Source organism: Halomicrobium zhouii (assembly GCF_900114435.1).
Lineage (GTDB): Archaea > Halobacteriota > Halobacteria > Halobacteriales > Haloarculaceae > Halomicrobium > Halomicrobium zhouii.
This window is the reverse complement of record NZ_FOZK01000004.1, coordinates 1-55,433: the sequence shown is the minus strand read 5'-3', so window position 1 is coordinate 55,433 and position 55,433 is coordinate 1. Positions and strand designations below refer to the sequence as shown.

The 55,433-nt window shown below is 61.9% G+C and carries 60 protein-coding genes and 1 pseudogene; 36 read left to right on the top strand and 25 right to left on the bottom strand.

Annotation, left to right across the window (positions count from 1 at the left end):
- Positions 1–70: 70 nt before the first annotated feature.
- The 11 genes and pseudogenes from BM337_RS17360 to BM337_RS17320 all read left to right on the top strand — a co-directional run.
- Positions 71–445 (top strand): SHOCT domain-containing protein, encoded by a 375-nt coding sequence (locus BM337_RS17360; protein ID WP_089818306.1) that lies wholly within the window; start codon positions 71–73, stop codon positions 443–445.
- Between the two features lie 9 nt (positions 446–454).
- Complete coding sequence (locus BM337_RS17355; protein WP_089818304.1) at positions 455–1,852, top strand: permease; 1,398 nt, start codon at positions 455–457, stop codon at positions 1,850–1,852.
- A gap of 2 nt (positions 1,853–1,854) precedes the next feature.
- Positions 1,855–2,505, top strand: a complete 651-nt coding sequence (locus tag BM337_RS17350) for a hypothetical protein (RefSeq protein ID WP_245778689.1) — start codon at positions 1,855–1,857, stop codon at positions 2,503–2,505.
- A gap of 19 nt (positions 2,506–2,524) precedes the next feature.
- Positions 2,525–2,647 carry a DUF8069 family protein gene (locus BM337_RS21785; RefSeq protein WP_281244917.1) on the top strand — a complete coding sequence of 41 codons (123 nt, stop codon included), beginning with the start codon at positions 2,525–2,527 and terminating at the stop codon, positions 2,645–2,647.
- Between the two features lie 63 nt (positions 2,648–2,710).
- Complete coding sequence (locus BM337_RS17345; RefSeq protein ID WP_089818303.1) at positions 2,711–3,664, top strand: ArdC-like ssDNA-binding domain-containing protein; 954 nt, start codon at positions 2,711–2,713, stop codon at positions 3,662–3,664.
- A 764-nt stretch (positions 3,665–4,428) separates the two neighbouring features.
- Positions 4,429–4,653 carry a DUF8129 domain-containing protein gene (locus BM337_RS17340; protein ID WP_143117746.1) on the top strand — a complete coding sequence of 75 codons (225 nt, stop codon included), beginning with the start codon at positions 4,429–4,431 and terminating at the stop codon, positions 4,651–4,653.
- Positions 4,646–4,843: a hypothetical protein gene (locus BM337_RS17335; RefSeq protein ID WP_089818299.1), complete on the top strand. Its 198-nt coding sequence runs from the start codon at positions 4,646–4,648 to the stop codon at positions 4,841–4,843. The genes BM337_RS17340 and BM337_RS17335 overlap by 8 nt, the downstream gene beginning before the upstream one ends.
- A 174-nt stretch (positions 4,844–5,017) precedes the next feature.
- Positions 5,018–5,815 (top strand): hypothetical protein, encoded by a 798-nt coding sequence (locus BM337_RS17330; protein ID WP_177227653.1) that lies wholly within the window; start codon positions 5,018–5,020, stop codon positions 5,813–5,815.
- A gap of 1,889 nt (positions 5,816–7,704) precedes the next feature.
- Complete coding sequence (locus tag BM337_RS17325) at positions 7,705–9,126, top strand: ATP-binding protein (protein ID WP_089818295.1); 1,422 nt, start codon at positions 7,705–7,707, stop codon at positions 9,124–9,126.
- A gap of 181 nt (positions 9,127–9,307) precedes the next feature.
- A complete protein-coding gene (locus tag BM337_RS20760) occupies positions 9,308–9,781 on the top strand; it encodes a TFIIB-type zinc ribbon-containing protein (protein ID WP_143117745.1) in 474 nt (157 codons plus the stop codon).
- Positions 9,741–10,043 (top strand): annotated as a pseudogene (locus tag BM337_RS17320) (IS5/IS1182 family transposase); the annotation flags it as partial. The gene BM337_RS20760 and the pseudogene BM337_RS17320, both read left to right, overlap by 41 nt.
- 114 nt (positions 10,044–10,157) lie before the next feature.
- On the opposite strand, the gene BM337_RS17315 reads toward BM337_RS17320, so the two are convergent.
- Positions 10,158–11,141, bottom strand: coding sequence for a formate/nitrite transporter family protein (locus tag BM337_RS17315; protein ID WP_089818293.1), 984 nt, complete (start codon positions 11,139–11,141; stop codon positions 10,158–10,160).
- 431 nt (positions 11,142–11,572) lie between these two features.
- On the opposite strand from BM337_RS17315, the gene BM337_RS17310 reads away from it, so the two are divergent.
- The 3 genes from BM337_RS17310 (at position 11,573) to BM337_RS17300 (ending at position 13,681) form a co-directional block, all read left to right on the top strand.
- Entirely contained in the window at positions 11,573–12,244 is a 672-nt protein-coding gene (locus BM337_RS17310; RefSeq protein WP_089818290.1) for a helix-turn-helix domain-containing protein, read from the top strand.
- On the top strand, positions 12,241–12,612 hold the full coding sequence (locus BM337_RS17305; RefSeq protein ID WP_218155588.1) for a HalOD1 output domain-containing protein: 372 nt from the start codon (positions 12,241–12,243) through the stop codon (positions 12,610–12,612). The genes BM337_RS17310 and BM337_RS17305 overlap by 4 nt, the downstream gene beginning before the upstream one ends.
- Before the next feature lie 310 nt (positions 12,613–12,922).
- On the top strand, positions 12,923–13,681 hold the full coding sequence (locus BM337_RS17300) for a potassium channel family protein (RefSeq protein WP_089818288.1): 759 nt from the start codon (positions 12,923–12,925) through the stop codon (positions 13,679–13,681).
- Positions 13,682–13,833: 152 nt separating this feature from the next.
- Here BM337_RS17300 and BM337_RS17295 read toward each other — a convergent pair whose 3' ends face one another.
- Positions 13,834–14,664 (bottom strand): IS5 family transposase, encoded by an 831-nt coding sequence (locus BM337_RS17295; protein WP_089818700.1) that lies wholly within the window; start codon positions 14,662–14,664, stop codon positions 13,834–13,836.
- Between the two features lie 54 nt (positions 14,665–14,718).
- Between BM337_RS17295 and BM337_RS21930 the strand changes: the two genes are divergently transcribed.
- The 3 genes from BM337_RS21930 (at position 14,719) to BM337_RS17280 (ending at position 15,865) form a co-directional block, all read left to right on the top strand.
- On the top strand, positions 14,719–15,264 hold the full coding sequence (locus BM337_RS21930) for a transcription initiation factor IIB family protein (protein ID WP_089818286.1): 546 nt from the start codon (positions 14,719–14,721) through the stop codon (positions 15,262–15,264).
- 86 nt (positions 15,265–15,350) lie between these two features.
- The gene (locus BM337_RS17285) at positions 15,351–15,596 is read left to right on the top strand and encodes a type II toxin-antitoxin system HicB family antitoxin (RefSeq protein ID WP_089818284.1); all 246 of its coding nucleotides are present in this window, start codon (positions 15,351–15,353) and stop codon (positions 15,594–15,596) included.
- 14 nt (positions 15,597–15,610) lie between these two features.
- The gene (locus tag BM337_RS17280; RefSeq protein ID WP_089818281.1) at positions 15,611–15,865 is read left to right on the top strand and encodes a type II toxin-antitoxin system HicA family toxin; all 255 of its coding nucleotides are present in this window, start codon (positions 15,611–15,613) and stop codon (positions 15,863–15,865) included.
- Between the two features lie 1,102 nt (positions 15,866–16,967).
- Here BM337_RS17280 and BM337_RS20755 read toward each other — a convergent pair.
- From BM337_RS20755 to BM337_RS17270, 3 genes are all read right to left on the bottom strand, one after another.
- Positions 16,968–18,200: a trypsin-like serine protease gene (locus tag BM337_RS20755; RefSeq protein ID WP_143117743.1), complete on the bottom strand. Its 1,233-nt coding sequence runs from the start codon at positions 18,198–18,200 to the stop codon at positions 16,968–16,970.
- 174 nt (positions 18,201–18,374) lie between these two features.
- Positions 18,375–19,673: an arylsulfotransferase family protein gene (locus BM337_RS17275; protein ID WP_089818279.1), complete on the bottom strand. Its 1,299-nt coding sequence runs from the start codon at positions 19,671–19,673 to the stop codon at positions 18,375–18,377.
- Between the two features lie 246 nt (positions 19,674–19,919).
- The gene (locus tag BM337_RS17270) at positions 19,920–21,332 is read right to left on the bottom strand and encodes a S8 family peptidase (protein WP_089818277.1); all 1,413 of its coding nucleotides are present in this window, start codon (positions 21,330–21,332) and stop codon (positions 19,920–19,922) included.
- A 629-nt stretch (positions 21,333–21,961) separates the two neighbouring features.
- Between BM337_RS17270 and BM337_RS17265 the strand changes: the two genes are divergently transcribed.
- Positions 21,962–22,669: a DUF7437 domain-containing protein gene (locus BM337_RS17265; RefSeq protein WP_089818275.1), complete on the top strand. Its 708-nt coding sequence runs from the start codon at positions 21,962–21,964 to the stop codon at positions 22,667–22,669.
- Between the two features lie 9 nt (positions 22,670–22,678).
- The gene (locus tag BM337_RS17260; RefSeq protein WP_089818273.1) at positions 22,679–23,209 is read left to right on the top strand and encodes a PIN domain-containing protein; all 531 of its coding nucleotides are present in this window, start codon (positions 22,679–22,681) and stop codon (positions 23,207–23,209) included.
- 119 nt (positions 23,210–23,328) lie between these two features.
- Here the strand turns inward: BM337_RS17260 and BM337_RS17255 are convergent, their stop codons facing one another.
- Together BM337_RS17255 and BM337_RS20750 are read right to left on the bottom strand one after the other, a co-directional pair.
- Positions 23,329–23,907, bottom strand: coding sequence for a DUF8100 family protein (locus BM337_RS17255; RefSeq protein ID WP_089818271.1), 579 nt, complete (start codon positions 23,905–23,907; stop codon positions 23,329–23,331).
- Positions 23,908–25,966: 2,059 nt separating this feature from the next.
- Positions 25,967–26,317 (bottom strand): hypothetical protein, encoded by a 351-nt coding sequence (locus tag BM337_RS20750; RefSeq protein ID WP_143117742.1) that lies wholly within the window; start codon positions 26,315–26,317, stop codon positions 25,967–25,969.
- A 33-nt stretch (positions 26,318–26,350) separates the two neighbouring features.
- On the opposite strand from BM337_RS20750, the gene BM337_RS20745 reads away from it, so the two are divergent.
- Both BM337_RS20745 and BM337_RS17245 read left to right on the top strand, forming a co-directional pair.
- Complete coding sequence (locus tag BM337_RS20745) at positions 26,351–26,845, top strand: single stranded DNA-binding domain-containing protein (protein WP_143117741.1); 495 nt, start codon at positions 26,351–26,353, stop codon at positions 26,843–26,845.
- Between the two features lie 639 nt (positions 26,846–27,484).
- Entirely contained in the window at positions 27,485–28,360 is an 876-nt protein-coding gene (locus BM337_RS17245; protein ID WP_089818267.1) for a winged helix-turn-helix domain-containing protein, read from the top strand.
- A 23-nt stretch (positions 28,361–28,383) separates the two neighbouring features.
- On the opposite strand, the gene BM337_RS17240 is transcribed toward BM337_RS17245, so the two are convergent.
- From BM337_RS17240 to rdfA, 5 genes are all read right to left on the bottom strand, one after another.
- Complete coding sequence (locus BM337_RS17240; RefSeq protein WP_089818265.1) at positions 28,384–29,616, bottom strand: AI-2E family transporter; 1,233 nt, start codon at positions 29,614–29,616, stop codon at positions 28,384–28,386.
- Between the two features lie 76 nt (positions 29,617–29,692).
- The gene (locus tag BM337_RS17235; protein WP_089818263.1) at positions 29,693–30,079 is read right to left on the bottom strand and encodes a DUF4112 domain-containing protein; all 387 of its coding nucleotides are present in this window, start codon (positions 30,077–30,079) and stop codon (positions 29,693–29,695) included.
- A 45-nt stretch (positions 30,080–30,124) separates the two neighbouring features.
- Positions 30,125–30,826: a helix-turn-helix domain-containing protein gene (locus tag BM337_RS17230; protein WP_089818261.1), complete on the bottom strand. Its 702-nt coding sequence runs from the start codon at positions 30,824–30,826 to the stop codon at positions 30,125–30,127.
- Between the two features lie 188 nt (positions 30,827–31,014).
- On the bottom strand, positions 31,015–32,982 hold the full coding sequence (locus BM337_RS17225; RefSeq protein WP_089818259.1) for an archaea-specific SMC-related protein: 1,968 nt from the start codon (positions 32,980–32,982) through the stop codon (positions 31,015–31,017).
- A 135-nt stretch (positions 32,983–33,117) separates the two neighbouring features.
- On the bottom strand, positions 33,118–33,732 hold the full coding sequence (gene rdfA, locus BM337_RS17220; protein WP_089818257.1) for a rod-determining factor RdfA: 615 nt from the start codon (positions 33,730–33,732) through the stop codon (positions 33,118–33,120).
- A 371-nt stretch (positions 33,733–34,103) separates the two neighbouring features.
- On the opposite strand from rdfA, the gene BM337_RS20740 reads away from it, so the two are divergent.
- The 3 genes from BM337_RS20740 to BM337_RS17205 all read left to right on the top strand — a co-directional run bounded on the left by BM337_RS20740 (position 34,104) and on the right by BM337_RS17205 (position 35,237).
- Positions 34,104–34,331, top strand: coding sequence for a hypothetical protein (locus BM337_RS20740; RefSeq protein WP_143117740.1), 228 nt, complete (start codon positions 34,104–34,106; stop codon positions 34,329–34,331).
- A gap of 240 nt (positions 34,332–34,571) precedes the next feature.
- Positions 34,572–34,841 carry a hypothetical protein gene (locus BM337_RS17210; RefSeq protein ID WP_143117739.1) on the top strand — a complete coding sequence of 90 codons (270 nt, stop codon included), beginning with the start codon at positions 34,572–34,574 and terminating at the stop codon, positions 34,839–34,841.
- 39 nt (positions 34,842–34,880) lie between these two features.
- Positions 34,881–35,237, top strand: coding sequence for a hypothetical protein (locus BM337_RS17205; protein WP_143117738.1), 357 nt, complete (start codon positions 34,881–34,883; stop codon positions 35,235–35,237).
- A gap of 144 nt (positions 35,238–35,381) precedes the next feature.
- Here the strand turns inward: BM337_RS17205 and BM337_RS17200 are convergent, their stop codons facing one another.
- Complete coding sequence (locus tag BM337_RS17200; protein ID WP_089818249.1) at positions 35,382–35,783, bottom strand: DUF2267 domain-containing protein; 402 nt, start codon at positions 35,781–35,783, stop codon at positions 35,382–35,384.
- A 143-nt stretch (positions 35,784–35,926) separates the two neighbouring features.
- Here BM337_RS17200 and BM337_RS17195 point away from each other — a divergent pair, with 143 nt between their 5' ends.
- Positions 35,927–37,300, top strand: coding sequence for a CBS domain-containing protein (locus tag BM337_RS17195; protein ID WP_177227651.1), 1,374 nt, complete (start codon positions 35,927–35,929; stop codon positions 37,298–37,300).
- 10 nt (positions 37,301–37,310) lie between these two features.
- Here the strand turns inward: BM337_RS17195 and BM337_RS21265 are convergent, their stop codons facing one another.
- The 3 genes from BM337_RS21265 to BM337_RS17180 form a co-directional block, all read right to left on the bottom strand.
- Complete coding sequence (locus BM337_RS21265) at positions 37,311–37,763, bottom strand: hypothetical protein (RefSeq protein ID WP_177227642.1); 453 nt, start codon at positions 37,761–37,763, stop codon at positions 37,311–37,313.
- A gap of 30 nt (positions 37,764–37,793) precedes the next feature.
- Positions 37,794–38,468 carry a hypothetical protein gene (locus BM337_RS21260; protein ID WP_089818242.1) on the bottom strand — a complete coding sequence of 225 codons (675 nt, stop codon included), beginning with the start codon at positions 38,466–38,468 and terminating at the stop codon, positions 37,794–37,796.
- Positions 38,469–38,564: 96 nt separating this feature from the next.
- Positions 38,565–39,113 (bottom strand): uracil-DNA glycosylase, encoded by a 549-nt coding sequence (locus BM337_RS17180; RefSeq protein ID WP_089818240.1) that lies wholly within the window; start codon positions 39,111–39,113, stop codon positions 38,565–38,567.
- A gap of 130 nt (positions 39,114–39,243) precedes the next feature.
- Here BM337_RS17180 and BM337_RS17175 point away from each other — a divergent pair, with 130 nt between their 5' ends.
- Positions 39,244–39,651, top strand: coding sequence for a DUF5789 family protein (locus tag BM337_RS17175; protein ID WP_089818238.1), 408 nt, complete (start codon positions 39,244–39,246; stop codon positions 39,649–39,651).
- Positions 39,652–39,669: 18 nt separating this feature from the next.
- On the opposite strand, the gene BM337_RS17170 is transcribed toward BM337_RS17175, so the two are convergent.
- Entirely contained in the window at positions 39,670–39,927 is a 258-nt protein-coding gene (locus BM337_RS17170) for a hypothetical protein (protein ID WP_089818236.1), read from the bottom strand.
- Positions 39,928–40,010: 83 nt separating this feature from the next.
- On the opposite strand from BM337_RS17170, the gene BM337_RS17165 reads away from it, so the two are divergent.
- The 3 genes from BM337_RS17165 (at position 40,011) to BM337_RS17155 (ending at position 42,146) form a co-directional block, all read left to right on the top strand.
- The gene (locus tag BM337_RS17165; protein WP_089818234.1) at positions 40,011–40,766 is read left to right on the top strand and encodes a GNAT family N-acetyltransferase; all 756 of its coding nucleotides are present in this window, start codon (positions 40,011–40,013) and stop codon (positions 40,764–40,766) included.
- A 133-nt stretch (positions 40,767–40,899) separates the two neighbouring features.
- Positions 40,900–41,481 (top strand): hypothetical protein, encoded by a 582-nt coding sequence (locus BM337_RS17160; protein WP_089818231.1) that lies wholly within the window; start codon positions 40,900–40,902, stop codon positions 41,479–41,481.
- Positions 41,478–42,146: a DUF2238 domain-containing protein gene (locus tag BM337_RS17155; RefSeq protein ID WP_089818229.1), complete on the top strand. Its 669-nt coding sequence runs from the start codon at positions 41,478–41,480 to the stop codon at positions 42,144–42,146. Before BM337_RS17160 ends, BM337_RS17155 begins: the two co-directional genes overlap by 4 nt.
- On the opposite strand, the gene otsB is transcribed toward BM337_RS17155, so the two are convergent.
- Both otsB and BM337_RS17145 read right to left on the bottom strand, forming a co-directional pair.
- Positions 42,143–42,964 (bottom strand): trehalose-phosphatase, encoded by an 822-nt coding sequence (gene otsB, locus BM337_RS17150; protein ID WP_089818228.1) that lies wholly within the window; start codon positions 42,962–42,964, stop codon positions 42,143–42,145. The genes BM337_RS17155 and otsB overlap by 4 nt on opposite strands.
- Positions 42,951–44,492, bottom strand: a complete 1,542-nt coding sequence (locus BM337_RS17145; RefSeq protein WP_089818226.1) for an alpha,alpha-trehalose-phosphate synthase (UDP-forming) — start codon at positions 44,490–44,492, stop codon at positions 42,951–42,953. The genes otsB and BM337_RS17145 overlap by 14 nt, the downstream gene beginning before the upstream one ends.
- 310 nt (positions 44,493–44,802) lie before the next feature.
- Between BM337_RS17145 and BM337_RS17140 the strand changes: the two genes are divergently transcribed.
- Positions 44,803–44,997: a DUF1328 domain-containing protein gene (locus tag BM337_RS17140; RefSeq protein WP_089818224.1), complete on the top strand. Its 195-nt coding sequence runs from the start codon at positions 44,803–44,805 to the stop codon at positions 44,995–44,997.
- Positions 44,998–45,079: 82 nt separating this feature from the next.
- Positions 45,080–45,748, top strand: coding sequence for a helix-turn-helix domain-containing protein (locus tag BM337_RS17135; RefSeq protein WP_089818222.1), 669 nt, complete (start codon positions 45,080–45,082; stop codon positions 45,746–45,748).
- Between the two features lie 178 nt (positions 45,749–45,926).
- On the opposite strand, the gene BM337_RS17130 is transcribed toward BM337_RS17135, so the two are convergent.
- Positions 45,927–46,349: a hypothetical protein gene (locus BM337_RS17130; protein WP_177227640.1), complete on the bottom strand. Its 423-nt coding sequence runs from the start codon at positions 46,347–46,349 to the stop codon at positions 45,927–45,929.
- Positions 46,350–46,798: 449 nt separating this feature from the next.
- Here BM337_RS17130 and BM337_RS17125 point away from each other — a divergent pair, with 449 nt between their 5' ends.
- Complete coding sequence (locus tag BM337_RS17125; RefSeq protein ID WP_218155587.1) at positions 46,799–47,158, top strand: HalOD1 output domain-containing protein; 360 nt, start codon at positions 46,799–46,801, stop codon at positions 47,156–47,158.
- A 362-nt stretch (positions 47,159–47,520) separates the two neighbouring features.
- Positions 47,521–48,357, top strand: a complete 837-nt coding sequence (locus BM337_RS17120) for a hypothetical protein (protein WP_089818215.1) — start codon at positions 47,521–47,523, stop codon at positions 48,355–48,357.
- 202 nt (positions 48,358–48,559) lie between these two features.
- Here BM337_RS17120 and BM337_RS17115 read toward each other — a convergent pair whose 3' ends face one another.
- From BM337_RS17115 to BM337_RS17095, 5 genes are all read right to left on the bottom strand, one after another.
- On the bottom strand, positions 48,560–48,886 hold the full coding sequence (locus BM337_RS17115) for a DUF7130 family rubredoxin-like protein (protein WP_089818213.1): 327 nt from the start codon (positions 48,884–48,886) through the stop codon (positions 48,560–48,562).
- Between the two features lie 135 nt (positions 48,887–49,021).
- Positions 49,022–49,972, bottom strand: coding sequence for a TIGR03557 family F420-dependent LLM class oxidoreductase (locus tag BM337_RS17110; protein ID WP_089818211.1), 951 nt, complete (start codon positions 49,970–49,972; stop codon positions 49,022–49,024).
- Between the two features lie 142 nt (positions 49,973–50,114).
- Positions 50,115–51,686, bottom strand: coding sequence for an alpha-amylase family glycosyl hydrolase (locus tag BM337_RS17105; protein WP_218155586.1), 1,572 nt, complete (start codon positions 51,684–51,686; stop codon positions 50,115–50,117).
- A 144-nt stretch (positions 51,687–51,830) separates the two neighbouring features.
- Positions 51,831–52,505: a DNA starvation/stationary phase protection protein Dps gene (gene dps / locus BM337_RS17100; RefSeq protein WP_089818209.1), complete on the bottom strand. Its 675-nt coding sequence runs from the start codon at positions 52,503–52,505 to the stop codon at positions 51,831–51,833.
- 68 nt (positions 52,506–52,573) lie between these two features.
- Positions 52,574–52,918 (bottom strand): DUF5789 family protein, encoded by a 345-nt coding sequence (locus tag BM337_RS17095; protein ID WP_089818207.1) that lies wholly within the window; start codon positions 52,916–52,918, stop codon positions 52,574–52,576.
- Between the two features lie 327 nt (positions 52,919–53,245).
- On the opposite strand from BM337_RS17095, the gene BM337_RS17090 reads away from it, so the two are divergent.
- The 3 genes from BM337_RS17090 (at position 53,246) to BM337_RS17080 (ending at position 55,234) form a co-directional block, all read left to right on the top strand.
- Entirely contained in the window at positions 53,246–53,476 is a 231-nt protein-coding gene (locus BM337_RS17090; protein ID WP_089818204.1) for a hypothetical protein, read from the top strand.
- A gap of 66 nt (positions 53,477–53,542) precedes the next feature.
- Positions 53,543–53,860: a hypothetical protein gene (locus BM337_RS17085; protein ID WP_089818202.1), complete on the top strand. Its 318-nt coding sequence runs from the start codon at positions 53,543–53,545 to the stop codon at positions 53,858–53,860.
- Between the two features lie 30 nt (positions 53,861–53,890).
- Positions 53,891–55,234 (top strand): erythromycin esterase family protein, encoded by a 1,344-nt coding sequence (locus BM337_RS17080; protein ID WP_089818199.1) that lies wholly within the window; start codon positions 53,891–53,893, stop codon positions 55,232–55,234.
- The last annotated feature ends 199 nt before the right edge of the window (positions 55,235–55,433 follow it).

Here is a 55,433-nt window from a genome sequence, read left to right as displayed (position 1 = left end):
AATCGCATTGAACGATGCCCCCGTCTAGTCAGGTAGAGATCGCACTTCGGCGCGACTCGGGGAAATCACCATGGCTACCAACACAACCGATCGGCAACTCGTCTGGGTCGTTCTCGCAATCGTCGGAGCACTCGTCGTCCTCCCAGTGTTCGCGATGGGATTTGGCGTGATGGGTATGGGGCCCATGATGGGCGGCACGTGGGATCACGGCATGTGGGGAGCGAGCGACGGGGGCTCGGGCTGGATGTTCGTCGTCGGCGTAGGGATGCCGCTCCTGTTCCTGGCCCTCTTCGCCGGTGCTGGCTATCTCGGCTACAGAGCACTGACGTCCGCTAGTGGTTCGGCCGATCACGCTATGGAGGAGCTCCGGTCCGCGTACGCCCGGGGCGATATCGACGACGAAGAGTTCGAACGGCGTCGCGAACGACTCGAAACCGAACACTAGAGACGAACCATGCAGGCCGAACTCCTCCCACAGGTGTTCGAGGCGCTTCGCATCGGTGTGGGCTTCCTCTGGACGGCCGCGTGGGCGATCATCATGGGACTGGTGATCACCAGCCTCGTCCAGGTCTACGTCTCCAAAGAACGGATGGCGGCCGTCCTCGGCGACGGTGACGTCGCCGGCCTCACGAAAGCGACGCTGTTCGGGGCGGCCAGCAGCGGCTGTAGTTTCGGCGCCGTCGCCATCGGAAAGGGCCTGTTCAAGAAGGGCGCCCACGTCGTCAACTTTCTCGCCTTCATGTTCGCGTCGACGAACCTTATCGTCGAGCTCGGGTTAATGATCCTTATCCTGCTGGGCTGGGAGTTTCTCGTCGCCGAGCTGCTGGGCGGCGTGATCCTCATCGCGGTGATGGCCGTCATCGTCCACCTGACGCTTCCCGAGAATCTCTTCGACCGCGTTCGCGAGGAACTCAACGAGCGGGACCACGAACACGGCGTCTCCGAGGACCCGACCTGCGGGATGGAGGGCAAGGACGAGTACTCCATCGTCACCGACGGCGGTGAGACGCTCAAATTCTGCTCGGAAGGGTGCATGGAAACCTACCGGCAGGAGGTGGCGAGCACCGGCGGCTGGCGCGACGAACTCCTGTCGTGGGGCGGCTGGTACAAGGTCGGGAACCAGTACCGCAAGGAGTGGTCGATGCTCTACAAAGACGTCATCGCCGGATTCCTGATTTCGGGGTTCGTGATCGTCTTCGTTCCGCAGTGGGTCTGGAACACGCTATTCCTCCAAGGCGATAGCCTCCTCGTTAGCGCAGAAAACGCGGTGATGGGTGTCGCGATTGCCGTTCTGAGTTTCGTCGGGAGCATGGGCAACGTTCCCTTCGCCGTCGCGCTTTGGGGCGGCGGCGTTAGCTTCGCCGGCGTCATCGCGTTCGTCTACGCCGACCTCATCACGATTCCCGTCCTCAACGTCTACCGCAAGTACTACGGCTGGAAAGTGATGGCGTACATCCTCGGCGTCTTCTTCGTCACGATGGCGTTCACAGGATTCCTCATGGAGCAACTGTTCGACGCGCTCGGTATCGTTCCGAACCTCGCCGGCGGCCAGACCGCAACCGAACAGTCGTACTTCGAGCTGAACTATACGTTCTACCTCAACCTGATCGCGTTCGCCGTCTCAGGATTCCTCCTGTACGTCTACCGGCGTGGATTGGGGGCCCCCGGTCAGTACCGTGACCCGGTCTGTGGGATGCGGACGGACGAGGATGGACCGACCGTCGCCCACGACGGTGAGTCGTACCACTTCTGCTCGAACACGTGCAAGCGGCGATTTGAAGAGACGCCCGCGGAGTTTGCAACCACCGGGCCCGTCGCCAACGCGGCGTCTGGTGGACACGATCATCACTGAACATGAAGAGAAGTGCTCTCAAACCGACGACCGACGAACGCATGGGACGTTCGCTCCCACAGTGGCTGGAGACGTACACGAAATTCGGTCTCTTCGGCCTTGTCGTCGGGACTGCCCTCTGCCTCCTCGCCCTGTTCACGAACCCAGTCCCCGACCCGTCGTTTCCCTGGTTCTCACTGCCCGAAGTATATCGCTTTCCGATCACCCAACCACGGATCGAACATTGGCCGGTGAGTTACACCGTTGGAATCTGGCTATGGATCACGTGTGCACCGGCGCTGTTTCTCCGAGGATACGAACGGTTCGTGTGGCGGCCGCGGTATGGTCCCACAACGTGGCTCGTCGGTCTCCCGACACTCGCGATGATTGGGCTCACGACGTACTGCCGGTTCTTTTGGCCGAAACCGCAACCGGCAACGTGGAACGCTCCCGCCTACACGTTCGTCTGCTGGGCATACTGCTCCACCTACGATCCGCTCTGGAGCAATCTCGCATACGCTATCGCGTCCATCGGCGTCATCACATTCGTCATGCTCGTTCGGAGGTCGTCGCTCGCCGTCGCCACGGAGGCAACGTTCGGCGTACTGGCGTTACCGCTTGGTCTGCCGACGCTGTTCGATGCATATCGACGAGCGACGATGGGTCAGCGGTGACCTAATCGTGAAGAATATCGTGTCGATCGACGTCGACGAGATGGTGTTCGTCCACGAGCCAACCGGGGAAGCGTTCGCAGACAAAACCTCGCTCGTGTTCTACCACCGTGGCTGGGCTACGGACCAGGACGAGGAGACGTAGTCGACTGCAACCGCGTATTTATCGCCCCGAGGGGGGTGGCGGGGTTGTTCCCGCGAGTGTTCAATGTCTCAAACAGATTCACTCAGCGACGACGTTCCAGCGACGGCCGACAACCAGTTTTCGTTCGACGAGCGTGAGACCCGGTCGACGGAGATGCAGGAGTCCCTCGAGCAGTGGGTCGAGGACCTGGCATCGATGACCGATGATGCACGAGCAAGCGAGGAGTTCCAAGAGTGGTTGGACGTCCAGAGCAGGTTTCACGACTACTCGCATCGCAACACCCTCTTGATCAAGCACCAGTGTCCCGAAGCGACGCGGGTAGCCGGCTACAATACCTGGCAATCCGAATTCGACCGCCACGTCCAGGAGGGGGAGTCGGCCATCTGGATCTGGGCACCGATCATCACGAACCGATGTCCGGAATGTGAGAACAGCCCGAGTTACCACGAGCAAAGCGACTGTGACTACGACGAGACGCCGCCCGAGGAGTGGTCTGAAGGCCTCGTCGGGTTCAGACCCACGAGCGTCTTCGACATTTCGCAGACGGAGGGTGAACCACTCCCTGAGCTCGACACTGCGGCTTACGGCGATGCCGATGGGCTGGTTGACGCACTCGTTGCCGCCGGCGATCGTCTCGACGTCGAGGTCAGGATCATCAAGGCGGAAGACTGGGATCACGGTTCAGTACGGGGTGTCTGTACCCAGCGGAGTCCGATGACACTTAGACCTCTCGTCGAGGTCCGGGACCGTGACAACGAGGCCGACCTGGCCCGGACGTTGATCCACGAGTTTGCCCATGCGATCCTCCATTTCGAACCAGACGAGGACGACGCGGAGGCAAAACTCGAAGTCGAAGCGGAGGCAGTCGCGTACGTCGTCTGTCGGCATTTCGGACTGGACGTGGATAACTCGACGTTCTACCTGGCAGCGTGGGATGACGACGCTCCTGAGACGCTTCACGACCGGCTAGGACGGATCGCGTCCACTGCTGAGGAGTTGATCGAGACGGTGGACTAGGAATTAGCATTACCGACTCTGTTGAATCCTAATTTCAGACAAGACAAAGTGTGAAATATCCGTTAGGTAGGCATGCGAACTGACCGACGAGGATACCATCAGATCCAACACAAGTTCGCAGAGCTGTGCTGAATACCAGGCGCACATCGGTCACCTCCAAGGTCGAGGGTGGCCTATCCGACCATGATCCGATATATTGTAACGATCATTCAAATGGTTGCAGAGGCCTAAACTGAAGGCGGATACCACACTATTCTCGGACTCTTGCTAGCAATACGGTACGGGAATCGAGATTCGAAATATCTATCACGATGAAGATTGAATTACTGAATCAAAGAAATTGTCGGTACTAAATGTAATCTATCGCTGGGTGCTGGATAAGAATTTACGGGTTGCAACAGCACTCGGGTTTGTCACAATCCCTATCACACTGGCGAGTTCTTGGAATGCGCTGCCATATGAATATAACGCTGCTCCAGCGCTGCTCGCTGGATTTCTCGGAGGTTTGTACTACAGCAATCAAACACGATCATCCTCTCCTACACAAGCCGGCTTGCGAATCGGCGTGATTAGCGCTTTTGACTCCTTCTTGGTCGTCGCCACTCTCATCGCGTCCGGATCGGAGATATCAGCTGGAACCGCCGCTATTGCTGCCGGTTTCGGTGTTCTCTGGTTTGTTTTCTCTGCCGTTGTTCTTAGTCTGATCAGTGTCGTCGGTGCGTGGGTTGGCGGCTTTGTTGGCCGTCTCCCTCCGTTCCGTCGTGGTGGACCACAAACAGCTTAACCTGAGCTTATCGAGGTTCGCTCGAACCGAAGATCAATCAGATTCACTGATTCTGCTCTGTGTTCAGTTAATCAAAGCTGCCGTCAACTGCATCGACGATATCGAGACCATCCAGGAATACGTCGGATACGAGAACGGCCACCAGCAGCGACTCCCCGTTATCCTCCTGTTCAAACACCGGGCCGAGGAGATTCGCGATGACTGAGATCCAAACTACGTTCGAGATTGGCATGTTCGGTGCCGAACTTCGGGAGCGGGTCGACCGAGCCCGCTCCATTCAGACCGAGGTCGAGGTCATCCTGGAGGCGGTAAACGAAGTCCACCCTGGCGAGTGGCGGCCCGCCGTCGTCGATGAAGCGTATCACTACACTAGCGATTCGCCACGCCGAGAGTGAAGAGTTCGAGGACTACATCGCGCTCGCCGAAACATCGCTCTCGTCCGTCTGCTCCTACTTCGCCGACGTTGACGGTGTCCCCAGAGAGCGGTAACGCCGGTGTCGCGACTGCTGTCCCCCCGTCAATTTGTGACCCCCGTGAGGGGTGGCGGGGCGAGAGCCCCGGCGTGCAACATGTCGATGGACACATCACCCAACGTCGACGGCATCGGCTCGGGAATTGAACGAAACGACACAGCCTGTAGCGCCTGCGGGACGGTGCTCACGCTGGGTAGTCAGCATGGGTACCCGAACTGGGCGGCTCTCTCCTACAGTTGTCCGGACTGCGGACTCGGTGAAACGGTCGAAGTCACGTCGACCGGCGACCTGGGCGAGCGGACCCAGCGCTATCTGGATTCCCTCCGCAGCAGCGCCGCCAGCGGCGTGAGCGCACTCCGACTCGCCGCATTTGTCACCGGTGACGTCGTCACCGGGACACTCTGGATCGAGCGCGTCGACGAGCACACCTACGTCGTCGACTTGCCTGAACGAGCGTCTCCATGGGACCTGCTCCGATTCGCCGACCGAGTGGCGGTCGGGCCGCTCGAAACGTCGCGGCAGGGCGGAAACGTGGTCGTCCGGGATACACGGTGGGCCTCAACGGACGACTTCCAGGAGGTGCGGGCCGACGGCGGGTCGACGGACGTGCGGATGGTCGACGGCGATGGTACCAACACGACCGACCCGTTCGCCATTCCGGAGGATGCCGAGCCACGGACGGAACGAGCGAAGAGCGAGAACATGGACATCTCGTTCCTGGCCAAGCCCGGTCAGTACGAGGTCCACTCGGCGTCGGATAGCTACTACGACGTGGACGTCCTCGAAGAGACTTGTACCTGTCCAGACCGGGCCGACCGCTGCAAGCACCTCCGGCGCGTCGATCTCGGAATCAGGGCCGGGCTCGTACCCCGACCGGACGGGCGATTACCCTAGCAGAACCGGCGTACTCGTTTCGTACCGGTCAGCAGACCCTGTTGCGTCTGTGTTGTCAGGACCGGCTCGTCGACGTTGTTTGTTCTCCCCCGGCGGGTGAGGGGAGTGGTCACTGCTCCCCTGAGCAAATCATGACAGACACGATTTCCACAGACTCCGATGCACAGCTTATCGACGAAACCCAGTCTGATTCTCCCCGGTTGCGGAGCGCTCTCCAGACAAGTGAATGTCGCCCCTCGAATCGAGGCGCGTGGTCGGACCTCTCGATGGAGGTGCCAAACGACGTGCCGACAGCGCGCGTCCTTTCCTTCGTCGAATGCGTCTTGGTCGAACTGACTCACGAGCCCGTCGGCGCTCTATTCAGATCCAACGAAGAGTGGGGAGTCATCGAGACGGTCACGATCCACGCCGACTGGACTTCGATTTCGACGGACGAGCCCTACGTGCGATTCCGTCGCGACCCTCGCACTGGATTCCAGTGTTCGACATCTTCGCGATCAGCTGTTCGCGACGCGCTGGTGCAGCGATTGTCCCGAGAGAGTACACAAAAGTCCCCAGTACCGACCAGTAGCTTCTGCGTCTATCCACTATCTACTCTTTCTCGATTCAACTGACCCACGAACTGTGGTCGAGAATATTTTGGCGTTCCACCCTGAAACTGCAGTTGTAGCTCCACGTTCGACACGAGAGGCGGAGTATACCCTCCGTCGGTGGCGTGTTATCAGCGCCCCATAATGTTCTCACGTCGAACTGAGCCACCTGATGCCGGGGATAACCCGAACAAGCAGGGATTTCCGGCGACACCGGGCGCGTCGAGCCAGCGAAACCCGCCCCGCCGTCAAATACGCAGACTCGCATCGAGCCGTCTGCGGGCGGGCACGGGCGGATGCCGGCGGATCCACCATTACTGGTGTCACGACGGTCAGCTGGGACGGAGCTACCGCGGGCCAACCCTGCGGTGAAAACGGCGGGGATAGCGCCCACGCTTCCACGAATAAGAGCCAGGAAGCCTGGAATCTACTACTCCGTGACCCCGGGAATATCGAGATCGCCGAGCGCTGCCCGCTGTCGGAGCGCACAGAGGTGAGGACAGACTCCCGTCGCGTCGAACATCTCACAGCTGCACCACCCAGCATACGTCCCTGTTTCACGCCGCGCCAGGCTACAGTTGAACGGACACTCATCGTCGACGTCGACGAGAAACAAGTCTGGGCGCCCGCCTCGTTCGACAGTGATTGATACGTCGAGGGCCGCGTCCCACGTCGTCGAATGATTCTCTCTGACTGCCCGGAAATCGAGCGAGACAGTGCCATCTGGCTGGTGCCGAACTACCGATGGCGAGGCGATACTACCGCTAGTCAGGAGAGTGGACTCTTCTGTTTTCATGGAGAGCCCTGCTAGTAGATACTACTCCACCGAACGAGAAATTTCTTCTGATCATCAGTATCCTGAAGAAGAATCAACCCAGAGTGCGTTCGTGACAGGCCCGATCGAACCAGTCAAACAGCAGACGAGCTCACCAATACCCTCAACTGGTGTGTCAGCGTCCATGCTGACTTAACCAACAAGTGATGAAAGAAGCGACATCGTTGGTTAAACACGTTCGCCAGAGCTATGTCGAGAAGAACTACCTGTGACAGGAATGAATCCTACTCTTTTCGTGATGGACGAGTGTTCCGAACGCTCTAGTCGGAACCGAGAACCGATCCGGCGGCGTGAATCATGTTCACTCCGGTGAGCGACCGCTGTGTTACTGTTGGTTGTGAGTCTCCCACGAGTCGGAGCCGATCTTTACTCCCGTATTAGGGGCCGAGTTATTATAGTCTAGACTATTATAGTCTTGTTCCTAACTTCGGAGAGCATATGTATCTCCTACAACGAATAGAGGTATGGATCAGTTCGTCAATCGAATCGATGAACTCGATCGGTTGGAGACCCTCTACGATAGTGGCGCTGCAGAACTCGCAATTATCTATGGCCGCCGCCAGATCGGCAAGAGCGAACTCGTGCGCCAATCGATCGCCGACCGCGACGATGCCGTGTACTATCAGGCAGTCCAGGGAACAGCGACGACACAGCTCAGGCGGTTCGTCGAGGCAGCAGCGACAACCTACCCAGACATCACGGCCGTCAAAGAGGAGTGGGAACCGCTCTTGACGTACCTCACCGACAGAGATTCCATCATCGTTATCGACGAATTTCCGTACCTCATCGAATCGAACGAGGGGCTTCCGTCAGTCATCCAACACCTGTGGGATACAGCTGTCGATGAGAGCCAAGCAACGCTCGTCCTTACAGGTTCTGCGATCGGCATGATTCATACCCACGTCCTCGACGGCGGTGCACCACTCTACGGCCGGGTGTCCCAGACGCCGAACGGCCGTCTCGAACTCACTCAGCTACCGTTTCGTACCATCCGAGAATTCGTGCCGACGTACGATCCTGAAGAACGGGTGTTCGTCTACGGCGTCTTCGGTGGCACACCCCGATATCTTGCACCCATCGATTCATCACGAAGCCTCGGTGAGAACGTCACGCGGCTGCTGTGCGACCCGAATGGCCCACTCCACGACGAGCCCGAAACCGTCCTCCAGATGGAACTCAACGAGGTGAACACGTATTTCTCGGTTCTGGAATCGATGGCCAGCGGGAACCGCAGCCGAAACGAGATCGCTCAGGGAGCCGGCATCGAGAGCACCAACACGTCGTACTACTTCGACCGACTGGAAACACTCCAGATCATCGAGAAACACCATCCGGCGCTCGCCGACCCGGCACGCAGTAAGCGGACTCGGTACCAGATTCGAGATCCCGTATTCCGGTTTTACTTCCGATATCTCTACGGCCGCGAGGGGCAGTACGAACTCTACGGCGAGAACGCCTATGCGGATCTCATCGAACCGGAATTGCCCGACTTCGTCAGCGAAACGTTCGAAACCCTCTGTCATCAGGCGGTGCCATCGCTCTACGCAGACTACCAGCCCACACAAGTCCCGACCCAGTGGTGGTACAAGGGCCGGGAGGTGGATGTCGTCGTCCCAACTGACGAGTCGACGCTGATTGCTGGCGAAGCGAAATTTACCAACACGCCCCTCGGCTACGACGTGCTCGCGGACCTCGAAGACGACGTGGATCACATCGATTGGACACCCACCGGCGGTGGTGAACCGGCCTACGAATTCGCCCTGTTCAGCCGCTCTGGGTTCAAACACTCCGTCGAGGAAGCTGCAGACGAGCGTGACGACCTCCGCCTATTCGATCTCTCCGATATCGTCGCCGTCCTCGAGAGTGGAACCACTCATCGACACTGAAGAGCTAGAACTAGCTCGCCACGTTTCGTTCCTCTGGCGTAACTGCACCTAGAAGGCGATCTCCAACGACACAACTCTCTGGCCACCCACAGTTGCAAAACCCCTCCAGTGCCTCACTGACGCGCTCTACTCTCCCCGTCGTTTGTCTCTCCTCACGGGGGTGAAGGAGGATTTCTCACTCATGCCTCAGGTCGCATCCCGAACCACAGAGCAGCAGCACTCGTCAACTACCTGCCCCGACTGCAAGGGCGATGTCACCCAGTCTGACTGGGAGCGTTATTGTCAGGAGTGCGGGCTCGTCGTCGACGTCTACCGCGTCAACCACGGGCCCGAGTGGCGGTCGTTCGATGCGGATTCCCGAGAACGCGTCGGCGCTCCCCGGACACAGGCCCGCCACGACCGCGGGCTCTCGACGAAGATCGGTCGGGGCGTCGACGCACGAGGGAACTCGCTCTCCTCGAAGAAACAGCGACAACTCGCTCGCCAGCGACGGCTTCACTCCCAATCCCAGACCCGCTCGAAACGCGAGCGGAATCAGATCGCGGGGAACAGCGAGATCGAAGGCTCTGTTGAAATTCTCAGAGAGTTACATTTTCATCCTGTGATTCTACGCGATGAAGTCTCTCCCGAAGTCGCAGATTCTCCGGTTTACTGAGAAGGCGATTCATCTGGCACGCCGATCCGTCTCTCGATACTCCTCGAATTCCTCCAAACATCGCTATACACTTCCCCAGCACGTTGTTCTGCTGTGCCTCAAAGTTCGGAAAAACGCGACCTACCGTGGATTGCTTGACGAATTAATCGAGATGCCATGGATTCGTCGCGCTCTCGGACTAACTGAACTTCCTACACCATCAACACTCTGTAAGGCGTTTAATCGGCTTGATATGGCTGTATGGCGTCTCTTATTGACTCTCGGCCTTGTTGAAACCCTCAGCCGGGGATAGGTTTCGGCGACTCTGCTGAATACAAAGGGCATATTCAGCACCACCCCACAAAATGGGGATTTGCCGGTTGTTTACAGTACCACGTCACCTAGTTGTGTCGGATTCCTCCTCGGGTCCACCACCGTTTTCCGGTAACTGGATGCCTGGTCTCGGCGTTTCGAACGGGCGACCACCTTTCAAACTGAACAGCATCTCTCGGGTGGACAGAACCCGAATCTCCGGATACCGGCGTGTCTTGGCTTGCGCGTAGCTCGCGAGCGCGACCAATACGACGCCACCAGTCGTGTTGCCAAGCAAAATCGGAAGCCAGAACTCGTAAATCAGGGTGAGTACCCCCGGACTCGGCGTCTCGAGGAACACGACGAAGAGTGCTTCAGCGCCCGAACTCACGACGTGGTACAGGCCGAGAACGGGGATCGTGAAGAAGACGAGATAGGTGATTACAACACGCGAGATCGTGTCTCGCACAGCCGTATTGAGCCACACCACTCCAGCTACAAGCCATCCTGCGAATAGGGCCTTAAAGAACAGGTCCCACCAGCCCAGTTCGAGACCGTGCTGGAGGAATTCGACTCCGACCTCCATCTCTGCCTGCGTAAGTACGTGTGTGTTTGCGAGGATGAACGCGCCGAACGCGGCACCGATGACGTTCGCCAACAGGACGACGCTCCACATGCGTAACAGCAAGGGGAGACTGGCCAACCGGGTTAGCACTAGCTTGACCGGTGGGAGAGTGGTCTCGGTGTACAATTCGTACCGTCCGAGAATGATGTACATGAACCCGATCGGATACAGCACCGCGGCGAGGAATCTATTATTCGGGAATGTCGCGGTCCCGACTGTGTAGCCGATGAACGTCAGGACGATCGCGAAGCCAGCGGTGAAGCCGCTGAAAAACAGTTCCGAGAGCGTGCTGTCGATTTCCTCGTCGGCGGACGCGAGCAACCGTTGATGGATTTCTTCCCATGAGAAGCGATCGCCGAGTGCCCAGCCTGCTGCCGGGACGCCGGAAGCAGCCCGGTCCTGGGACCGGACAACTGGCGGCGAGTCCTCGGATTCGTCGCTCATGAATACCCTCCAGACAGCAACGGCTGTGGTTCGACTGTATTCGTAGTCGGGTCCGCTCGTCGAACGTGAATAATCCGGAATCCCGGACCAAGATGAAATGATGGTACCATAATGTCTCTCCCCGAATATGGGTGACAATCTGTAGCATTATGAGTGTTATCAGCAGCAAGCGGGGGACGGCTTCCGACGTTCGGACTTATAGCGTTCCGTTATCCCGCGCATGTGGCACTGTTGAAAACCTGAGATAGTAACAATTTGGCGAGGCTATGCTGCATACACAGCGCGTATCGGTCAATAACCTACGAGCGTCAGTCGACAAGTAGAATTGGTCACTACGGAATCATATTCTTCAGACTGTCTCATCCCCTGTTTCATTGACACAGGGAACGCAAGAGATTTCTACCCAAGATGAATAGTATCCACCTTCACCAGTGCCGGGGAGTTTCATTGTCGATGTCGTGCTAACCCACCCCGATTTACCCCTCGGGCCGACACTCAAAGCAATCCCGACCGCATCGATCACGGAGGTGTCAATTCGCCCAGCGACAACCGCAGACTTGCCGGCCGTCCTCTATCGGGTAAGAGATGTCGACTTCCGGACCTTCAAATCAGCACTCGAGCACGACGACACGATTAGTGAGTGGACCCAAACGATGGACTTCGGCGACACGCGGTTGTACCGTGTCCAGCACGGTCCGACGACGAAATTCGTCACCCCGACGCTCTCCGACTTCAGGATCCACGTGATCAGTATCGAAAGTGCCGGCCGCGACTGGCACTTTCGGTTGGAGACGGCTGAGCGAGACCACCTCAGTTCATTTTGGGACCATTGTCGCGCCGAGGACATTCAGTTCGAACTGGAGACGCTCCTAAGTTCCGGGGCCCAGCAGATAGAAGAGCGCGTCGCCATCAAAGCAGCACTGACCGAGCGTCAACTGGAGGTCGCCCGGGTCGTGGCCCAGCTAGACTACTACGACAAAGGCGGTGTCAGTGCGGAGGACGTTGCCGCCGAACTCGGAATTGCTCCATCGACGTTATCGACCCATCTGCGCCGAATTAACGCAAAGATCTTCGCGACGCTGTTTGACGACGCATCCGGATGAGATTCGCGATGCGGCCTGATTTCGCGCACCCATTAAAATGGGTGGATTATTCGACGACACAACTGAGGGTATCAAGAAGAACCGATGTAATGATGCAAACGGAGAACCAAGTGCAGTCGTCCATCACAATAGACGATGCCGAGAACCCGAGCGCTATGGTCATCGACCTGATCGCCGACCTGGAAGGTGTTGATCCCGTTGAGCTGTCCCCGCCGCTGTATTCTGCGATTGACCCCGACGCGTTGGATGCCTTGTTTCGCTTCCCGAAGGATGACGCACCACAGACATCAGGTTACGTGCACTTCGAGTATCACGACTACGAGATTCGGATCCAAAGCGACGGCGAGATCGCGATCCTAAATCGCTAAGGATTCTCCATCACGCGATGCCGAACCGGGTGTCACACAGCTGGAGGGGTTAGTGAAGCTGGATGCGAACGTATCGCCCAATTCAGCCAGAGATCACTAAATCAGGCAATTAATGTCCTGAACTCATCCTCTGCATTTCGCGCGTCACTTCTGACAACGGTCGGTGATGTTTCGGTGGCTGTGCTGCATATACAGCGTGAATCGCGAATCGGCGTCACTCAGTTTCGAAGTGTGGGAATTGGCAGATACAGAGCGTGAACTGTTCCCATCGGTGGTTACTACTTACTAATGGGGTAACCTATCTCTTGGTATGGTTGCCACATACTCAATACTGTCACTACTGATCATCTTCGCGCTGTCGTTGTTGATTGTGCGTATCGGCTCGATTGCGCTGGAAATGACGGGCCTTTCACCAGATGTGGCCTCCTTCCAAGCCACGTCTGCGTTCTCTGGAGCCGGATATACGACCGAAGAGGCTGAACAGGCTGTCACCACGGTAGGCCGTCGCAAAACGGTGAAGGCGCTCATCCGCCTCGGCAGTATCGGACTCCTTGGTGCGATCTCATCGCTTATCCTTTCGTTCACGCGTACTGGTGGCGACGACCTGTTGAACTTACTGTATATTCTCGGTGGTGCCGGTGTAATTATTCTGTTCGCACGGAGTCGATGGTTCAACCGCCTCGTTACGCCACTCATCGAGTGGACGCTAAGTGAGACTACAGAGTTGGAGATCTCGGATTATGCCCAGTTACTCGGATTGCAACGCGAGTATCGTGTGGCGGAGGTGGAAATCAGCGCGGGTGATTGGCTGGCAGGGGAGTCGATTTCTGAGCTGGATTTACCACGCGAAGGGGTGTTGATACTCGGCATCCGTCGAGATGATTCATATATTGGTGCGCCACAACCAGATACGGAGACGAAACCGGACGACACGCTTGTCCTCTATGGGGAACAAGACCGCCTCAAAGAATTATCAGACCGGCTCAGTGGTGATGCAGAGGCTCGAGAGGATGCTGTTAAAGACCACGAGGAAACGCTCGAAGAGCAAAAACAACTCATCGACCAATAAGCACGTTTTACCTACCAGGTGATACAGAGACGAATAGATGAAACGGACCCTTCGACCTTCTGTATCCACCCTCTGTATCGGTCATGGCTTTTCTGACGGAAATCAGGGATGTTACAACTTGATTCGCTCTATCGTTCATCTATCTCCACTGTTCAGAGTGCCCTGTCGATGTTGTGAGTAAGACAGCCGATAACGAGTTCACGGAACTGCTTCCACCAGTGTCGTGAGCGCACGAACGCACCATATTTTCGCTTGAGATGAGAGTTCACCGTCTCGTTCTGACTCCGTTGGCCGTAGAGGTCAGCGTCCAGCCGAGCATTCCACGCCTTGTGAAGTGCCGAGAACTCTCGGTGTTTGATAAGCGGACGAAGATTATCCTCACGGGATAACGCCCGAATCTTCTGGTCGTTATATCCTTTGTCTCCGAGGAGAATCGCCACTTCAGCGGTGTTCCGCTTGATGAGTGACGGCGCGATCGGCGAGTCGTGTTTTCTGGTCGCCGTTACGTGGAGATCAATGATCGCATTCGCTTTCGTGTCTACGAGCAGTGTGACTTTCAACTGTTGAATCGTCAGCGTCGTCAGCTTCGTCAGCTTCGTGTAGTGTTTTGAAGCGTGACTGCGGTCGAACCCGGAAGCGTCGATCCCGACGACACCGTTAGTCGGGAGAAGTGTGACCGAGAGGTTGAGCAGGACGCGCCAAACCGCCATATCGAGTCGATTGAACGCCTTACATAAGGTCGAAGGAGACGGTAGTACCTCAAGGTCGATGGCATTCCAAATCCGGGGCATCTCGATAAGCTCGTCAAGCAGCTCGCGGTACGTCGTATTCTTTCGTACCTTGAGACAGAGGAGAACGATGTGCTGGTGAAGTGTGTACCGGCGTTTCGAGAACTTCGATGAGCAGCGAGCGACATCTCGGCGTGCCAAGTGTAATGCCTGCTCAACGAACTGGAGTAGCCGTGATTTTGGGAGGGCTTGCATCCAGTCAGGCCACCAGACGAACTTGTAACTCCCTGAGGATTTCAACAGAGCCAGATCAAACGTATTGCTGACCATCTCGAACTCGACGATGGTCTCGTCGAGCAGGCGTGTTCCCTCTTCGAGACTGCCCAATCCGACGACCTCCTGGTCGGTCGTTCTATCGAAGCCGGCGCAGCGGCAGCTATCTTCATCATCTGCCGGATGAACGACTGTCCGCGGCAGGCAGAAACTATCGTCGAGCCGGCCCGCTGTTCGGTCGAAGATTTGTGGAACATGACCGGCGTCCTCAAGCGAAAACTCTCGTTGCCAGTTCCGATACAGGAGCCGGCAGACTTCGTTCCCGAGATCACGGCTGCTCTCGAGGAGCAAGTCCCTGCCAGCATGCGCCTCGAAGCCGAACAACTGGCCACCGAGGTTCACGGGTCAGGTACTATCCAGGGCAAGCCCTCGGCAATCGCTGCTGGGTGTCTCTATACAGTCGGCCGACGCGATGACCACCCACGCTTCACTCAGCGGGCCATCGCTGACGCAGCAAACGTCTCAGCCGTCGCGCTTCGTGGCCACTGGCGAGATCTTCAAGAGCTCGACGATTATACCTAAACAATCTTGTCCCAGCTTTTTCATCCTACCTGAGCAGGAGAGACTGACAACATGCTTTTAAGCAATAACCACGAATATCTGTTCATATGAGTACTGGGCGTGAAATACACTTGACCGAAAATCCGGACGGTCAGTGGACGGCACGGGACGAATCCGCCGAAGTTTCAGTCCAGGGAGCAACGCGAGATGAAGCCCTCGATGCTCTCGATGACGTCGTGGCAGCGGTTGAAGGCGATGGCGGTCGGCCGCCCACCGACAAAGAACTTCGTGACCTCGGTATCGATCCAGACGAGAATACGTCGGGTGGGGAACTACCTGACGTCCTCAAGTAGGCGATTAGATTTCTATGGTCACGCGGGATTTCTCCGGGAAAGAGCTCGTCACCGTTCTGGTCAACAAGGGGAACTTCTGGGTGGACCGCATCACCGGTGATCACTATATTCTGAAATGGGAACATCCCCGAGGACCAGATATCGAAAAGCGGACTGTCTCTGTCCCATATCACGATAGCGTCTCAATTGGGACATTACACGATATCGCCGACGACGCCGGTGCACAGGATTTTCAGGAGTTCTGCCGGTGGGTCGACCGGAATCGCTAGCCTCGAGACTGCATCGTGCCTGGCTTGGTGTACTACGATTCCAATCATTTGCACGCATTGAACTGGTTGCCTGTTCATGAACAGCGAACCAGTTCGATAGTCTCGGTCAGGAGTTCTGTTCGGCACTAGCGAGAAGGTGTATAGAGTCAGATGGGACATCATCGTGGTAACGAGAATGCCCGTCGGTCGCGATCAGTGAGGCCCAGATGTTAATCGGTGACAGTCACCTTGACCATCGGCATCTGTCAATTTGACACAACAGCGGGTGCATCTGTCGAGGCCGACATCCGCTGGTTCTCATCAATAGTCAGTATCAGCGTGAGAATTAGCTCTTGCGAACGGTCTTGGACGTATCCCTTATCTTGGAAACGATAGGTTCCCTGCGGGAGACAGGGGAGTGAGTTACCCCGTGTGTAGATGCTGTACTCTTCGGTGATCGACTGTTCTGGGAGGAGTTCCCGGAAGTCAATGCTACTCTTGATCCCGACGTGGGCGTCCTCTGGGTACCTCCAACACCCACTCGTTGGCTTCGACGGTGTCTCGTTTGGTCCTGTATACGTATCGGCCACGGGGACAAGATCGTTTGCCCAGTCAAGATCATCGTCTGATGTGTTGTCTGTAAACAGAAGCGCAGGCCCGAACCCAATACTCGTGGGTGTTGACCCTGCGTTAGTGAGACTCGCAGTAACACGTCCCGGCGATTCTGAAGACGCCTGGCGAGTAACTTTGGCAGTGAACCTGAGCGATGGGGTTTGGGTCTGTGAATCCGTCGAAGAGTTAGTGTCAACCGATGTCGGTGATTTTGCCTGTGTGGCAGTCGCCCCATTCGATTCTCGTGGCGAAATAGCAGTGCAACCGGAAGCTCCCAAACTAAGCGCTATACTCGAAAAGTGGAGGACCGAGCGGCGTGTTAATTCCATACGTCGGGTCGTTGTCACTATGGCATATACTTTCTGTGTCCCACTCAGCTCATACGATGGTTCGTCCTCTATTGAGTTGCCGTAGCAATTTTTATTATTAGCAATGGCTAAATGGCCAAGAAGCCCTGAAGAGGAAAAATCACACAAAGTTCCTAACGATACACCTTGAAAATTATATTAAATTAAACAGAGATATTCATTTTGTTTTCGGCGTAATACATTGCATTACCTCTGCCACTTTGACCCCAACCCCAGGCGTGGATGCCTATAATTTTCACCAATCCGTTATCGTTAATGAAGTAGGGGCCCCCTGAATCACCACCATCAGTATCCCAGCCAAGCTGGACAACGCTATTAGTCCCAGCATTGGTCCCATTAACTAACTTTTCGACCTCTCCAGTATGCCTTCCAGTAGCTATTCCTTGGCCAAGAGCTAGAGTGTTATTACTGTTAAGTTCTTTAAGGCGATCTTCAGCCACTGACCCATATACATCATTATAATCGAACGTATCTGGAGAGTCAGCTGCGATTTTGTAACCAGCGTATTTTTCGCTTTGGCTATCTCTCGCAATGAATGCCCCATCTTTAGCTGCATCATCGTCGGGATCGCCGAGTAATCTCGTAGTAGATCCTATGTAATTGTCCCCAAGTTGATAGACATTAACTCCCGTATCAAAACCAACGTTGTGGCCTACAGTAACCCACCCATACGCATTGTCACTATACGAATACGCCGGAGTAGTTATTATCCCGTGGGTTTCTGTAGCGGCGCCTCCTGGGACAGGAGTATAGTTGTACTCATAGTGACTCTGTTCAGTCATTTGATTCTCTTCGACTCGAATTGAGATATTATCTACCGACTTTTGGAATTTGCCTTGCCCAGCCTTCCCCTCTGCTTTATTAGGCACTCTTGACCGGACCTCATCAGCACTAACATCAGGAGATACAATTTCGCCGTTGGTTCTTTTAATTTCTTTGCGTTCAAGTGTGACGACCGGAGATTTTCCGTTCCTGCGAGATTCCCATTCTACTGCTGCAGTAATTAGGTCACTATCAAATTCTTCGGTCAATTTTTTCTGTACGTCGTGAACGGCCTGAATTTGCGCCCACCGATCTCGTGGCATCGTAAAATACTGGGCTTCCCTTTGTGGTGGGGCCTCATTATTCACGACTTGTTCGTGATTCGTATGTATATACGAGTCAACTAGAGCCGCGGTCGATTCGGGATCCTCTGTCTGTTGCGCCAGGCTTTCTTTAGTGAGATTGTTAATGGCAGCAGTCGAAAATCCTAGTGAGGCCAATGTTTTTACAAATCCCCGTCGGCCTGTACAGCTAAGTTTATTTTTGAAAGGTCGTCCTGAGTATCCCTGTTCTCCATTTTCTACTTTCTCTCTGATGTCATCTTTTCGTGTCATCGCATTTTGATTATTAGGCGAGAGTATTATTAATTAAGTTAAACAGGGTAAAATTACCTGTAGGCTCAAATGGATTAATAAGAATTCTAAGGTGCGGTTGGTATAGTTGCGAGCGTACTTAATTATAAGAAATATTATAATCAAAGATCGGCTTGACCAGCAATCAATGGTATCTCAACCCAACTTTTTGATGGTGCCAGCGGAGATAAATGAAAAGGATATGAGGAATAGGCCAAGTTGAATCTCACCAAACCAAAATGGGATCGAGGGGATAACTGCGCGGATCAAGACGATTCCACTTGAGAGCAAGGGTACGTTATTCTCAGTGTTTTCCTGTCTACTCCCATCACTACCGTAGCGATCAGCTCCGACTAATTCGTTCTCTGGGAGTCTATCAGCCTCGTAGGGGATCCGCTCAGTTGAAGTACTCCAGATCATGGTACCATTTTGGTTTATCTCAAATACTCGCTGGTTAAGCGTATCCGTAATGAGCGTATTTCCATTCGGAAGTCGATCAGCATCTCGAGGCCAATGAAGATCAAGGCCATCAGCGCTTGAGAGCACCCAGACGGGTTCCCATCTATTCGTACTATTGTTCTTATGCAATTCGACGATACGATCGTTGTCACTGTCTGCAACAAGAACTGCACCTGAGTCAAGCCATTGGGGGTTATGTTGGTGATTTAGGATCGCTGGGTCTCCGCAGCGAACATCATCGTCATCATCGTGATCGTACAATTGATTCCGTTTGAGGCATGAAGAGTCTGATCCGTCGTCATCCTGATTTATAATTTCAACCACGCCATTGCCACGTTCAATAATAATTACTTGATTGGCATTCCGCACCGAGACAAGATAATGGGTCCCGTTAATTGCGTCAACATCGTTAATGTGCAGCCAGTCTCGCTTCGTAGGTTCTGGTGGCGCTTCGTACAGTGAACTTGCGTTCCATTGCCAAGTAATCTCCCCATCACGTTGTGTATACACCCGCTCGTGATCCATATCAGTGATCAAATATTCACCAGTTGAAAGCCGTTCGACATCATGCACTTCGCTATTCTTTTGAGTTCGCACAGGGAACGAGGATTCGGAGAGCACCTTTGGACCGTTCTGTCCGTCGGGATCAATAATACGGAAACCTGTCTTTGTGCAGGGTGACTCGTAAGGTGAACATCCCTTCTCATAGCCAGAGTGCATGAATCCGGCCATGATACTACCATTTGGTAGCTTTGTCACGTCAAAATAACTGTCCGCACTCCCTTCCTTCCATGTAACGTTATCACCATCAAGGCGGTAAACACTCCCGTGGCCATGCCATCCAGGTCCCCCACCTTGAGATCCAATAAGGGTAGTCCGTGCTCCTTTGTCATCAACATCTCTTGAGGGAGCCATAGTAGCACTAACCGACAAGGTGGAAATCAGCAGTACCACTCCAAAGAAGACGAGTATGGTGCCGCGTTCGGGGAGATCCATGCAGTCATCATGTTTCTTGCCTCTCCAAAAAGTTTCCGATAATAAATGTTTAGATACAACATATGAAATTGATAAAAATATCTCCTTTCTATCTCGTCACTCTTTGAAGTGGCTATAATTGCAAACCGATAGGGATGGGAAACACGGGTACGATATGGCTCTTCTAGAAACCTCGGTCCCTTCAGTTACATATTCCCGCTTTACTCTTTCGACCGAGAAGATATTTACACCGTTTCTCTGTACTAATCACTTGACTAAGCGGTTGACTGTATTTAGTATAGCAATCCGTCCAGCCCCTAGTTCTGATGGGTCAGATCCTGCCGAATCAACTGCACTACGCTCGATTACTTGCTTAACGCGGCGTGGGTGAAACTCTGGTTCTAGTTCACGGATGAGACAGACTAGTCCAGCGACTTGCGGTGCCGCCATTGAGGTACCTCGTTGGAATTGATATTTCCGACTATAGATTGTCTCTGGGACAGTGGAAAGGATCTGATTTGTCGGATATGGCCACTCAACACCGCTTGAGCGGAACGTTTTATCAGGTGTTTCGTATCCCCCACCTGGCGCTGCGACATCGATTACTCCCCCGCCATAATTGGAATTATAATACCGGCGGTCGTTCGGACCGGTTGACGCGACGCTGATGACGCCACGATTACTGCTCGGTAAGACGTGAAGGGGATTTTCTTCGAGATCAACCCCTTGATTTCCCCCGGCAACGACTATTACCGTCCCCTGCTCGATAGCGTGTTGTATAAGTCGCCTCACAGCAGCAAAGTACCGTCGCCGTTCTGTCCCCGCACTCAGCGGTCCTAATACTAGACTGAGATTTGCAACGTCGGCCTCGATCTTGACTGCGTACTCGATTGCCAACAGGAGGTCTACCGCTGTAAACCGCAATTCTAAATACCCGTAGTCATTTTTTTGATAAGCTCCTATTCGAAGGGGTATGACAGTTGTATCAGGCGCAACGCCGGTGATACCGTCTCCGTTTCGTGAGGCGGCCACGATCCCAGCAACGTGTGACCCGTGCCCATCTACGTCGAACGCGGCGGGTAACTCTAACTCCTTAGTGGCTGGTAACCACCCCATCGGATTTTTCCGAACGTTGATTAATTTTCGCCCAGAGGTAAACTGCCCTTGACAAATTTCGCGGCTACGTTCGATATCAACAGCGTGTTCGAGATCAGGGTGTGAGTAAGCAACGCCGGTATCAATAATCGCAATTGATGTTCCGTCCCCAGTTGCAATGTCATGGGCGTCAAACACGTTCATCAGGTGTTTGTCCCACTGTTTTTCGGATAGTGGGTCACTATCTGGTTTACCGCCCTCTTCGTTTTTCTGTATATCATCAGCAACGAATTCGCGGTTTGGGATAACGTCACTAACTACGGAGAGGGACCGAAGTTTATTCTCGCGCTCCGCTGGTCCGGATGCGATGACTACTGAACCTTTAGCGAGTTCATGGATTATTTCGCATCCTTTCTCACGCAGCTTCTCACGAAGTCCAGTACCTCCAGCGAGAATAATATACAAATTCTCATTGGTGTTTGATTCCCCACGAGATCGTCGGGCTCCTACTCCGCTTGTTACAATGCTACTACCAATTATGCCTCTAATTACTGTCCGTCTCGTCCTTGCTTTTGCTGACTGCATACAATTAAATATAAATATTAAAATTTAAATGTTAATATTGACGAGACAAAATATACGGGCGGGCATTTTAATTGGCATGGCAACCTCGGGGAAAATGAGAGTATATTAACACTATTCCCACTTCGGGCCACTAGACGGCAACGAAGAAGCGGAAGCCATCCCTTGTTCAAGAGCGAAGTGAGGCTCAGAATTTCCATCGAAGACCGGATATCGCGCGACCATGAACAGGAGTTCGACCAGACTTAGCATGTCGTACTTCTTGTTCAAAGTGGCGAGTGGCTCGCACACTCGATTACTGGTGCGGTACGGTGACGTCGAGTACAGCGTCGCCCATGATTCGCTCACCGCCGCCGACTGGCTATTCCGGAGGCGACTGAGGCGCGTCGAACGATGAGCCGAAACCGGGTAGGCGTCGAACAGGACCGACTAAACGCGTGGCTCGACACTGACGCCGATTATCAAATGGATCCTGCCTGACTATGGCTTCGGCGTTCTATAGTAATTAGCTTGAATCGCTCCACAATGTGGCGCTCACCAATGAGTAGCACGCAAATTGAATAACTCTGAGTCGTTTGCCTGCCTGCCAGCGCCGCCGATAGTCTGAAGTTCGTGGACTTCGAACTAATAGTATGACCGCTAATCACGACCGTGTTCGTGCGGATGGTGGGATCGACGCGCTGGACCCGCCTCCAATGGATGTAATGGACGAGGAGACGCTCAAGCCGGAGACGCTGGCTCAGAACGCCCCCCGGCTCGAGACAGTCATCCAGCTGCTCAACCATCCGGCATTGGCCCGGGTCTACGTCTACGTGTGTTACTGGGGCCCGGTCACGCCGCCGGAGATTATGGAAGCACTCGACCTCTCGAAATCGACGACCTACGAGTACGTCGACCAGCTGGTTGACCTCGGCCTCGTCGATCGCGATGACTCGACACGTCCCCAGCAACTGATTGCTGACCCGATCATCATCGTGGAGCAGTACGTCCCGATCGTCATCACGCCGACCGTCCTTCACGCCCTCGCACTCCAGGAAGTCGACGAAGACGTGGAGTACTTCGTCGATCGTCACGGTCTCGGGAAACTCATCGCCGCATTACGCGGTGCTGGACTCCACTTTGCAGGAGGAACAACCCAGCGAATGGTCGCCAGCGACATCGACGTTCGCGAGACGGAAGCGATGATGATCATCAATGCGCTCAAACCGGCGCTGGCCGTCGGTCGAGACCACGACCCATTCTTCGAGCACTTGTTCCCGAACGTCCACGACGAGATGGACCTCCCCAACCTCGACGAAAATGATGGTTCCCCGACCTCCTCGTCGGACCCCGACCGGTGAGTTCGTCGGATGGGTAGTGAGGCTCCATTCTCGGCCAACCAGGACGTCCTCGTCGACGCGAATATCTTCTTCGCGATCGGTCGTCCCTCGAATCCACGATATCGGCGGTTCCGGAGCGCAGTCCAGAACGCTGGCGTCATCTGCAAACTCCCCCGACGCGTAATCGGCGAACTCGGTGGCCAAGAAACGGACCGCGTCCAAACAGCACTTGACGAGGGATGGGCTGAAATCATCGATGCCCCAGCACCGACGGATGGTGAGGCTGTCGCTGCGAGCGATATCGCCAGGCGCACCATCGCGAGCGAAACCGGGCAGGCCGAACACGAGGTCGAAAAAACCGACGCGATTCTCGCTGGGCTAGCCATCCAGTACGTCAGAGACCGCGAAACCACGGGCGTTGCCGTGCTCACTGACGATAAGCCAGCCAGAAAGGGCATCGAGAACGCAGTCCGAGCACAGGGGTACACGGACGCGATCACGGTCTACGGATTATCAGACATCATCGGCAACGATCCCGGCGACTCGATGCGCCTGATCTGATCGAGACCGACTTGTTGAAACTCTCAAGTGGTACTAGGTTTCAGCGACTGTGCTACATATACAGCACATATCTTGCAGAATGGTGCCGATTGAAACCGTCGATAACTACACCTGCGAACTTACCGTTGTGATAGGGGCCCCATCCCAAGGAGGACGAGAAGCCGACTGAGTGTATAGACTGTAGCATACGCGATAGCAGCTAGTGGCTGAGAGAGGAGTAACAAGAAATACGCACCAAACGTGGCGGTAAATCCTATCATCCGGAAGGGGACTGACCTGCTCGCGCTTTGTAGTCGTTCCCACCGGAATGTCAGAAAGGCCACACCCCCACCCAATGTTAGTCCGAGGAAGATTCCGAGAAACACCAGATATGTCGGCACCGGAGGCCCAGCACGGAAGAGTTCTGTAATTGATTCGAAATCACTGACGACATAGGTGATTCCGGCGAAAACGAGGAGTACCGCCCCAAGTTGGAGAAGGTTAGCAATAATCACGCTGGTATCGGCGGGGTCAATCACGACGCGATCCGCGTCAAACAGCTGATTTGACGTTTGATAGAATGCCAATCCCATGAACAGGCTCAGCACACCGAACGTAGCACCAATCGCCTGACCACTAGCGACGCTGACAGCGAAAAGAGTGACGCCACATCCGATAATAATAAACGAGAGACCACGACCAAGACGCTCTCTTTCCATTACGAGTCAAATGAAACGAACGGGGCATTAAATCATAGTGTGATGTGTCGCTTTGGGAAGTGCTTCACCTGTACTGACCGAAGCTATTCAATCCATCGAGGTGGGTTCTCACCATCGAATTTGTAGTGAAACAACCGCTCAGTGGATGTGCGTATCTATCGACCAACCAACCCACTACTCGCCCCCTCCAAGCATTAGTTCTGTTTTTTCACTTCTTGAAAGGCTCTATACCCTTGATACGACTTATAGGCGATATAGAGGAGAGCAATAGGCACGAGTACAAATGTAATAATTTCAATAAGCTGTGGTCCAGCATCCACTTGTAGAAGACTCATACCTCCTCAAATACGAGTCAAATTATAGGCTTTTTGACGGTCGATAACGTTGTGGACTGAACGATACGTGCGTCCCCTATATTGACCACGTCCGGGGTCAGGATGTGTCTCCTTCCAAGGGTTGAACAGAGCCTGAATTCCATCGTGACTCGATGCTGCATCTGAAAACGCTCCGGCTGTTCTCCAAACGTTGAGTTCGGTGTCCACATAGCCCTACCCTTTCGCCCAGGATCCAGACGAACTGTGACGCGTTCTGATCCGGTCTGACTATCTTTTCGACTCTGACGAAGCGAACCAGGTCCGTCGCACTGGCTGACACAACGATGACCACCGGTATTTCTCGGACGACGTTTCCCGCCGATACCCGGGCCTGGGGACATCGAACAGATGTCCCCGTCGGGAGTCTTGCTTCCCACGGTGTGGCGGGTCGCGATCTCCCGCGCTCACGGACGTCGTTGCGTTCGCTACGGAGATCGACCGCCACACCGCGGTCGCTGGCGATTCCGGGCCCGCGCATCGGCGTTGTCCGTCCGACACCACCGCCCACCCGACCCCCGCGCCCCCGTTCCTCGGTCCGGGCATTTCGCGCCTTCCGTTGCGTCTCTCCGCACCGCCCGACGGACGGGGCACGGTCCGGGCTGCTTCGCTTCCGCGCTCTCTCAGCACTGTCCGAGCGCGGGGCTCGCATACACGCGGGCATGTCGCGGATTTGGGGCCACCGGGGGATTCCTCCAGGCTTCTCTCTCGGCGCGCGGCCACGTCCGCCCCCGCAGGGGCGGATTCCGTTGCGTTTCGCGGGCCCGGACCGGCGACTCCTCGCCCGACGGGCGAGCTTCGCCGGACCCGCGAACGGACGGGGCCCCGCGCCGTCGGAGATGGCTCACAGACGCCACGCTTACTCGCCCGGTCGGCCGAGGGCTGCGGACCCTCCCCGCCGTCGACGGCGCGACGGCGGGTCCCTTCCACAGCCCTCGGCCGACAGTGCATCGACGCGACGCGTCTGTTGCGCCACCGCAGGCGCGGCTTCCCAGAGCCTTGCCAGGCTCACTGGCCTACACACGTTTATCGGATATGGGTTTCCGGTCGTGCGCGTTTCCTCCGCATCGGCTTTCGCACTCCTCCGCTCGCCGCCGAGACTGCTCCCCGCCGCCGCCGGGGAGCTTCCATCGGCGACCACGCGGAGTTCACGCACCGATTGTCCGGAGGGACTTGCACCGACTCGGCGTGCTCACACCGCGAGCACGCCGCTCGCGGGCACCCCACCGCGCCCCCGCGACCCCACGACCCGAGAGCGGGCCACTGTGGCACTTCGTCTTCGACTCCGTGCCACTGGACCCGCAACCGGGTATACCGGGGTATATCGGGGGTAATCGGTGCGGTACCCGCGACGGAGAACCCTATCCGATAAACGGTTCTAAAAAAGGGAGGTGAACTCGCGTCGAGCGGGTGACCGCCCCGGCGGCAGCCACCGCGCCGCAGGGTGGGGTGGTCGGCCCGGTCGTGAGTTCAGTGGTTGTATCGCTCGCTCAGTGTGGTTGTTCTCCGTTCTGTAGGGCGCGGAGGACAGATGGTTCTCGACGGTCGGTTGCAGAGGACGTCGTGAGACGCCCTACAAGTCTTAAGCACCCATGAGTTCACACGGTTCGCACAAGAAAGTATCGGTCAAAAAGCACAGCGGAGTGGCGGACGAGCAGCGTGCGCCAGAGGAGCAGACGTTGCAGACGTCAGTGGCGTCCCAGGTCGACGCGAACGGTCTCCTGAACGAGGTCGCTGAATCGACTCACGAACAGGAGCTGCGCCCGTCGGTGGAACAGGAAATCCAGGGGAAGAAGGATTACGACTGGACGCGCTCGACGGACGTCGGTCCGGATCGACGATACGGAGAAACCCTCGCGTCGCAAGAACGGCGGCTGGGCGAAGCGGCTGAAATGGAGCGCCATCGCGAGCACGCACTGGCGGCTGCCGAGGCTGACCTCGAACGTGGGAAATCCTGTCGAGTGCAAACCCAGATTGAACAGGCGCGATCGGCGAGAGACTTCTGGGAACGAGCGCACCTCGCGGCCGGTCGAGAGCACGTCACCATCCCACAATCCAGTCGAACGCAAACGGTGGACCCGCGAGCCACGCTGAGTCAGGAAGAACTGGCCAGGGTGAACGAACGGGCGGAATCCATAGCAGCGAGCTTCGAAGCCCTCTCACGAGCCGACGCTGCACGGCGGCTGGCCGAGGAGTGGGACAAGCAGGGAACATCTTTCACCGAGGCAGTGTTCACGGTCCTGAACGAGTGGGCGGACGACCCCACTGTGCCGATCAACGTGGCTGGGATCGATCCCGACGACAGGTGGGTCACCGTCGAAGGCGAAATCACGTGGTTGTTCGACGAACCCGCGACCCGGAATCAGTACCAGGTCGGCTACCTCGAGGATGACCAGGGAACGTCCGCCAAGGTGACGGTCTGGCGCCGGTCCATGTACGGTCCCATGGTTCGCACGCTCTCGGAAGGGGACCGGGTACGAATCGCCCTCGGAAAGCCAGGTGAATACAACGGACAGAAGACGATCGCCGTCACGAGCGATACTGCCATCATCTCGCTCGACCGGTGACCACCAGGCGGGCTCTCTTTTTTGTTCCCCACCGATCGTCGACGGTGGACCCTCGATGGGCACCTCGGCCATTGACTCTCAATTTTCGATTTGGAGAACTCTCCCCATCGTGACTCAGGTCCCTTGCTTCTCGTTCGCGCCCCCGGCTGGCGAGTCCGATTCGCATCGTCATCACCCAAGCGAATGCCGATCTTGTTCAAACGCTGATATAGGCCAGTGGATGGCTGATGACTCGAACTCTTGGGGCCTCCGGGAGCAGGAACAAAACTAAAATTCGCTGATCACAATCCTCCCGAGGCTGAGAATTCCCCCAGCTTGAGTCTTGCTGGGAGGCCGATTTTCTGGGGGCAAGTTAAATCAGTAATGTAGTAGAGGATGACCAGAGCGCTATCGCGTGATTACCGTGCATTACATCACGAGATCTGCAGTATTTCGGGCATTAGTTCGCCGTTGTACTGCAGTTTCCTGGTGCATTGGACTCGATAGGAACCAGTGTGCGACAGTTGGTGCTTCTGATGTGGGTCCTCGGGCGAACTCGTCTGCACCCAAGATATTGGCCGCTTCCACCGCTGGCCACTGCCTATCGTTCACGGCGTCGCGTGATCAATTGTCAAGAGCCTGGAACGCGTACGCGACGGCATGGCTTCGATTACCCTTGGTGATCGCGACAGAGAACTGCTCTCGCTGCTCCGGGAGGGGGACGCCGACGTCTCGTCGCTGGCGGAGGGCGTCGACGGCGACGAGGCGGCGATTCACGAGCGGCTCCCGAAGCTCGCCGACAACGGGCTGGTCCACCGCGTCAACGACGAGGTGTGGGCGATCACCGACAGCGGCGAGCGAACCATCGCCAGTTCTCCCGAGGGGACGATGGACGAGCGGATCGACACTCCCGACGCAATCGAAGAGCAAATTGAGTCGTTCGACCTGCGGCCCGACAGAGAAGAGGCGGTCCGGAACGCCTTCGGCTTCCTGCAGTACTGGGGCACGGCGACCGGCGGCGAGATCGTCGACGGCGTCTACAGCGAGAACCCCGCGGGCTTCGAGACCGCCGAGGCGTGGTGGAACGAGTGCGTTCGGAGCCGCCTCGCCGATATTCCGACCGTCGAGGCGCCCGATTCGGGCAAATCGGAGTGGGCGTACGGGGAGACGCCGATCGTCGACCGGCGCGCGCGTGACGGCCGAGACACCCCCGACCAAGACCTCACCGAGACGAGCGCCAGGTTCGCACTGGAACGCGCCGACCTGAACGCGGCCGAACTGGCGGCGTTGCGTTCGGCCTTCGACCTGCTCGTCCGGGAAGGCGACGCGACCGCCGACGAACTGCAACGACGAGTGTATCCGGACCACGACGCAGGGTACGACTCACCCGAGGCGTGGTGGAACAACTGCGTCGGCGGGACCTTCGAGTCGATCCCAGGCGTCGAACAGACGAACCAGGAACGGGACCGCTGGGAGTATCGCCAGTCCATCGAGGGGCCGCCGTCGAGCCCGCACGGTAGTTCGGACGACGGCTGATCGGGAGATTCAGCCCGTGTCGCTCATCCGGCGTCGGCGGCGTCGTCACCGCTGGACCCGTCACCGTCCTCATCCGTGCTCCCACCGGACCGCGAGGATTCGTCGCCCTGGGGAACCTCGTCGAGTTCGGACCGGGGATTGGTTCCGACCGATTCACCCATCTCCACGGTGGGGGTGACGTCCTCGCCGTGGATCAGCGAGGGGAGCACGATGCGGACGACTTCGAGCATCAGGATGAACAGGATGGGGAGGAGGAAGAAGCCGTACCAGCCGAACAGCACCGGGCCGAGCAGGTAGGCGAACATCAGCACGACCACGTCGAGTTGCCGGCCCGTGATGTAGGGCTGGAGGAACGTCTGCGGGAGGATGTCGAGGACGAGGAAGTACGCGACCAGGGCGGCGGCGACGAAGCCGAACTGGCCGCCGCCACTCAGCGCCTGGAACGCGAGCAGGGCCACCACGGGGAGGTAGACGACCTTCCCGACGACGACGGGGATCAGGCTCGTGATGCCGGTGAGGAAGCCGAGGACGAAGATCATCGGAACGAAGAGTCCCTCGGGGGCGAAGAGGTTCGTCACCCAGTACGTGACCGTCGCGACGACGGCCATCAGCAGGAGGAAGAGGAAGTTGCCGAAGAAGACCGACTCCAGGTCCTCGTCGACGGCCGAGGCGTAGGCGTAGGCCGTCGCGTCGCGGCCGCCGACCAGCTGGCGGAACCCGTCCTCCAGTTCGTGGTCGTTCTCAAGCAGGAAGTACGACAGCGTCAGCGCCAGGCCGACGAGCAACAGCCCACCGAAGAGAGCCGACGCCGCCTCCACCCCCGTCTGTAGCACCATCTGCGTGGTCCCCTGGGGATCCGCGAGGATCTGTCCGGGGTTCTCGAGCAGCGCGGTCAGCGACGAACTCCCCTCCGCCGGGAGTATCCCCAGCCCGTCTTCGAGTGCGCCGAAGGCGGTCGCCCCGCCCAGCGCCTCCCGGGCCTGCGTGTATATCCGGACGCCCGCGTAGAACAGGACGGCGACGAGCGGGACGAGCACGACGAGCACCGTCAGCGAGGCCGCGAGCCCCTCGGAGTCGACGACGGTCTCGATCCGCCGGTCGATGGGGCGCGTCGCGTAGTAACCGAAGATACCGAGGACGATCATCCCGACGAAGGAGTAGGCGATGAACCCCGCGACGGCCGTGAGCGCGAGGACGAACAGCCACCAGCCGATCCGCGCCCGGTCCGGCGGGGCGTCGAGTCCTGATCCGTCCATTCTCGTCTCCACCTACGGCGCTCACGCTGAAATGGTTTGTCGGGGGAAAGATAGGTCTGCGCCCGTGCCGGCCGAGTCAGTAATCGCTGTCGACGTGGCGCTCGATGGTCCCCACGTTGCGCACGTTCACCTTCAGGAACGCGTCGACGACGGTCCCCAGAACCGGGACGGAGCCGACGGTGAAGTCCAGCGCCACGTAGGCGACCATCTTCACGAGTGCGCGCTTCGGGAGCCCGAGTCGCAGCCCGACGAACACGATGTACAGCGAGGCGACGGCGGCGACCGAGTCGCCGGCGACGGGGAGGATCCCCAGGAGAGGATCGAGCCCGACCTTGAAACCCGTTCCCGGCACCGTGAGCGACTCGTCGAGGAGGGTGCCGACCACCCGGGCACGCGCCAGCGGCGCCGGCTCGGCTGCCGCCGTCTCGACGATGTCCGTCGCAGGCTGGGACGTCTGGGCCATAGCCAGCGTTGGACCCGGACGCTCATAGAGGTTGGCCGTCCGGGTCTAGCTGTCCATCTTGTGGCTCATCCGCGGCGCGACCGCCCGGTCGGGGCGCTGGAGCTTGCGGTACAGCATGTTGGCGATGACCGTCTGGTGGCCCCGGCGGAGTCGCTCCGAGAGGGCCTGGTGGGAGACGTCGAAGGACTCGGCCAGTTCCTCCTGGTTGATGCGCCGCGGGACGTCGTAGTAGCCCGCCTCGTAGGCATGAGAGATGGCCTGGTACTGCTCCTCGGTCAGTCGGATCCCGTCCTGCTGGTAGGAGTCGGACATGTCGCAGATCCGTTCGAGGGTGACGTCGATACCGTACTCCTCGCAGAAGTCGTACACCGTCGACACGGAGTCGTGGTCGGGGAAGAATATCTGGAGGCGCCAGGTCCCCTCGCGGGCGTGCGCGTCGAGTATCGTCGCGTCCTCCTCGCTGACGATGGAGACGAGCACCCGGATGCGGGCCTGCCAGTCGACCTGGACCAGACTCTCGTCCTCGAACTCGGCGAGGACGTCGACGTCGCCGACTGTGGGGTCCTCGTCGAGGGCCGCCGTGAGTTCCTCGTCGTCCGCCGTCTGGGCCCACAGGAACGGCATCACGCTGTCGCCGCCGTGCGCGACGAGTCGGACCATCCGGAATTCCGCGTCGGGAAGCGCCTGCAGGGTCTCCGACAGGGCGAACTGCTCGGCCGGCACGTGCGCCTCGACGATAGTGCTCATTGACAGTTTACTTTGCAAGGACCGAATATATGCGTACGCCCTAGCTCTTTAGGATAGCGTCGTGCACTTGCAAGCCGAGCGAAATCGACCGACGGCGGTCGGATAACCTGGGAAATACCTGGCCCAAACGTTCGGTGAGTCTGGCCTGCTTCACAGCGGAATCGGTGTGAAGAATCAGCGAACTGACCCTAGGCGAGCGCCTCGTCCATCACGACCCGCTCGTAGTCGTCGTCGAGCGCCTGGGCGTCCTCGGGCAGCAGCGCGACGACGAGGAACGGGGCGTAGTCGGCGAAGTACTCAACCAGCGCGGCGATGCGGTCGGCGTCGATGGCCTCCAGCGAATCCAGCACCATCACCGGCACGGACTCGTGGACGTCGTGGACCAGGTAGCCCGCCAGCGCGACGACCAGCCCGATGACCTCGCGCTCGGACTCCGAGAGGTGGTCGACGGTGTCCTCGTATACCGCGCCGTCGTCGGCGGACCGGACGACGTGGAGGGTGAACGTGCTGTCCGACCTCGACCCGCGCCCGCTCTCGGCGGCTTTCCGCTCGATCCAGACGCGCTCGACGTTCTCGTAGCCCAGCCGATCCAGCACCGTCTCCATGTGGTCGTTGAACGTGTCGATGGCCGACCGCTCGAGGTTCTCTATCCGGTTCCGCAGCGAGGTGAGTTCCTCACGTAGCTGCTCGCGCTCGGTCTCCAGTTCCTCGCGTTCGTCGTCGAGTGCCTCGATCGCTTCGATCTCCGATTCGAGCGAGTTGAGTTTCTCCTCGAGCTGGCCGCGCTCGTACTCCAGTTCGGAGCGCCGTTCGTACCGGTCCAGCAGTTCGCTGTCCCGCAAGCTCTCGGACTCGCTGGCCTCGTCTTCGAGGGCCGAAATCTGCGCCTGGAGGTCGTCTTCGCGGGCGGACAGCTCCTCGATGCGTGCCTCGCGCTCGTCGATCTCCCCGTCGATCTCCGCGAGCTGGGACTCGAGGGATTCGCGCTCGTCGACGGCGTCCTGCAGGTCCGATAGCGTCGCGCGCGTCTCGTCGATCCGCTTCCGGAGTTCGTTGCGCTCGCTCCGGTGGTCCTCGACCACGCCGCGCAGACCGTCGAGGCGCTCCTCGACGTCGCCGCGGTCGACCGTCGTCCCGCACGTCCAGCACTCGATCTGGCCCGAACTGGGGTCGAGTTCGTCGGCCACACCGCCGCTCGCACCGACGCCGTCGCCGTCCGCACCGGCGCCGTCCTCGCCGACCCCTGGCAGCGCGTCCGCGCCGTCGTCGACGAGTCGCTCGTTGAACTCGACGATGGAGACGAGATCGTTGACAGTGTTCTCCAGCCCGCGCCGACGTCGCTGGAGCCGTTCGAGTTCCTCCCGGGTCGCCTCCAGTTCAGCCTCGGGGACGGACAGGTCATCCAGTCGCTCGCGGGTCTCTTCGCGCTCGGTCTCGAGGGACTCGACCGCGCTGCGCTGGGTTTCGAGCTGGTTCCTGATCGACTCGTACTCCTCGCGCGTCTCGGTGAGTTCCTCGACGACGGCCTCGGCTTCCTCTGCGGTCTCGGCGTCGGCCTCGAACTCGGCGACGGCCTCGCGCACGTCCGCGAGTTCGGACTCCACGTCGGCCAGGTCGTCTTCGGCAGCCACGCGGCGTTCCTTCAGCGCCGCCAGGTTCGACCGGCGCCGTTCGATCTCGTCGAGGCGGTCCTCGACCTCGCGGAGGTTCCGCTGGGTCGACTCGACCTCGGCGGTGATCGCCTCGGTGTCGACCGGCTCCATGATGATCTCCCGGAGTGCGTCCCCGTCGCCGCGCTCGACGGCCCGGCGGGCGGGGTTGACCTCCAGCAGACTGCTGAACAGGTCGACCAGCGACGCGTCGTCGGCGTAGGGGTCACCGCTGACGACGACGCCGTCGCCGTCGCGGCGGAACTGTCGGTCGTAGGTCTTCTCGCCGACGGCGAGTTCGACCTCGCCCGCGTCGGCGTCGCTCTTGAGTTCGCCGTACGACCCCCCCAGGCCCGCGGTGATTGCCTGGAGCAGGGACGTCCGGTTCGTGGCGTTCCGGCCGGTGAGCACCGTCACGCCCGGCTCGAACGTCAGTTCGCGTGAATCGATCCCGCCCAGGTTCTCGACGGCGACCTGCAGGGGCTCCGACTCGGCGTTAGCTACCATTCATCCAACACTCGGATACGGCTTCGTCACATCTCCATTTATAGCTTGCCAGTTACCTACGACCGCGTCAGGGACCCTTCCCTCGCGGTTGTGTAGCATCGGCTTATTCCGGGAGACGGTCGCCGTCAGTCGCCGTCAGTCGCCGCAGTCACAGCCGCCGCGGTCGACGAATCGATCGACGGGGTACGAGGCGCCACAGTCCGAACAGTCTATCCGGACGACGTGGGAAACGTCGACGTCGCCGGCAGCGACCTCCTCCGCCGCGGCGAGTCGCTGGACCGTCCGCTCGACGATGCCCTCGCTACGCGAGCGGGCCCACTCGATAGTCCCCCGTGCGTCGTCGACGGAGAGGCGACTCTCGCGGGCCGTCTCGACGTCCAGACACTCCCTGAGGTGGCTCCGGACGGTCTGGTAGGAGACGAACGCGGCCTCCACTGCACCGACGTCGACGCCGGCGTGTTCCAGGCGCTCGCGGACCTCCGTCCGCTTCCCGGCGCTGACGTCGTCGCCGGTCAGCGCGTCGTAGATGCCGTCGACGTCGCCGATGACGTCGGCGCCGGCCTCCCGTATCGCGCCGTCGAGTAGCGACCGGTTCACGAACCGTTCGAGGTCCCGGAGGCTGTCGCCGTCGGCCCGCCGCTCTCGTATCGTCGCGTGTAAGTCCTCGAGCCCGTAGGCCGCGAGGTTCCGCCCGAGCTTGCACGAACACGGCGGTTCGACGGCGGCGTCGACCGGTCCGCTCTCGTTCATACCGGAGGCAACGTCCGCCCGGCCTATAAGTTTAACACGAAATTATCGCCCGGTAACCTCTCTCTGACCGGTGGATCCCGCCGTAACTACGAGATTCCCCCGCGACCACTGGGCGTCTCTGCGGTTCGGCGGGGGAACCAGAACGTGCAGCTCGGGAGAACTCGATAGAGGAGGCCGCCGTTCCCGTGCTGTCGCCAGCCGGATCAAAGTCGGTCGGCCGGCCGTCCGGCACGCTACCACCCCTGGTCGTGACGCTCTCGTCCAGACTGCTGCCCTCCCCGCTTTCGGTCGGACTGCCAGTCGTTCTGTCGGAATCGCGGGTCAGGCTGCGGGAACTGCTGGCCACTCCGACGGGGCCGGGGCTGTCCGCGGTGGGACCCCTGCTGGCCGGTGTCGTGCTGGCGCTGGCCAGATTGCGGGTTCTGGCTCGACTGCTGGGGCTGAAAGTACTGGGGACGGGCTGCCTGGTTCTCCTGGCCCCACCGCCGGGGCTGCTGTGGCTGGCCCTGGAACGGCTGCTGGGCCGACTCGCCGCGTTGCTGTGGCGACTGGCTGGACTGCTGTGGCGGCTGGCTGGACAGCTGTGGCGGCTGGCTTGATTGTTGCGACGGCTGGCTGGGCTGCTGGCGCTGGGTACCCGGCTGGCCGGGCTGCTGGCGCTGCGAACGCTGTTGGGTCTGCCGGGGTTGCCCAGACTGGCCGTGGGACTGGGGCTGTGACTGCCAGGTTTGGGGCTGTGATTGCGACGGCTGGGGCTGTGGCTGTGATTGCCGGGGCTGTGTCCGGGACCGCTCGGGCTGTGGCTGCGCTTCTCGTGGCTGGTTCTGCCGACCGGGCTGGTGCGACTGCTGGCCGGGCTGGTGCGACTGCCAGCCAGGCTGGTGAGACTGCTGGGACGGGGGCTGTCCCTGTGGCTGCTGGCCCTGCTGCCGGGCTCGCTGTGGTCGAGCCTGGGCGTGGGGCCGTTGTTGGCCCGTCGGTTGTGGTTGCGCTCGCGCTCGACGTCCCTGGACGGCAGGTTGATCCTGCTGGTATTGCACTCCCTGTTGCCGTTGCCGGGGCGCCCGTTGATCTTGTTGACTCTGCTGGGGCTGGAAGCCGGGATCTGACGGTCGGCGCTGCTGCGGGCGCTGGTTGGACTGTGACCCGTGGCCCTGGTGGGGGTGCTGGCTGCGGCCCGACTGGGCGGACTGCTGGCCCCGGTCGAAGTGGTCCGACTGGTGGATCTGGTCCCCTCGATCCGTTCGGACGCCGCGACGGTGGTCGGCATCCCGCGTTCCCGCTTCGTCGGGCTCGTCGGCCTCCTCGGCCCGGTCCTCACCGTCGATCCGTCCCTCACGTTCCGACTTCGGGACGAACTGGCCGGTCTCGGGGTCGCGCGGCGGCAGCCCCCCGCGCTGCTCCCCCTGGGACGCCTCCTCCTGCTGGTCGTCGTCCCGGTGCTCGTCGTCCCGGTCCTGCTCGTCACTGCGTCCGGTCTCGTCGTCCTCGGTGGAGTCGTCTGAGCTCATGCGGATCGCCAGCCGCGCGTGCTGACAGTTGACAGTGCCGGCCGCGTCTATTAAACAGGGGTGATGGTTCCGGGGTTTCAGCGCGCCCGACCCGCGTAAGCGGGAGTTACCGGCGTCGAGCGGCGCGCCGCCCGTCGGTCACTCCGCGTCGAGGTCGTCCGTCTCGAACAGCGTGTCGAACTCGTCGGGGAGTTGCTCGCGCGCGTCCTGGAGTTCGGTCCCGACGCCGGCCTCGGCCAGGGTCGCCACCACGGCGCGGGTGTGTACCACCGCCTCCTCCTCGCTCACCTCGCCGCCCTCCCGGCTGGCGACTCGGTCGACGAACTCGTCGACGGCGAACTCCTCGGGCGAGTCCGTACTCCGACTCGTCATCGCGTCGCTGATCTCCGGCGGGAGCTGTGCGGCCATCTGCTGTGATTCCTCCTTCGAGACGTGCTCGCCGAGCGTGGTCATGGTCGCGAGCACCGCCCGTTCGGCGGCTCGCTCCGAGTCCAGGCCGGCACGGCGTGCTGTCGCGTCGAGGATGTCGTCACGGTCCATAGTATATCTGCGCCGCGAGGCGCTACCCAGACTATCGCTCCCACGACTGTTCAATGTACTGCTATGTCGAACCTCGCCCGGACCGGCAACTGAAAGCCCCGCGATTATACCCGACGCCGACCAAACACGGGCGAGGATCGACGATGGACATAGCAGAGGCCGTCACCACCGACTATCTCGAGTTCGACCCGTCGACGAGAGTGTCGAAACTGATGGGCGCGTTCAAGGAACAGGGCGCCGAGGGGATGCTGATAAACGACGACGTCGACGTCGCCGGGGTCGTCACCCGCAAGCAGTTGCTCCGGTCGCGCCGTGATCCCGACGAGACGGCGAAGAACCTGATGCGGAACGACATCCCCCGCATCGACCGGCGGGACGACGTCCGGGAGGTGGCCCGTCTCATGGTCGAGAGCGACCTCAACCTGCTGCCGGTGTACGACGGCGAGCGCTTCGAGGGCGTCGTCACCGCCGAGAGCCTCGCCAAGGCGGTCCGCCCCAACCTCGACGCGCTCGACGTGAGCGACGTCTACTCCCGGGACCTAATTAGCGTCGGCCCGGACGCGACGCTTGGCGAGGTCATCAACACGCTCCGGACCCACGGCATCTCGCGCGTCCCCGTCATCGACGACGAGACGGAGCCCGACGAGCAGCCGCCGGGCGACACGACGACGGGCGAGTCCGCGAGTCCCCGCGACCCGTCGGACGCGTCCGCCGGGTCCACCGCCCGGGAAGCGGAGGCGATGGCCGATACCGAGGCACGGAGCCCGGTCAGGGAGGCCGTCGGGATCGCGAGCTACTTCGACCTCCTGGAGTTCATCGTCCGCGAGACCGACCAGCAGGAGGGCGGCAACGTCGGCGGGTTCGACGGCCACGGCGGCGAGGGCTCGCAGGCGAACTACCGGAGCCACGGCGGCCACGGCGAACGCGCCGGCGTCGAGTCCCGGCTCCTAGACCTGCCCGTGCGCGACGTGATGAGTTCCCCCGTCCGGACGACCGGGCCGACGACCCCGCTGGGCGAAGCCACCGAAGAGATGCTGGAGAACGGCTTCTCGTCGCTCGTCGTGGACGTCCCCACGCAGGGGCCCGACGGGGTCGTCACGCTGACCGACGTGCTCCGCTCGCTCACCTGGGAGCCGGACGAGGAGGAGACGCGCCTGCAGATATTCGGCATGAACCTCCTGACCGACCTCTCCCGGGAGGACGTCGCCGGGATGATCGAGGAAGTCGACGGCAAGTACGAGGAGATGGACGTCATCGAGGCCTACGTCGTCCTCCAGAACCACCGCGAGCGCCAGCGCGGCATGCCGCTCATCCGCGCGACGATCCGGCTGTTCACGAACAAGGGTCGCTTCGCCGGCACGGGCGAGGAGTACGGCGCCGCGCCGGCGATCCGCGCGGCCCGCGACCGGCTCGAACGCACCGTCCTGGACGACAAGAGCCACACTATCGAGGAACGGCGTTCTCCCGGCGAGCGCGAGGAGGCCGAACACCTCGTCAGCTGGTGGCTCGAATCGTAATACGTAGTCGTTAGACGCATACAGCGCCGACGACCGACACTCGCCGACCACACTCACAATGGCACGAGACCCCCACCGGTCCGACGACGAATCGTTCCACGATCAGCAGAACCAGGGGAATGCTCCCCACCGTCGCCAGCAGCGCCAGGGCCAGCAACGTGGTTCGGGCGGCCACCACAGCGACCAGGAGGTGACCCACCAGAACCAGGGCGAACACCGGGAGTACGCTCCCCGCGGAGACCACGAGCAACAACAGGCCAGCGGTCGCCAGCTCGGCGAGCGACCGGGCGCCCAGCCCGGCCACGCCGACCAGCGGAGCGACCAGCCGAACCAGGGGCGCGGACGCGAGCACCAGTCCCGCCAGCAGAGCCCCGCTCCCCACGAGGAGACGAAACAGCATCACCACGCAAGTGGGCACCAGCAACACCAGCGACACGGCAGCGGGAACCAGCAGCACGGTCACCACGACCAGCCGTCCCACCAGAGCCAGCAGTCAGGGCAGGGCCCGTCCCCGCAACAGTCCCATCAGGAAGGGGGCGGCCACCACCAGACTCGGTCCGGACACCACCAGGGACAGTCCAGTCACCAGCATGGACAGTCCAGTCACCAGCAGGGTGACCAGTTCCAGCGCACGTCCGGACAGCAGCCGCAGAACCAGCAATCCGGACAGCCCCAGCATCACCAGCAGCAGGGTCAGCAGCAGCAGCGCCACCAGCAACGGGGCCAGCGATATCAGGGTGATCAGCGGCTGTACACCGGCCACGAACACGGGGGCGAGAGCGACGGACAGTTCCGGAGTGCGTCCGACTACTGGCAGCAGGACCAGCGCGGGAGTCGGCAGGGTGGCCAGGGACACGGACAGGGACACCAGCAGTCTCAGCAGCACCAGCAGTCTCACCAGCCCCCCAGCCAGCAGCAGTCCCACCAGCACGGCGACGAACCCCGGAGTCGCCAGCAGGCATACGACCCGCAGGGCGGCCAACAGCACGGCGACCTGGGCCACGGCAACCAGCGCCAGCACCACGGCCACCAGCAGGGCGGCCACCACCAGAGCGGCCACGGTCAGGGCCACCAGCAGCAGGGTGAAGAGGACAACGTCCCGCAGGCGCGCGGCGACCGGGAGGCCGACCAGCACCCCCAGCACCTCGCAGAGGAGGGGCTGGCTCACCAGCGGTCCGGCGACCACCGGGACGACAGGGCCCGCAAGGGTGAGCGCGGGCCCTGACGACCGACGACGAATGACCCCGAGAACGCCGTTTGCTCCCTACCGACCCGCCATCTCGGCGACCCGTTCGAGGTCCTCTTGCAGTCCAGCCTTCACGCTGTCGTCGTAGAACGTCGCGGCGGGGTGGTACGTCGGGACCACGACGTAGCCGTCCCGTTCGTAGGTCTCGCCCCGCAGGTCCGAGATGGGAGCGTCGCGCTCGACGACCTCGCGGCTGGCGAACGCGCCCAGCGGGACGACGACCGCGGGGTCGATCGCCTCGATTTCGGCCCACAGCACCGGACGCCAGGCCTCGATTTCGTCGCTGGTCGGGTCGCGATTCTCCGGCGGGCGCACCTTCACGAGGTTCGTGATGTACACCTGCTTGCGCTCGATGCCGACGTCTTCCAGCAGCGAGTCCAGCACGCGGCCGGCGTTGCCCACGAAGGGTTCGCCCTGTTCGACTTCGTTGGCGCCCGGCGCCTCGCCGACGAAGACGACGTCCGCGTCCGCCGGGCCGACGCCGCCGACGAACCGCTCCCGGTCGAACAGGTCGTCGGGGATCTCCGCTAGCTCTGCTTCGAATCGCTCCCGAATATCGAGTGGCATGGCCGTTCACCTCGGGATTGGGTCGCGGCGGGCTACGGTCTTTCGCCGGGTGCCGAGCGACGGGGCGCCGCCCGCCGCGGTCACGCGGTCTGGGAACAGGTCTTTCAGTCCGCTGTCCCTACCAGTACGTATGAGTAACGACGGGAGCGGTGGCTACGACCCCGACCACGAGCGCGTCCAGGACAGCGCGAACGAGCGGCGCCGCGACCGGACCGAGACCGTCGAGGACGCCATCGGCGACGTCGGCATGCTCGAGGAGTCGAAGTACCCCGCGACGAGCGAGGAACTGGCCGTCGAGTACGCCGACCAAGAACTCGACCTGGTCAACGAGACGGAGTCACTGGGCTCGGTCTTCGACCGCCTCGTCGACGAGCGCTTCGAGTCACCGGACGAGGCCCGCGAGGCCGTGCTCAACGAGTTGACCGGCGAGGCGGCCGGCGACGAGGAGTACAACGACGAGCGGGCGGTCGACCCGCTGGACGACGAGGAGGCCGAACCGCTCGGAACCGGAGAAGCGGACGAGGAGCGACGGCAGTAACCGGCGGCGGTCGCCCCGTCACGCCGCCCAGACCAGTTCGAGCGATAGCTTCGCGCCACAGCCTCCTTGCTGGAGCTGTTCGTCCTCGGACTCGACCTCGGCGGCGTCGTCGTCGAGGACGCCGGTACAGCGCCCCTCCTCGACGATGCTGACGAGGGTGTTGGTCGCGCCGCACTGGGGACAGTCGATGGACGGGCCACCGTTCCCTTCGTGGATGGCGTCGGGTTCGAGCATCATTCTGGCCGCGTCGCTCTCGTCGGGGGATGACTCTGCCATTGTCTCACCCGTGACGTGGAGCGGCGCGCCGATAAACCTCCCGGCGTGGCAACCAATTTATAACTGGAGTGTGAACATATCCCATGGAAATCCGCACCGCAACGGGGAACGACGCCGAGGACATCGCGCGGGCCGCCCGCGCCTCGCTCTCGGAGTCCTACAGCCACTTCGTCGACGAGGAGACCATCGACGAGATGGTCGAACAGTGGTACACCCCGGACCGCATCAGGGAGCTCCTCGACGACGACCACGTGGTCTTCGACGTCGTCGAGGTGGACGACGAGGTCGTCGGGTTCGCCCAGGGCGCCACCGTCGAGACGGAGCCGGTCGTCGGCGAGATCCACTGGCTCCACGTCGTCCCGGGCGAGCGCGAGGAGGGGATCGGCGTCCAGCTCCTGGGTCACGTCCAGGAGACGTTCGAAGACAGCGAGGCCGTCGTCCTCCGCGGGCTCGTCCTCGAGGGGAACGAGGCGGGGACGGGGTTCTACACCGACCACGGCTTCGAACGGACCGAGACGTCGACGGTCGAGATCGGCGACCAGGAGTTCGACGAGGTCGTCTTCGAGAAACAGCTCGGCACGGAACCGGCCGAGCAGGTCCTCGAAGCGATCGCGGGTCCGGACGACCGGGAGCTGTTCGTCAACTTCAGCGAGGGCGAACGCGGCCTCCGCGCGCCGTTCTACCCCGTCTTCGGCACCCGGGAACTGAACGATCGCTACGGCTGGTTCTGCGGCGACTGCGACTCCATCGACAACACGATGGACTCGATGGGCCGCATTGTCTGTAACAACTGCGGCAACAAGCGGAAGGCGACCCGGTGGGACGCCTCCTACCTCTGACCGGGAGCCTCGTCCCTCTAATTGTCAGTCCCCATCCGTTCTCGTCCGTCGTCGGTACTCGTCGTCCGTCGTCGTTGATTCCCGACACGTCAGCGGAACAAACGTTTAGGGCCAGACGCCCGTAGCTGGAGTGATGGCACGGTTGCGCGGACTCGTCGAGTCTCGCTCGCTGAACGCCGCCGTCACCTGGACGCTCGTCGGCGTCCTCGTCGCGGGCACGCTGGCGAGCCTGGCCGTCGGGGACTTGCTCTGGGCCGTCTTCGGCGCCACCGTCGTCGCGGTGGCGCTGGTCCCGACAGTCGTCATGCGGGACGCGTCCGTCCTCGTCGCCTGGGAGCCGCTCGCCCTCGCGGCTGTCCCACTCGTCGCCCAGTGGGTCGGGCTGTTCGTCACGCCGCTGACGTACCTCTCGGTGGCGGCGCTGGCGCTGCTGGTCGCCGTCGAGATCGACTCGTTCTCGACGGCGGAGATGCCGCCCTGGTTCGCGGTGCTGTTCGTCGTCCTGACGACGCTGACCGTCGCCGGGCTCTGGGGGATCCTCCAGTACTTCTCCGACGTGCTCCTCGAGACGTCGTTCCTCGCCGGCCGAGTCGCCCTGATGTGGGAACTCGTCGGCGCGACGGGCGCCGGGGTCGCCGCCGGCGTCCTCTTCCACCTCTACTTCCAGCGCTACGGCTCAATCGGCGGATCCTCGGCGGAGGTGGGCGGTTCGTGACGGAGCTCGACCTGGGCCGCGCGCTCCGGCTGGCGACGTACGCGATGCAGCTGGCGCTCGGCGCCATCACGGCCTACGCCGTCTTCCAGGCGAGCGCCGGAATGGTGGTCAACGCCGGCCTCCCGTTCCTGATCGCGCTCTTTCCGCTGTACGTCCGCTACCGGTACGACAACCAGCTCAGCCCGGTACTGTCGCTGTGGATCGTCACGGCGGCGTTCCTGCACGCGGTCGGGATGCTCGGCCTCTACCGGACCTACGGCTGGTACGATCAAATCGCACACGGTGTGTCCGGGGCGGTGGTGGCGGGGGTCGGCTACGCCCTCGTCCGGGTGATCGAGAACGAGTACGAGAGCGTCGAGATTCCACCGAACCTCCGGTTCGTCTTCATCGTCGTCTTCGCCGGCGCACTCGGCGTGATCTGGGAGGTCGCCGAGTTCACGCTCAGCGAACTGGCAGTGATCTTCGGCGGCAAGCCGCTACTGGCCCAGTTCGGCCTCGGCGACGTCGTCCTGGACATGCTGTTCAGCATCGCCGGCGCCGTCCTCGTCGCCATCTGGGGGACGCGTTACTTCGACGGCCTGCGGTCGGTGGTGGACCGCCACGTCGACGGGACCGGGGAACGGGCTGCGGACCGCGACGACAGCGCGGACCGCCCCGCCGACTAATCCGACGCCAGTTCGTTCGTGACCAGTTCGAGGAAGTCGGCGACCCCGTCCTGGTCCGGAACGCGCACCGACGCCGCGGTATCGGGAGTGTCGCCGACTGCCACGCCGAGTCCCTGGGGTTCGACGACCTCGAAGGCGTCCTCGTCGGTGGTGTCGTCGCCGACGTAGACGACGTCCCAGTCGTCGGGGACGTCCTCGGCGAGCAACTCGACGACGCGGCCCTTGTCCCAGTCGACGCGGGGGCGTATCTCGCGGATCTGTTTGCCCGCGACCACCTCGAACGGCTCGCCGGGGGCGTCCATCCGCGCCGCGACGTCGGCCACGCTCGCGTCGACCGACTCGACGACCTCGGGGACTCGCTCCTCGGGCACCTGCCGGTAGTGGACCGTCGCGGTGATGCCCTTGTGCTCGACGGCGACGCCGGGGATCGATTCCGTCGCCGCCTCGATTTCGGCGCAGACGTCGTCGATGGCGTCGCGCTGCTCGTCCGCCTCCGGAACGACCTCGATATGGTCGCGTCGCTTGAGTTCCAGGCCGTGGTTGCCCGCGTAGACGACGCCGTCGACGTCGACGCGGCCCTGCAGGTCGTCGATGGCCCGGCCGCTGATCACCGCGACGTCGACCGGCGGGTCCTGGGCGAGTCTGCCCACGAGGGATCTGCAGTCGGCCGCCATCGCCGCGTCGTCCGGCTGATCGACGATTGGCGCCAGCGTCCCGTCGAAGTCCAGACAGAGCAGGGCACCGGCCGCCTCGGCGAAGCGGTCGCGGAGGGCAGCGCGGCGGTCCTCGACGGTCGGCGGCGGGCTAGACGCTCGCATGGTGCTGGTCTTTCGGGGTCGGCTCGCGGAGCGCGTCGACGGTCGCGAAGATAGTGCGGATCCACGTGGAGATGTCGTTCGTCGCGACGTGGCGGCGGAGCGCGTCCATCCGGGGGCGACGTTCCTCCCGGGGCATGGCCAGCGCCTCGTCGACAGTCTCCTTGAACGCCGTCGTGTCGTGGGGGTTGATCGACATGACCCACTCGTGGAGTTCGTCGTGGGCGCCCGCCTGGTCGCTGAGGACGAGCACGCCGTCGTCGTCCTGCTGGGCGGCGACGTACTCCTGGCAGACGAGGTTCATCCCGTCGCGGATCGGACTGACGATGGCGACGTCGGCGAAGCGGTAGAGCGCGTACAGTGCCTCGTCGGCCAGGTAGTCGGTCGTGTAGACAATAGGCTGCCAGTCGTCGGTGCCGAAGCGCTCGTTGACCGACTCGACGGCGTCCTCGACGCGCTGCTGGTACTGGCTGTAGGCGTCGATCTGCGAGCGGCTCTCCGTGCCTACCTGGACGTACGTGAAAGACTCACGCCACTGCGATGAACTCTCCCAGAGCCGTTCGAGCGCCTCGATTCGCTGGGGGATCCCCTTCGTGTAGTCGAGGCGGTCGACGCCGACGCCGACCTTCGTGTCGTCGTCGATGCCGTGGGTGTCGCTGAAGTCGCGCCAGAACGTCTCGGCCCCGGGGTGCTTGGCCTGGCGGTTGATGTCGTCGGCAGGGACGCCCATCGGGAACGCACGAACCGTCGTCACCGACTGCTCGTGGACGACGCGCCGGTTCTCCCAGTCGACGTGTGCCCCGGGCAGCGCCGCCGAGACACAGCGCAGGAAGTTGTCGCAGTACCTGGGGACGTGGAAGCCGACGAGGTCGTTGCCGAGCATCCCGCGGAGCACCTCGCGCCCGTGCGGGCAGGCGCGGAACACGTCCCACGACGGCCACGGGATGTGCCAGGTGTGGATGCAGAACACGCCCTCGGGGATCCGGTCCTGAACCATCTCCGCGGCGAGGCCGAGGTGGTAGTCGTGGAACCAGACGACCGACCGGGGGTCGGCCGAATCGACGACGGCGTCGGCGAAGCGCTCGTTGACGCCCTGGTAGTGGTCCCAGAATCGGGCGTTGCCGTCGACGTTGGTCAGCGCGGAGTGGCAGATGGGCCACAGCACGCGGTTGCTGAAGCCGTAGTAGTAGTTGTCGACCTGCTCGTCGGTGAGCCAGAGCCGTTCGAGGGTGTACTGCCCGTCGCTCTCCCCCGGCGGGACCGTGACTCGCCCGTCGTCGTCGACGACGGCGGCGTCCGCGTCGCCGTCGCCCCAGGCGATCCACGTGCCGTTCACCTGGCGCATCACCGCGTCGAGACCGGCCGTCAGCCCGCCGGCCGGGGCGTCGACTGTTATCCCGTCGCCGTCGTCGTCGGAGTGGCGATAGGGCTGGCGATTCGAGAGAACGAGAAGTTCCTCGCCCGGAACGCCGGGCGTGGGCCGGGTCGAACCGCGGTCGACCGACCCCTCCGAGAGATGTGACTTCTCCATAGCGGCTACACCATGGTACCTCCTCGACCCAGGTAGACCCCGCCCCTGCACACGCGGGGCATTTAATACGGGGACGACAGCGAACCGCCAGACGGGAGCGGTGTGGAGAGCGACAGAGACAGCGCCCCGCCGCCCGCCGTGTGTCCTTCAAGCGCCTGCGCTCGCAAGCGACAGGGGTTACGTGTTTCGTGACCAACACGTACCCGTATGCCAGTCAACTCTGGCGCGAACGGTGCGGACGAGGCACTGAGCAGCGAGCGCCGGCGGTCGAGCCCGCGAGAGCGCGTCGACGACGCGGAGGTGGTCTGAGATGTACGCGACCCTGACAGACCTGGCGCTGCAACTCGGCGGCGGTGAGTTCCTCACGTGGGCGATCGCCTTCTTCGTCCTCGCCATCGTCGCCGCGGCCCTCGGGATGGGCGGCGTCGCCGGGATCTCCATGGACATCGCGAAGATCCTCGTCGTGGTGTTCCTGATCCTGGCGGTGATCGCCTTGGTCCTCTAGCCGGCCGCACCGTTTCCCCGCTGTCCGACGGGCGAACTGCCTGCAGTATATTACGCCGACGGCCGTACGGGTCAGTAGCCGGATGAGCACTATCGTCGAGGCGTCAGTCCCGGCCGAACAGTTCGCACTGCAGGAGACGTGTCGGCGACTCCCCGACGCCGTCTTCGAGGCCGTCCGGGTGGTGACCGACGGCACCGACGAGGTGATGCCGCTGGTGTGGGGCTCCGGCGCCGACCGGGGAACGCTCACCGAGGCCCTCGCCGAGGACCCGAGCGTCGACGGGGTCTCCGTGTGCACGCAGGTCCACGAAGCCTCGCTCTTCCGACTGACGTGGACGACGCGAGTGCCGGTCGTGACCGGGCTGCTCGTCGCCGGCCGGGGTGTGATTCTCGGCGCGCGAGCACAGGGCGGCACCTGGACGTTCCGGCTCCTCTTTCCCCGACGGGACGCGGTCGCGGCCATCGTCGAGTCCTGTGACCGGTACGGCGTCGACGCGCGGATCGAACGGATCTACCCGATGACGGAGTCCTCGCGTGCCGGCCAGTCAGATCTGACGGAGCAACAGCTCCAGACGGTCGAAGTCGCCCTCGAACGGGGGTACTACGACGTCCCCCGGCAGACGACGCTCACGGAACTGGCCGAGGAACTCGACGTCTCACACCAGGCGCTCTCCGAGCGGTTGCGCCGCGGCCATCGACGGCTAGTGGCGGCCACGCTCGGCGCGCACCTCGACCGCGAATCGCGCCCCTGATAGTGGTGGTTGTAATCCCGTACCGGCGTCCTGTCGAGCGCAGTGAGACAGGGCTGGACGGACGAGCAGAGCGAGTCCGTCGGCATCCGGCCGAACTGTGAGAGGCCGGGCTCGATAGACGAACGGAGTGAGTCTATCGGCGTTCGTCGCGGCCGGTTCGTCCCCGTGTCGCTGTCCGTTATCGCTCGGACGCCGACGAGCTGGCGCTCTCGTCGGCGGTCTCGGCGGTCTGCATCTCTCCTTCCGAGACGTAGCCGCCCTCGGCGTCGTCCCTGGCGACGTCGCCGGCCGACTGCTCGGACCAGGCCGACCCGCTGGTCGAGGACATCCGCTTCCGGGCCATGTACGTGATCGCGACGATCGCGAGGACGAGCCCCATCGTGGCGAGTTTGGACCGCCCGCCGCCGGAGTCGTCCTGCTGTGGGGACGACTGACCGTGCCAGTCCTCGTCGGTCTCGTCGACCGTGCCGGACGAGGAACCGGACTCGCCGCTCGCGACCGAGACCGAGTCGGCCTCCTCACGGATAGCCTCGCGGACGGCCTGTTTCATCGGTTCCCGGAGGAGTTCTGTCGCGGCGAACCGCGCGCCTTTTCGCATCATCGCTGACGACTTGGATTGGGAGGACATTGCTCCGTTCGTGTAGACGAGCCGAAACCTCAAAGAAGTCCGGGTGGCGGCTATCCCGGGGACGTCACCGGCGCCCCGCGGGGCGCGCCGCCGGGCTGACGACCCGCACGCGACCGACGAACGGGTCGCCGCCAACGCGTCCGGGACACGCGCGTCCAGCACGTCCGGGACAGTCGGCTCAGCGGGCCACAGTTCCACCCCTTCGACCGCCAACACGGGGAGTAAGCTCGTCTTAGGAGACTGAAAGCTTTCGTTGAACGCCAGCGTCGAGCCGTCTGTCGCAAACTGGTACGAAATCTGTTATAATTCGGCGAAGACGGCCGATTTCGGGGCGCCAATAGCCGTACGGCGGCGGGTCGCCGTAGCGGAAGAAAACCCATACCGGCAGTAAAACTTTTACTAACACACCGACAACGGACAGAGTGACTCAATCAATGTATCGCAACGGACAACACGTCGAACACAACGCCCCCCAGCAGCAGGCCCGTGACACCCGGAACTACTTCGTCAGGCACGACTTCGACGGCGCCGCGGAGCTGACGACGACGCTCGCCCACGCCATCTCCGACGTCACCGGCATCGACGTCACCGACACCGGCTTCACCCTGAACGACCACGTGGACCCCGATGCGCTGGACCGCCTCTTCGCGCCCAGACCGGACGGGACCCCGCGGACGAACGGCCACCTCAGTTTCACCGTCTGGAACCACCAGGTAACCGTCTACAGTAACGGCCAGATCGCCATCGTCCCGCCGCGCCAGTCGCCGCCCGTCCAGCGGTAGCAGCCGATTTCACTCTCCGGCCTCTCTTCTCTCACCGTCGTGGTCACGTCACCGCTCGCGTCAGGGGTGTCTTACCGCCGGGATCGCCGTCTTCACGCCGCCTCCGACGGGCCAGTCGCGCCCTCTGGCTCCGGACGGACCGGCCGAGAAACGTCCATTTTCCGGGGACGGCGCCGACTACTCCGCTGAACGGTATCGGCGATTTATACAGACACCTGCAGTCGAACGGCCTGTCGACGCCCGCGGAGTACAGGCGCCACCAGCGACCGCGCGATCCGCCGCCTCCGCCTCGCGTGCCCGCAGCCCGGGAAGGGGGGCGGCGTCGCGCGACCAGGCGATTGACCAAGACCACGTCACTACCAATGAGTCACTCCAACGACCTCGTCAGCAAGGCGATAGAGATGCAACAGGACACGATCGAGAACGGCCAGCGCGCCATGCAACAGGCGGTCGAGTTCCCGCTGGAACAGACCGTCGAGTTCCAGAAGAGCGCGGCCGAGATGATGCTCAACGGGCTGGAACTCGGGAGGTGGGCCCAGCGCCAGGGCATCGACTTCACCAACGACGCGCTCACCACCTACATCACGACCGTCGAGAACGCGGTCCAGAACACGGAACAGGCCACCGAGTCCGGGATGGCGGCGATGCAGTCCCAGGCCCAGCAGATCCCCCAGCAGATGCAGCAGTTCCAGCCGCCCCAGTACCAGTCCGGAGCGTCTCAGTACCAGACGCCACAGCAACCGCCCGAGCAGAACCGACAGCCCCAGCAGTATCCACAGTCCCAGCGACAGCAGCCGATGCAGCAACCGCAGTCCCAGCAGCCCCAGTCACCACAGTTCGGTGAGCAGCCGACGCAGGGGATGCAGCAGCCGCCGGGCCAGCAACAGCGGTCCCAGCAGCCGATGCCCCAGCAACCCCAGCAGTACACACAGCCACCGCAGCAGTCCCAGCGGTACACACGGCCGCCCCAGCAGCCCCCTGGGCAGAGAGGCCAGTCTCAGCCACCGACCCAGCAATCACAGCAGCCGCCAACCCAGCAGCCGACGCAGCCATCCCCCGCACAGACGCCACCGGGTCAGCCGGAGTCACAGGGGTCCCAGCAGGAACCGCCGACCGACCAGCCTTCCCAGTCCCCGACCGGCGGGGACCAGCGCTCCGAGCAGGAGACCACGACATCGGAACTGACCCAGGAGACATAGCCCCACCGTCCTCGCTGACGCCCCCTGCAGTCCACCGGGCGACTGCCCGCCCCGCGCAGTTGCGTGACGGCCCACCGCTTCCCAGACGCCCCAGTTTTCACCCGGACTGACCCATGGTGGCGCGACGGAGCGCGCCACTGGGCAATTCAGTTCTCACTCGGACTGATCCGTGGTGGCGCGACGGAGCGCGCCACTGGACGGATCAGTCCTCCGTCCAGTACATCAGGTCTTCCTTCTCCGACCCGCAGTTGGGACACGTGTCCGGGAGCCCGCCCTCGATGTCGCCCATCTCGCCGCACTGCGTACAGCGCCACATCAGTTCGGCCTCGCCGAAGGACTGGCCGGACCTGGCGTGTTCGATGCTCATCCCCTCGATATCGTCCCGGGTGGTCAGGTACACGCCGCTCTCCTCGATCCCGCGGACGGTGCCGACGGGTTCGCCCGCCTCGTTGTAGAGCGTCTCGCCGATCGAGATGCTGAGCGCCTCCGATTCGTCCTCGGCGTCTGGTTTCTCGCCTCGACCGCTCATACCGCTCGTAGGAGTTCGCGCGGTAAAACGTTGGCACCAAACCACTGATCAGGCAGTTCCCACGTCGGTATCGCGGCCGACGGAATCGCTCGCCGTTCGCAATCAAGCTGGCGCCTCACTTCGTTCGCCGCCAGCCTATCCGAACGACGGCAGTATCTCCGACTCGTAGAAGTCGAAGAAGTCCGCCTGGTTCGGACCGATCTGGTGGACGTAGACGTGGTCGAAGCCGGCGTCGACGAACTGCTGGATCTGGTCGAGGTGTTCGTCGGCGTCGGGACCGCAGACGACGCTCTCGGCGATCTCCTCCTCGGTGACGTCCGCCGCCAGCGCCTCGAAGTGTTTCGGCGTCGGGAGCTCCCAGCTGACGTCGCCGGGGATGGCGCTGTTTGGCCAGTGCTCCAGCGCCGTCTCCCTGGCAGTCTGCTCGTCTTCGGCGTAACAGACCGTCACCTGTCCGTAGCGCGGGCCCTCGCCCGACTCCCGGAACCGGTCGACCAGGTCCTCGGCGGGTGCGGTACTGACGAAGCCGTCGCCGAACTCGCCGGCCTTCGTCGCGGACTTTGGGCCAGTCCCCGAGACGACGACGTCCGGGGGCTCCTCGGGGAGCGTGAACAGCTTCGCGTTCTCGACGGTGTAGTGCTCCCCGCGGTGGGTGACGTTCTGGCCGGTCCAGAGCTTCCGGATGACGTCGACCGACTCCTCGAGCATCGACATGCGCTCGTCGAACGCTGGCCAGCGCTCGCCCGTGACGTGCTCGTTGAGCTTCTCGCCGGTGCCGACGCCGAAGAAGAATCGTCCCTCGAACAGCGACGCCGTGGTCGCGGTGGCCTGGGCCACGATGGCGGGGTGAACGCGGATGATCGGCGCGGTGACGCCGGTGCCGACCCGCAGGTCCGCCGTCTCGCGGGCGACGCCGCCGAGCGTCGCCCAGACGAAGGGCGCCTCGCCCTGGTTCTGGACCCACGGGTGGTAGTGGTCGGAGGCGACGGCGAACTCGAAGCCGGCCTCCTCGGCACGGACCGCGTGGTCGACGAGTGCGTTCGGCCCGTGCTCCTCGCTGGAGAGAGTGTAGCCGAGTTCAGGCATCGGGACCCCTCCGTGCGGAACCTGACGTTTCGATGCGATACGACGGGTCGAGTCGGGTCGGATGCTGGGTTCGTTGCATGGTCTGATTCGCCGGTGAATCGTTCGATCGGTCGGTTCCTGCCCGCGGGCCGGTCGCGTCGGCCTACGGCGAGCGGTCCTCGATGGGCTGGACGGGGGAGTTCTGGACGATGCCGACGCGGAACCAGTGGTAGCCGTACGGGTCCATGTCGAGTTCGATCGTCCCGCCGTCGACGCCGTGGTCCTGGTCGCCGAAGACGGGGACGACGCAGGCGTCCTCGCCCTCTTCGAGCGTGACGGCCGTCGTCTGTGGGTCGCCGGTGAGGTTGTGGACGGCGACGAGCGAGCGGCCGTCCCAGTCGGCGCGGTGGGCGAACACGTCGTGGGTCTCGACGTCGAGAATCGCGCAGTCGCCCCAGCCGATTTCCGGGTGCTCCATCCGGGTGTGTGAGAGCGACTCCATCCAGTTCAGCAGCGACCCCTCGTCGAAGCGCTGGTCGTCGACGTTGACGGACTCGTAGCCGAACTCCTCGTCGTCGACGACCGGGCGGGTCAGTTCCGACGCCGGCGCCGACGAGAAGCCGGCGTTCTCCTCGTCGGCCCACTGCATGGGCGTCCGGACGGCCATCCGGATCCGGGCCTGGTCGCCGTCGAACATCGGCGCGAGCCGCCGCCGGACGCCACGGTCGAAGATACGCATCGACTCGTCGGGGGCGAACGCGTCGAAGACGTCCTGGCGCTGGGCCTCGGTCACCCACTCGAGGTTGAGTTCGTCGTGGTTACGCAGGAAGTTCGCCCACTGGCCGGTCTCGGGCATCTCGGGGAGGATCTTGAGTCCCTCGCTGAGCGACGCGGCGTCCTCCGTGGCCAGCGAGTGGAAGAGGTAGCCGGCCAGCAGGAAGTCGAACAGCATGTTCAGCTCGTCGCCGTCGCCGAAGAACTCGCCGACCTCGCTGGCCGTCCCGCCCGCCTCGCCGAGCAGGAGGGCGTCCTCGCTGCGCCGGTCGACAAACTCGCGGAACTCCCTGAAGACGTCGTGGGGATTGGCCATCGCCGTCGACTCGAGGCCCTTCTTCCCGATCATGATCGGCGCGGCGTCGAACCGGAAGCCGGAGACGCCGAGCTGGAGCCAGAAGCCCATGATTTGCTCGACCTCGCGGCGGACGGCCGGGTTCGACATGTCGAGGCCGGGTTCGTGGCTGTAGAACCGGTGGTAGTAGGACGCCGCCGCCTCCTCGTCGTAGCTCCAGACGCTGTCCTCCTCGTCCGGGAATATCGGCGGCACCTCGGGCTCGGGCGGGTCTTCGGACCAGACGTAGTAGTCGCGATACGGCTGTTCGCCCCGGCGAGCCTTCTGGAACCACGGGTGGTCCCGCGAGGTGTGGTTGACGATGAGGTCGATGAGGACGCGGATGCCGCGGGAGTCGGCCTCGCGGACCAGTTCGACGAAGTCGCCCAAGGTCCCGTAGCGGTCGTCGACGTCGTAGTAGTCGGTGACGTCGTAGCCGTCGTCCCGCCGGGGCGAGGGGTAAAACGGCAACACCCACAGGCAGTCGACGCCGAGCCGGTCGAGGTAGTCCAGCCGACCGATCAGCCCCTGGATGTCACCGACGCCGTCGCCGTCCGAATCCATGAACGTCTCGAGGTCGACGCCGTAGATCAGCGCGTTCTTGTACCAGAAATCGCTCGTGGTCACGTCGGCTCCTCCGGGTGGCCCCACGTCGTCCCCGTTCGACGCCGTCGCGGGAGGCTCCGGGACGTAGTGTGAGCCACGTGATAGCTTGCGGCGCAATTCTCTTTAACGCTTTGCTGACCCGCTCGTTGCGGTCGGAGACGCTCGCTACTGCATCCCCCGCTGGGCCTGGCCCGGAACGGGGCCCTGGCCCTGCAGGTGGGCTTCGACGAGCCACAGCGCCTTCGACACGCCGCGCGAGACCTCGTTGAGCAGGTCGGCGGTGTCGAGGTCGCCCTGCTCGGAGACGGCATTGATCTGCTCGTACAGCGTGGCGTCGAACCGCGCGAGGCTGGACGCGATCGCCTCGAGCAGCGCCTGCTCGTCCGAGAGCGTCGGGGGCATCTGGGGGACGTACGACTCCCGGGCGACGACTGGTGCGGTGCCGTGGGCCTGCCCGCCGAGCGCCGTGGCCCGCTCGGCGATGTCGTCGGTGAACGCTTCCAGCGTGTCGGCGACGTCCTCGAACAGCTCGTGAAGCTGGTAGAAGTTCGGCCCGCGGACGTTCCAGTGAGCCGTCTTCGTCTGCATGGTGACCGCCGTGATGTCCGCGAGGACCTGGTTGAGCGCGGTGATGCTGGTCGCCCGAACCCGCTCGTCGAGGAAATTCCGCGTCGGGAACAGCCGCTGGTCCGCCTGGCGGGGCTGGCTCTGGCGTTGCAGCTGACCCCCCTGGGACTGCATCTGCACCTGCTGCTGGGCGTGCTGGGGCTGCGGGGGCTGCTGGTCGTTCGGTGGCTGTTCGGACTGCTGGCTCTGGGTGGGTGGCTGTTGGTGGCTCATGGATATCGCCCGACTGCATGCCGACTACTCCGGGCGGCCGTAAGAAAGTTAGCGTCAGCGACAGGTACTTAGAGGGATTCCTGGCTTCCGTCCCCCTCGCCGTCCCCGTCACCACCGTCGGTGTCGCGGTTCTCGCCGGCCACTGAACCCCCGCGGTCGGAGTACTCCTTGCGACCCTCAGCGTCGTCCCCGACCATGTTGAGGATCGACTGGTGGATCTGGTCCTGTCCCTCGAACTCCTCGCGCCCGAGCGGGCCGATGACCTCCTCGACGGTGCTCTCGCCGCCCGAGTGCTCGACCGTCCGGTCGCCGTATTTCTCCAGCAGTTCCTCCTTCGAGATGGGATAGGACTCGTTCTCGAGGTCTTCCTGCAAGGCACCGAACTCGATCCCCATGTCGCGGTTGTCACTCATGCGAGTATCCTCGCCCGTACTTGGACCGGTACGGGCAAAGGAGTTGGGGTGCCGACAGGTTCCGGCGGATCCGTAAGCCGTCGTTACCTCGCTATCCGACCGCTTACGACCGCTTGCGACTGCAAGCAGCGACGACGTCCAGCTGCCCCCAAAGCGGGCGCGAATTTCGCCATCGATCCCACCGCTGTCGTGCGGTTTTTGACACGTCACCGTGCTGCCAGGGGAGTCGCTTATAGTCGTCTGGTGCCTACCGCGGTCACCGAACGTTTCGACGCCGCCGGAGCCGCCGGACCGGTGTCTGCACCGACCGCTGTGGGAACTAGCAAAATGAACACCCACGACAACAGATCCGCCGCACCAGCATATCCCGACGCGACGCCGGTTGAACAGCACCTCGTCGTCGACAAGACCGACTGGGTTCCGGGGAAACATCCCGACCAGCACCGCCGCTGGGACGGCCAGACCGGGTATCGAGAGCGCTTCTTCCGCTGTATCAGATGCGGCGCCGAGCGCTCGTCGAAGGCCGACTTCCCGCCCGAGTGCGACCCCGAGGAGTGAACCGGGTTTCGGGCGACTTGATTAGGCAGCGACACTAAGTGCCCGCCGTCCCTGGAACGAGCTAGTATGTCCAGTGACCACTCCGACGAGACGACCGTCCACCACGCGCGGGATCCGACGCTCGTCCGAACGATCGTCGAGGAGCGCGGCGGCTACCCGGCCCACCTCGCAGGGTCCGAAGGGACCGGCGACCAGGGGCTCCTCCGCATCGGCTTCCCCGACATCGAGGACGAGGAGTTCACGGAGATATCCTGGGAGCAGTTCGAAGAAGAGTTCGAGGACAAGAACATGGCAGCCGTCTACCCGTCCGACGAGGACGCGACGCTCGACGGCACCCACCCGATGCGGCTCGTCAAACGCGACGCGGTCGAGGACGAGGAGTAACCACGGGTTCACTGTCAGGAGTCAGCCATCATGAGCACGATACGCACCCCGGACCTCCAGCGCGGGGCGACGGGGGCTGACGACGCCGACGACGCTATCGAGGCCGTTCGCCAGCGAGCGACGCCGCTGACGACAGACACCGTCGACGACCTGGCCGCCCACGTCGCCGACTCGACGTACGTTCTGCTGGGCGAGTCCTCCCACGGCACCGCAGAGTTCCACCGCTGGCGAGCCCGTCTGACCGCGCGCCTCGTCGAGGACTACGGCTTCGACGTCGTGGCCGTCGAGGGGGACTGGACCGACTGCTACGAGGTGAACCGGTACGTTCGGGGCGAGACGTCCCCGTCCGGCGGCGCCCTGGACGTCCTCGACGAGTTCGACCGCTGGCCTACCTGGCTGTGGGCCAACTGGGAGACCGTCGAGTTCGTCGACTGGCTTCGCCGGATCAACGACCGGCGGGGCGAGGAGGACCGCGTGGGCTTCTACGGGATGGACGTCTACTCGCTGTTCGAGTCGATGGCGGCCGTCGTCGACTACCTCGAAGACGTCGACCCGGCGGCCGCCGACCGGGCCCGCGAGGCGTACGCGTGCTTCGAGCCCTACAGCGAGGACGGCCAGTCCTACGCCCGCGACCTCCGGCTGGCGCCCGAGGACTGCGAGGACGAGGTCGTCGACGTGCTCCAGCGACTCAGCCACGACGTCCGGGGGAACGAGGTCCGGGAGGACAGCTTCGCCGCCGAGCAGAACGCACTCGTCGCGAAGAACGCCGAGGCGTACTACCGGTCGATGATCCAGGCCGACGTCGAGTCCTGGAACGTCCGCGACGAGCACATGGTCGAGACGCTGGAGCGCCTCCGGAGCCACTACGGCCCCGACAGCACGGTGATCGTCTGGGCGCACAACACCCACGTCGGCGACGCACGCGCGACCGACATGGCCCGCCGCGGCGAGGTCAACGTCGGCCAGCTGATCCGCGAGCAGGTCGGCCCGGACGAGGCGTCGATCGTCGGCTTCGGCACCGAGCGCGGCAGCGTCGTCGCCGCCGATGCCTGGGGCGAACCGGCGGAAGTGATGTCCGTCCCGCCGGCCAAAGCCGGGAGCTACGAGTCCGTCTTCCACCGCGCCGGCGTCGGGGACTCCAGCATCGCGTTCGACCGCGACGAGGAGGGACCGCTCGCCGAGCCACGGGGCCACCGCGCTATCGGCGTCGTCTACCACCCCAAGCGCGAACTCGGCAACTACGTGCCGACCGTCCTCCCCGACCGGTACGACGCCTACGTCCACGTCGACGAGACAACGGCGCTACACCCCCTTCACGCCGAACCGGAGGCCGACGACCGCGAGCCCCCGGAGACCTACCCCTGGGGCGTGTAATCGGCGTTACTGTTGCTCCTCACGCAGTCCTCGATACCACGAACGCGAGTCATCTGCGTTCGAAAGCAGACGGGTCACGAGTTTCTGTAGCCCCCGCTCGCTTAGAACTCGGTGCCTCCCGCCGGTCGAAACCGAGCTGCTCGCGGGCCACTTCGTTCCCCGCTCGCTCGTTCCTTGGTTCCTCCCGTCCGTCGGAACC

Excerpts from the sequence above, each read along its gene's own strand:
- BM337_RS17350 (WP_245778689.1), top strand. The coding sequence starts at position 1,855 with ATGAAGAGAAGTGCTCTCAAACCGACGACCGACGAACGCATGGGACGT.
- BM337_RS17130 (WP_177227640.1), bottom strand. The coding sequence starts at position 46,349 with ATGATGCGAAAAGGCGCGCGGTTCGCCGCGACAGAACTCCTCCGGGAA.
- BM337_RS17300 (WP_089818288.1), top strand. The coding sequence starts at position 12,923 with ATGGTTGCCACATACTCAATACTGTCACTACTGATCATCTTCGCGCTG.
- BM337_RS17200 (WP_089818249.1), bottom strand. The coding sequence starts at position 35,783 with ATGGACCGTGACGACATCCTCGACGCGACAGCACGCCGTGCCGGCCTG.
- BM337_RS17355 (WP_089818304.1), top strand. The coding sequence starts at position 455 with ATGCAGGCCGAACTCCTCCCACAGGTGTTCGAGGCGCTTCGCATCGGT.
- BM337_RS17285 (WP_089818284.1), top strand. The coding sequence starts at position 15,351 with ATGAGTACTGGGCGTGAAATACACTTGACCGAAAATCCGGACGGTCAG.
- BM337_RS17275 (WP_089818279.1), bottom strand. The coding sequence starts at position 19,673 with ATGGATCTCCCCGAACGCGGCACCATACTCGTCTTCTTTGGAGTGGTA.
- BM337_RS20755 (WP_143117743.1), bottom strand. The coding sequence starts at position 18,200 with ATGACACGAAAAGATGACATCAGAGAGAAAGTAGAAAATGGAGAACAG.
- BM337_RS17135 (WP_089818222.1), top strand. The coding sequence starts at position 45,080 with ATGAGCACTATCGTCGAGGCGTCAGTCCCGGCCGAACAGTTCGCACTG.
- BM337_RS17170 (WP_089818236.1), bottom strand. The coding sequence starts at position 39,927 with ATGGCAGAGTCATCCCCCGACGAGAGCGACGCGGCCAGAATGATGCTC.
- BM337_RS17315 (WP_089818293.1), bottom strand. The coding sequence starts at position 11,141 with ATGAGCGACGAATCCGAGGACTCGCCGCCAGTTGTCCGGTCCCAGGAC.
- BM337_RS17175 (WP_089818238.1), top strand. The coding sequence starts at position 39,244 with ATGAGTAACGACGGGAGCGGTGGCTACGACCCCGACCACGAGCGCGTC.
- BM337_RS17260 (WP_089818273.1), top strand. The coding sequence starts at position 22,679 with ATGGGTAGTGAGGCTCCATTCTCGGCCAACCAGGACGTCCTCGTCGAC.
- BM337_RS17280 (WP_089818281.1), top strand. The coding sequence starts at position 15,611 with ATGGTCACGCGGGATTTCTCCGGGAAAGAGCTCGTCACCGTTCTGGTC.
- BM337_RS17295 (WP_089818700.1), bottom strand. The coding sequence starts at position 14,664 with ATGCAAGCCCTCCCAAAATCACGGCTACTCCAGTTCGTTGAGCAGGCA.
- dps (WP_089818209.1), bottom strand. The coding sequence starts at position 52,505 with ATGAGCCACCAACAGCCACCCACCCAGAGCCAGCAGTCCGAACAGCCA.
- BM337_RS17360 (WP_089818306.1), top strand. The coding sequence starts at position 71 with ATGGCTACCAACACAACCGATCGGCAACTCGTCTGGGTCGTTCTCGCA.
- BM337_RS17120 (WP_089818215.1), top strand. The coding sequence starts at position 47,521 with ATGAGTCACTCCAACGACCTCGTCAGCAAGGCGATAGAGATGCAACAG.
- BM337_RS17085 (WP_089818202.1), top strand. The coding sequence starts at position 53,543 with ATGTCCAGTGACCACTCCGACGAGACGACCGTCCACCACGCGCGGGAT.
- BM337_RS17270 (WP_089818277.1), bottom strand. The coding sequence starts at position 21,332 with ATGCAGTCAGCAAAAGCAAGGACGAGACGGACAGTAATTAGAGGCATA.
- BM337_RS17245 (WP_089818267.1), top strand. The coding sequence starts at position 27,485 with ATGGCTTCGATTACCCTTGGTGATCGCGACAGAGAACTGCTCTCGCTG.
- BM337_RS17145 (WP_089818226.1), bottom strand. The coding sequence starts at position 44,492 with ATGGAGAAGTCACATCTCTCGGAGGGGTCGGTCGACCGCGGTTCGACC.
- BM337_RS17110 (WP_089818211.1), bottom strand. The coding sequence starts at position 49,972 with ATGCCTGAACTCGGCTACACTCTCTCCAGCGAGGAGCACGGGCCGAAC.
- BM337_RS17140 (WP_089818224.1), top strand. The coding sequence starts at position 44,803 with ATGTACGCGACCCTGACAGACCTGGCGCTGCAACTCGGCGGCGGTGAG.
- BM337_RS17325 (WP_089818295.1), top strand. The coding sequence starts at position 7,705 with ATGGATCAGTTCGTCAATCGAATCGATGAACTCGATCGGTTGGAGACC.
- BM337_RS17090 (WP_089818204.1), top strand. The coding sequence starts at position 53,246 with ATGAACACCCACGACAACAGATCCGCCGCACCAGCATATCCCGACGCG.
- otsB (WP_089818228.1), bottom strand. The coding sequence starts at position 42,964 with ATGCGAGCGTCTAGCCCGCCGCCGACCGTCGAGGACCGCCGCGCTGCC.
- BM337_RS17230 (WP_089818261.1), bottom strand. The coding sequence starts at position 30,826 with ATGAGCACTATCGTCGAGGCGCACGTGCCGGCCGAGCAGTTCGCCCTG.
- BM337_RS17345 (WP_089818303.1), top strand. The coding sequence starts at position 2,711 with ATGTCTCAAACAGATTCACTCAGCGACGACGTTCCAGCGACGGCCGAC.
- BM337_RS17335 (WP_089818299.1), top strand. The coding sequence starts at position 4,646 with ATGACTGAGATCCAAACTACGTTCGAGATTGGCATGTTCGGTGCCGAA.
- BM337_RS17165 (WP_089818234.1), top strand. The coding sequence starts at position 40,011 with ATGGAAATCCGCACCGCAACGGGGAACGACGCCGAGGACATCGCGCGG.
- BM337_RS17305 (WP_218155588.1), top strand. The coding sequence starts at position 12,241 with ATGAGATTCGCGATGCGGCCTGATTTCGCGCACCCATTAAAATGGGTG.
- BM337_RS17235 (WP_089818263.1), bottom strand. The coding sequence starts at position 30,079 with ATGGCCCAGACGTCCCAGCCTGCGACGGACATCGTCGAGACGGCGGCA.
- BM337_RS17180 (WP_089818240.1), bottom strand. The coding sequence starts at position 39,113 with ATGCCACTCGATATTCGGGAGCGATTCGAAGCAGAGCTAGCGGAGATC.
- BM337_RS17195 (WP_177227651.1), top strand. The coding sequence starts at position 35,927 with ATGGACATAGCAGAGGCCGTCACCACCGACTATCTCGAGTTCGACCCG.
- BM337_RS17265 (WP_089818275.1), top strand. The coding sequence starts at position 21,962 with ATGACCGCTAATCACGACCGTGTTCGTGCGGATGGTGGGATCGACGCG.
- BM337_RS17115 (WP_089818213.1), bottom strand. The coding sequence starts at position 48,886 with ATGAGCGGTCGAGGCGAGAAACCAGACGCCGAGGACGAATCGGAGGCG.
- BM337_RS17095 (WP_089818207.1), bottom strand. The coding sequence starts at position 52,918 with ATGAGTGACAACCGCGACATGGGGATCGAGTTCGGTGCCTTGCAGGAA.
- BM337_RS20760 (WP_143117745.1), top strand. The coding sequence starts at position 9,308 with ATGCCTCAGGTCGCATCCCGAACCACAGAGCAGCAGCACTCGTCAACT.
- BM337_RS17330 (WP_177227653.1), top strand. The coding sequence starts at position 5,018 with ATGTCGATGGACACATCACCCAACGTCGACGGCATCGGCTCGGGAATT.
- rdfA (WP_089818257.1), bottom strand. The coding sequence starts at position 33,732 with ATGAACGAGAGCGGACCGGTCGACGCCGCCGTCGAACCGCCGTGTTCG.
- BM337_RS17225 (WP_089818259.1), bottom strand. The coding sequence starts at position 32,982 with ATGGTAGCTAACGCCGAGTCGGAGCCCCTGCAGGTCGCCGTCGAGAAC.
- BM337_RS17240 (WP_089818265.1), bottom strand. The coding sequence starts at position 29,616 with ATGGACGGATCAGGACTCGACGCCCCGCCGGACCGGGCGCGGATCGGC.
- BM337_RS17160 (WP_089818231.1), top strand. The coding sequence starts at position 40,900 with ATGGCACGGTTGCGCGGACTCGTCGAGTCTCGCTCGCTGAACGCCGCC.
- BM337_RS17080 (WP_089818199.1), top strand. The coding sequence starts at position 53,891 with ATGAGCACGATACGCACCCCGGACCTCCAGCGCGGGGCGACGGGGGCT.
- BM337_RS17255 (WP_089818271.1), bottom strand. The coding sequence starts at position 23,907 with ATGGAAAGAGAGCGTCTTGGTCGTGGTCTCTCGTTTATTATTATCGGA.